At 57.2% G+C, this 55,886-nt stretch carries 58 protein-coding genes and 1 tRNA gene (2 of these 59 only partly in view); 31 read left to right on the top strand and 28 right to left on the bottom strand.

Annotation, left to right across the window (positions count from 1 at the left end; genetic code table 11):
- Positions 1–785: the 5' portion of an NAD(P)/FAD-dependent oxidoreductase gene (locus ABLO27_RS25975; RefSeq protein ID WP_353036996.1), read on the bottom strand. 400 nt of this gene lie to the left of the window's left edge; 785 of the gene's 1,185 nt are visible here — the first part of the coding sequence; the start codon lies at positions 783–785; its stop codon lies off the left edge, out of view.
- Between the two features lie 128 nt (positions 786–913).
- Complete coding sequence (locus tag ABLO27_RS25970) at positions 914–2,845, bottom strand: methyl-accepting chemotaxis protein (RefSeq protein WP_353037039.1); 1,932 nt, start codon at positions 2,843–2,845, stop codon at positions 914–916.
- 213 nt (positions 2,846–3,058) lie between these two features.
- Here ABLO27_RS25970 and ABLO27_RS25965 point away from each other — a divergent pair, with 213 nt between their 5' ends.
- Positions 3,059–3,955 (top strand): DMT family transporter, encoded by an 897-nt coding sequence (locus ABLO27_RS25965; protein ID WP_353036995.1) that lies wholly within the window; start codon positions 3,059–3,061, stop codon positions 3,953–3,955.
- Here the strand turns inward: ABLO27_RS25965 and ABLO27_RS25960 are convergent.
- The gene (locus ABLO27_RS25960) at positions 3,946–4,836 is read right to left on the bottom strand and encodes a YihY/virulence factor BrkB family protein (protein WP_417714849.1); all 891 of its coding nucleotides are present in this window, start codon (positions 4,834–4,836) and stop codon (positions 3,946–3,948) included. The genes ABLO27_RS25965 and ABLO27_RS25960 overlap by 10 nt on opposite strands.
- 163 nt (positions 4,837–4,999) lie before the next feature.
- Between ABLO27_RS25960 and ABLO27_RS25955 the strand changes: the two genes are divergently transcribed.
- On the top strand, positions 5,000–6,688 hold the full coding sequence (locus tag ABLO27_RS25955; RefSeq protein ID WP_353036994.1) for an acyl-CoA dehydrogenase family protein: 1,689 nt from the start codon (positions 5,000–5,002) through the stop codon (positions 6,686–6,688).
- A 67-nt stretch (positions 6,689–6,755) separates the two neighbouring features.
- On the opposite strand, the gene ABLO27_RS25950 is transcribed toward ABLO27_RS25955, so the two are convergent.
- Entirely contained in the window at positions 6,756–7,184 is a 429-nt protein-coding gene (locus ABLO27_RS25950) for a DUF4399 domain-containing protein (protein ID WP_353036993.1), read from the bottom strand.
- 177 nt (positions 7,185–7,361) lie between these two features.
- Here ABLO27_RS25950 and ABLO27_RS25945 point away from each other — a divergent pair, with 177 nt between their 5' ends.
- Entirely contained in the window at positions 7,362–7,739 is a 378-nt protein-coding gene (locus tag ABLO27_RS25945) for a YkvA family protein (RefSeq protein ID WP_353036992.1), read from the top strand.
- A gap of 15 nt (positions 7,740–7,754) precedes the next feature.
- Here ABLO27_RS25945 and ABLO27_RS25940 read toward each other — a convergent pair whose 3' ends face one another.
- On the bottom strand, positions 7,755–8,204 hold the full coding sequence (locus ABLO27_RS25940) for a translation initiation factor IF-3 (RefSeq protein WP_353036991.1): 450 nt from the start codon (positions 8,202–8,204) through the stop codon (positions 7,755–7,757).
- A gap of 316 nt (positions 8,205–8,520) precedes the next feature.
- On the opposite strand from ABLO27_RS25940, the gene infC reads away from it, so the two are divergent.
- Entirely contained in the window at positions 8,521–9,060 is a 540-nt protein-coding gene (gene infC, locus ABLO27_RS25935) for a translation initiation factor IF-3 (RefSeq protein WP_353037037.1), read from the top strand.
- Positions 9,061–9,183: 123 nt separating this feature from the next.
- Here the strand turns inward: infC and ABLO27_RS25930 are convergent, their stop codons facing one another.
- On the bottom strand, positions 9,184–10,137 hold the full coding sequence (locus ABLO27_RS25930; protein WP_353036990.1) for a dihydrodipicolinate synthase family protein: 954 nt from the start codon (positions 10,135–10,137) through the stop codon (positions 9,184–9,186).
- Between the two features lie 166 nt (positions 10,138–10,303).
- Between ABLO27_RS25930 and ABLO27_RS25925 the strand changes: the two genes are divergently transcribed.
- Both ABLO27_RS25925 and ABLO27_RS25920 read left to right on the top strand, forming a co-directional pair.
- Entirely contained in the window at positions 10,304–11,098 is a 795-nt protein-coding gene (locus ABLO27_RS25925) for an aspartate dehydrogenase (protein ID WP_353036989.1), read from the top strand.
- A 7-nt stretch (positions 11,099–11,105) separates the two neighbouring features.
- Positions 11,106–12,053: a LysR substrate-binding domain-containing protein gene (locus ABLO27_RS25920; protein WP_353036988.1), complete on the top strand. Its 948-nt coding sequence runs from the start codon at positions 11,106–11,108 to the stop codon at positions 12,051–12,053.
- 4 nt (positions 12,054–12,057) lie between these two features.
- Here the strand turns inward: ABLO27_RS25920 and ABLO27_RS25915 are convergent, their stop codons facing one another.
- The 6 genes from ABLO27_RS25915 to ABLO27_RS25890 form a co-directional block, all read right to left on the bottom strand.
- Positions 12,058–13,494, bottom strand: a complete 1,437-nt coding sequence (locus tag ABLO27_RS25915; RefSeq protein WP_353036987.1) for an NAD-dependent succinate-semialdehyde dehydrogenase — start codon at positions 13,492–13,494, stop codon at positions 12,058–12,060.
- Between the two features lie 216 nt (positions 13,495–13,710).
- Positions 13,711–14,970, bottom strand: a complete 1,260-nt coding sequence (locus ABLO27_RS25910) for a TRAP transporter large permease (protein WP_353036986.1) — start codon at positions 14,968–14,970, stop codon at positions 13,711–13,713.
- Positions 14,967–15,524, bottom strand: coding sequence for a TRAP transporter small permease (locus tag ABLO27_RS25905; protein WP_353036985.1), 558 nt, complete (start codon positions 15,522–15,524; stop codon positions 14,967–14,969). Before ABLO27_RS25905 ends, ABLO27_RS25910 begins: the two co-directional genes overlap by 4 nt.
- Positions 15,525–15,583: 59 nt before the next feature.
- Positions 15,584–16,570: a TRAP transporter substrate-binding protein gene (locus tag ABLO27_RS25900; protein WP_353036984.1), complete on the bottom strand. Its 987-nt coding sequence runs from the start codon at positions 16,568–16,570 to the stop codon at positions 15,584–15,586.
- A gap of 68 nt (positions 16,571–16,638) precedes the next feature.
- On the bottom strand, positions 16,639–17,181 hold the full coding sequence (locus ABLO27_RS25895) for a 3-hydroxyanthranilate 3,4-dioxygenase (protein ID WP_353036983.1): 543 nt from the start codon (positions 17,179–17,181) through the stop codon (positions 16,639–16,641).
- 200 nt (positions 17,182–17,381) lie between these two features.
- Positions 17,382–17,975: a TetR/AcrR family transcriptional regulator gene (locus ABLO27_RS25890; protein WP_353036982.1), complete on the bottom strand. Its 594-nt coding sequence runs from the start codon at positions 17,973–17,975 to the stop codon at positions 17,382–17,384.
- Between the two features lie 110 nt (positions 17,976–18,085).
- On the opposite strand from ABLO27_RS25890, the gene ABLO27_RS25885 reads away from it, so the two are divergent.
- Positions 18,086–18,973, top strand: coding sequence for a DMT family transporter (locus ABLO27_RS25885; RefSeq protein WP_353036981.1), 888 nt, complete (start codon positions 18,086–18,088; stop codon positions 18,971–18,973).
- A gap of 11 nt (positions 18,974–18,984) precedes the next feature.
- On the top strand, positions 18,985–19,404 hold the full coding sequence (locus tag ABLO27_RS25880) for an SAM-dependent methyltransferase (RefSeq protein WP_353036980.1): 420 nt from the start codon (positions 18,985–18,987) through the stop codon (positions 19,402–19,404).
- A 54-nt stretch (positions 19,405–19,458) separates the two neighbouring features.
- Here the strand turns inward: ABLO27_RS25880 and ABLO27_RS25875 are convergent, their stop codons facing one another.
- From ABLO27_RS25875 to ABLO27_RS25855, 5 genes are all read right to left on the bottom strand, one after another.
- Entirely contained in the window at positions 19,459–20,397 is a 939-nt protein-coding gene (locus tag ABLO27_RS25875; protein ID WP_353036979.1) for an aminotransferase class IV, read from the bottom strand.
- Positions 20,398–20,445: 48 nt separating this feature from the next.
- On the bottom strand, positions 20,446–21,192 hold the full coding sequence (locus ABLO27_RS25870) for an amino acid ABC transporter ATP-binding protein (protein WP_353036978.1): 747 nt from the start codon (positions 21,190–21,192) through the stop codon (positions 20,446–20,448).
- Between the two features lie 13 nt (positions 21,193–21,205).
- Positions 21,206–22,276: an amino acid ABC transporter permease gene (locus ABLO27_RS25865; RefSeq protein ID WP_352946992.1), complete on the bottom strand. Its 1,071-nt coding sequence runs from the start codon at positions 22,274–22,276 to the stop codon at positions 21,206–21,208.
- Between the two features lie 10 nt (positions 22,277–22,286).
- A complete protein-coding gene (locus ABLO27_RS25860) occupies positions 22,287–23,456 on the bottom strand; it encodes an ABC transporter permease subunit (RefSeq protein ID WP_353036977.1) in 1,170 nt (389 codons plus the stop codon).
- Between the two features lie 91 nt (positions 23,457–23,547).
- The gene (locus ABLO27_RS25855) at positions 23,548–24,564 is read right to left on the bottom strand and encodes an amino acid ABC transporter substrate-binding protein (RefSeq protein ID WP_353036976.1); all 1,017 of its coding nucleotides are present in this window, start codon (positions 24,562–24,564) and stop codon (positions 23,548–23,550) included.
- Positions 24,565–24,721: 157 nt separating this feature from the next.
- On the opposite strand from ABLO27_RS25855, the gene ABLO27_RS25850 reads away from it, so the two are divergent.
- Positions 24,722–25,462 carry a GntR family transcriptional regulator gene (locus ABLO27_RS25850; protein ID WP_353037036.1) on the top strand — a complete coding sequence of 247 codons (741 nt, stop codon included), beginning with the start codon at positions 24,722–24,724 and terminating at the stop codon, positions 25,460–25,462.
- Positions 25,463–25,515: 53 nt separating this feature from the next.
- Here ABLO27_RS25850 and ABLO27_RS25845 read toward each other — a convergent pair whose 3' ends face one another.
- Positions 25,516–26,643 carry a phosphonoacetaldehyde reductase gene (locus ABLO27_RS25845; RefSeq protein WP_353036975.1) on the bottom strand — a complete coding sequence of 376 codons (1,128 nt, stop codon included), beginning with the start codon at positions 26,641–26,643 and terminating at the stop codon, positions 25,516–25,518.
- A gap of 108 nt (positions 26,644–26,751) precedes the next feature.
- On the opposite strand from ABLO27_RS25845, the gene ABLO27_RS25840 reads away from it, so the two are divergent.
- Positions 26,752–27,618, top strand: a complete 867-nt coding sequence (locus ABLO27_RS25840) for a LysR substrate-binding domain-containing protein (RefSeq protein ID WP_353036974.1) — start codon at positions 26,752–26,754, stop codon at positions 27,616–27,618.
- Between the two features lie 39 nt (positions 27,619–27,657).
- A complete protein-coding gene (locus tag ABLO27_RS25835; RefSeq protein WP_353036973.1) occupies positions 27,658–28,119 on the top strand; it encodes a GFA family protein in 462 nt (153 codons plus the stop codon).
- Positions 28,120–28,191: 72 nt separating this feature from the next.
- On the opposite strand, the gene ABLO27_RS25830 is transcribed toward ABLO27_RS25835, so the two are convergent.
- Positions 28,192–29,199, bottom strand: a complete 1,008-nt coding sequence (locus ABLO27_RS25830) for a Gfo/Idh/MocA family protein (protein WP_353036972.1) — start codon at positions 29,197–29,199, stop codon at positions 28,192–28,194.
- Between the two features lie 103 nt (positions 29,200–29,302).
- Positions 29,303–30,211, bottom strand: a complete 909-nt coding sequence (ppk2, locus tag ABLO27_RS25825; protein ID WP_352947012.1) for a polyphosphate kinase 2 — start codon at positions 30,209–30,211, stop codon at positions 29,303–29,305.
- A gap of 179 nt (positions 30,212–30,390) precedes the next feature.
- On the opposite strand from ppk2, the gene ABLO27_RS25820 reads away from it, so the two are divergent.
- The 8 genes from ABLO27_RS25820 (at position 30,391) to ABLO27_RS25785 (ending at position 38,931) form a co-directional block, all read left to right on the top strand.
- Positions 30,391–31,020 carry a TetR/AcrR family transcriptional regulator gene (locus ABLO27_RS25820; protein WP_353036971.1) on the top strand — a complete coding sequence of 210 codons (630 nt, stop codon included), beginning with the start codon at positions 30,391–30,393 and terminating at the stop codon, positions 31,018–31,020.
- Between the two features lies 1 nt (position 31,021).
- Positions 31,022–32,629 (top strand): carboxyl transferase domain-containing protein, encoded by a 1,608-nt coding sequence (locus ABLO27_RS25815; protein ID WP_353036970.1) that lies wholly within the window; start codon positions 31,022–31,024, stop codon positions 32,627–32,629.
- 4 nt (positions 32,630–32,633) lie between these two features.
- On the top strand, positions 32,634–33,062 hold the full coding sequence (locus ABLO27_RS25810) for an ASCH domain-containing protein (RefSeq protein WP_353036969.1): 429 nt from the start codon (positions 32,634–32,636) through the stop codon (positions 33,060–33,062).
- Between the two features lie 3 nt (positions 33,063–33,065).
- On the top strand, positions 33,066–33,581 hold the full coding sequence (locus ABLO27_RS25805; protein WP_353036968.1) for an O-acetyl-ADP-ribose deacetylase: 516 nt from the start codon (positions 33,066–33,068) through the stop codon (positions 33,579–33,581).
- A complete protein-coding gene (locus ABLO27_RS25800; protein ID WP_353036967.1) occupies positions 33,581–35,572 on the top strand; it encodes an acetyl/propionyl/methylcrotonyl-CoA carboxylase subunit alpha in 1,992 nt (663 codons plus the stop codon). The genes ABLO27_RS25805 and ABLO27_RS25800 overlap by 1 nt, the downstream gene beginning before the upstream one ends.
- Entirely contained in the window at positions 35,562–37,190 is a 1,629-nt protein-coding gene (locus ABLO27_RS25795) for an acyl-CoA synthetase (RefSeq protein ID WP_353036966.1), read from the top strand. Before ABLO27_RS25800 ends, ABLO27_RS25795 begins: the two co-directional genes overlap by 11 nt.
- A gap of 95 nt (positions 37,191–37,285) precedes the next feature.
- Entirely contained in the window at positions 37,286–38,146 is an 861-nt protein-coding gene (locus ABLO27_RS25790; protein WP_353036965.1) for a hydroxymethylglutaryl-CoA lyase, read from the top strand.
- Positions 38,143–38,931, top strand: a complete 789-nt coding sequence (locus tag ABLO27_RS25785; protein ID WP_353036964.1) for a crotonase/enoyl-CoA hydratase family protein — start codon at positions 38,143–38,145, stop codon at positions 38,929–38,931. The genes ABLO27_RS25790 and ABLO27_RS25785 overlap by 4 nt, the downstream gene beginning before the upstream one ends.
- 23 nt (positions 38,932–38,954) lie before the next feature.
- On the opposite strand, the gene ABLO27_RS25780 is transcribed toward ABLO27_RS25785, so the two are convergent.
- The 6 genes from ABLO27_RS25780 to ABLO27_RS25755 form a co-directional block, all read right to left on the bottom strand.
- Positions 38,955–39,776 (bottom strand): hypothetical protein, encoded by an 822-nt coding sequence (locus tag ABLO27_RS25780; protein ID WP_353036963.1) that lies wholly within the window; start codon positions 39,774–39,776, stop codon positions 38,955–38,957.
- Between the two features lie 247 nt (positions 39,777–40,023).
- On the bottom strand, positions 40,024–40,338 hold the full coding sequence (locus ABLO27_RS25775) for a DUF1971 domain-containing protein (protein ID WP_353036962.1): 315 nt from the start codon (positions 40,336–40,338) through the stop codon (positions 40,024–40,026).
- Positions 40,335–41,309 (bottom strand): Rossmann-like domain-containing protein, encoded by a 975-nt coding sequence (locus tag ABLO27_RS25770; protein ID WP_353036961.1) that lies wholly within the window; start codon positions 41,307–41,309, stop codon positions 40,335–40,337. Before ABLO27_RS25770 ends, ABLO27_RS25775 begins: the two co-directional genes overlap by 4 nt.
- 333 nt (positions 41,310–41,642) lie before the next feature.
- A tRNA-Thr gene (locus ABLO27_RS25765) sits at positions 41,643–41,718 on the bottom strand.
- Positions 41,719–41,914: 196 nt separating this feature from the next.
- Complete coding sequence (locus tag ABLO27_RS25760; RefSeq protein WP_353036960.1) at positions 41,915–43,840, bottom strand: heme biosynthesis HemY N-terminal domain-containing protein; 1,926 nt, start codon at positions 43,838–43,840, stop codon at positions 41,915–41,917.
- 77 nt (positions 43,841–43,917) lie between these two features.
- On the bottom strand, positions 43,918–45,273 hold the full coding sequence (locus tag ABLO27_RS25755) for a COG4223 family protein (RefSeq protein ID WP_353036959.1): 1,356 nt from the start codon (positions 45,271–45,273) through the stop codon (positions 43,918–43,920).
- A 49-nt stretch (positions 45,274–45,322) separates the two neighbouring features.
- Here ABLO27_RS25755 and ABLO27_RS25750 point away from each other — a divergent pair, with 49 nt between their 5' ends.
- On the top strand, positions 45,323–45,844 hold the full coding sequence (locus ABLO27_RS25750; RefSeq protein ID WP_353036958.1) for a hypothetical protein: 522 nt from the start codon (positions 45,323–45,325) through the stop codon (positions 45,842–45,844).
- A gap of 117 nt (positions 45,845–45,961) precedes the next feature.
- Here the strand turns inward: ABLO27_RS25750 and ABLO27_RS25745 are convergent, their stop codons facing one another.
- On the bottom strand, positions 45,962–46,678 hold the full coding sequence (locus tag ABLO27_RS25745; RefSeq protein WP_353036957.1) for a uroporphyrinogen-III synthase: 717 nt from the start codon (positions 46,676–46,678) through the stop codon (positions 45,962–45,964).
- Positions 46,679–46,681: 3 nt separating this feature from the next.
- Positions 46,682–47,608, bottom strand: a complete 927-nt coding sequence (gene hemC / locus ABLO27_RS25740; RefSeq protein ID WP_353036956.1) for a hydroxymethylbilane synthase — start codon at positions 47,606–47,608, stop codon at positions 46,682–46,684.
- A gap of 134 nt (positions 47,609–47,742) precedes the next feature.
- Between hemC and tsaD the strand changes: the two genes are divergently transcribed.
- The 11 genes from tsaD to leuB form a co-directional block, all read left to right on the top strand.
- Positions 47,743–48,813 carry a tRNA (adenosine(37)-N6)-threonylcarbamoyltransferase complex transferase subunit TsaD gene (tsaD, locus tag ABLO27_RS25735; RefSeq protein ID WP_353037035.1) on the top strand — a complete coding sequence of 357 codons (1,071 nt, stop codon included), beginning with the start codon at positions 47,743–47,745 and terminating at the stop codon, positions 48,811–48,813.
- A gap of 133 nt (positions 48,814–48,946) precedes the next feature.
- Positions 48,947–49,450, top strand: coding sequence for an NUDIX hydrolase (locus ABLO27_RS25730; protein WP_353036955.1), 504 nt, complete (start codon positions 48,947–48,949; stop codon positions 49,448–49,450).
- A gap of 24 nt (positions 49,451–49,474) precedes the next feature.
- Complete coding sequence (locus tag ABLO27_RS25725; RefSeq protein WP_353036954.1) at positions 49,475–49,951, top strand: NUDIX hydrolase; 477 nt, start codon at positions 49,475–49,477, stop codon at positions 49,949–49,951.
- Positions 49,938–50,945, top strand: coding sequence for an NAD(P)H-dependent glycerol-3-phosphate dehydrogenase (locus ABLO27_RS25720; protein ID WP_353036953.1), 1,008 nt, complete (start codon positions 49,938–49,940; stop codon positions 50,943–50,945). The genes ABLO27_RS25725 and ABLO27_RS25720 overlap by 14 nt, the downstream gene beginning before the upstream one ends.
- 78 nt (positions 50,946–51,023) lie before the next feature.
- Entirely contained in the window at positions 51,024–51,314 is a 291-nt protein-coding gene (locus tag ABLO27_RS25715) for a YciI-like protein (protein ID WP_353036952.1), read from the top strand.
- A complete protein-coding gene (locus tag ABLO27_RS25710; protein ID WP_353036951.1) occupies positions 51,315–51,740 on the top strand; it encodes an EVE domain-containing protein in 426 nt (141 codons plus the stop codon).
- A 39-nt stretch (positions 51,741–51,779) separates the two neighbouring features.
- Positions 51,780–52,439 carry a class I SAM-dependent methyltransferase gene (locus ABLO27_RS25705; RefSeq protein WP_353036950.1) on the top strand — a complete coding sequence of 220 codons (660 nt, stop codon included), beginning with the start codon at positions 51,780–51,782 and terminating at the stop codon, positions 52,437–52,439.
- A 159-nt stretch (positions 52,440–52,598) separates the two neighbouring features.
- Positions 52,599–53,771: a M20 aminoacylase family protein gene (locus ABLO27_RS25700; protein ID WP_353036949.1), complete on the top strand. Its 1,173-nt coding sequence runs from the start codon at positions 52,599–52,601 to the stop codon at positions 53,769–53,771.
- A gap of 58 nt (positions 53,772–53,829) precedes the next feature.
- Positions 53,830–54,624, top strand: coding sequence for an AlbA family DNA-binding domain-containing protein (locus tag ABLO27_RS25695; RefSeq protein WP_353036948.1), 795 nt, complete (start codon positions 53,830–53,832; stop codon positions 54,622–54,624).
- 4 nt (positions 54,625–54,628) lie between these two features.
- A complete protein-coding gene (locus tag ABLO27_RS25690; RefSeq protein WP_353036947.1) occupies positions 54,629–55,399 on the top strand; it encodes a sulfite exporter TauE/SafE family protein in 771 nt (256 codons plus the stop codon).
- A gap of 135 nt (positions 55,400–55,534) precedes the next feature.
- A protein-coding gene (leuB, locus tag ABLO27_RS25685; protein ID WP_352947086.1) for a 3-isopropylmalate dehydrogenase crosses the window boundary here: on the top strand, positions 55,535–55,886 show its 5' end (the start). The gene runs 761 nt beyond the window's last position; the window shows 352 of its 1,113 coding nt (coding positions 1–352); its start codon is at positions 55,535–55,537; the stop codon falls past the right edge of the window.

Below are 55,886 nucleotides of genomic sequence, written 5' to 3'. Positions count from 1 at the left end.
CCGTCAACCAGAATTCCGTTGTCGACTTCAAGGCCTGCCTCATCTGCAAGATGATCGTTCGGTTCTGCCCCGACAGCAACCAGAACCAGCTCCGCCGGAACGGTCTCTCCGTTGCTCAGCTTGACACCGCTCACCGCGCCATCGCCGACGATGGCTTCGATGCCGGTATCGAGCCTCAGATCGATGCCCTGACCACGGTGCAATTTGGTGAAGTAGTCGGACACCGCCTCGCTCACAACCCGCTTCATCGGGCGGTCCTGCGCCTCGATCACACTCACTGCCTTGCCAAGCGCCTTGGCGACTGCGGCAACTTCCAGACCAATATAGCCTGCACCGATGATGGCAACGCGCTGACAGGAATTCATCCGCTCGCGAATATCGTCTACGTCGGCAATGGAGCGAAGGGTTACAACGCCCTTCTTGTCCGCTCCTTCCAGGTTCAGGCGGCGGGCATTGGTTCCGGTCGCCAGTACCAGCTTGCCGTAAGAGAGCGTATCACCGTTTTCCAGCTTCAGCCGTTTGTTGCCGCGATCAATCGCAACAACCCTGGTGGCGGGGATATGGTCGATATTGTTCGTCTCGAAAAACGCCGGAGGCCGTAACCAGAGCCCTTCTGCGCCGATCTCTCCGGCAAGGAATTTCTTGGAAAGCGGTGGTCGCTGATAGGGTGGATGCGGTTCGTCACCAATCAAACGCAGCGGGCCTTCAAATCCTCCCTGCCGCAAAGATTGCGCGACCTGTGCACCGGCCTGCCCGGCACCGACGATGACGACTTCTTCCTGCATTCCGTTTCGCCTTCTTCACGCTCGGTTCTGATACTTTGTGCAATGGCCTAGCACGAAGATTGACCGCCCGCCAGACAGACGAAACGCCGCGAAGTTAACTTCGCGGCGTTTGAAACAGAAAACGGGAATCAGGCGCTGCGAACACCCTGAAGGAAGTCGGCAACTTCCTGGCGGATCAAAGCTCCCTGTTCGCCGAGCGATTCCGCAAGTTGCTCCACTTCAGCACCATTTGACCGGGCCAGTTCCGCAGCTGATCCGACAGCGGACATGCTGGAAACACCCTCTTCCGAACGCTGAGACGCGTTGGATACATTTTCGGAAATGGCCTGAACGGCCTCGTCCTGTTGCTGGACCGCAGCAGCGACGGCCGACGCCAGCCCTTCCATATCGGAAATGATCTTGTTGACATCCTCGATCGCCTGCACGGCTTGGCCCGAAGATCCCTGGATCGCTTCGATCTGAACTGCAATGTCTTCTGTTGCCTTGGACGTCTGATCGGCCAGTTGCTTGACCTCGGCCGCAACAACGGCAAATCCCTTGCCAGCCTCACCGGCTCGGGCAGCTTCGATGGTCGCGTTCAATGCCAGCAGATTGGTCTGATTGGCAATGTCCCGGATCAATCCCATGACCTCGCCGATACGGTCGGCCGCGCTGGAAAGCTCCTGCATGGTTGCGACGGTCGACGACGCGCTTTGAACAGCTTGCTGAGCCACTTCGGTCGACTTGTTGGCCTGGCTTGCAATCTCGGAAATGGAGGCGGCGAGTTCTTCCGCCGAATGAGCCGCAGATGTCACGTTTTCCGCTGCGTTGCGGACCGCGCCGGCAGCTTCATCGGACTGACCGGCAACGTCGTCCGCTGCCTTTTCCATGGATTGCGACGTCTGTTTCAGCTCACCATTCGCACGATCCAGATTGTTGAGAGCCGATGAAACGGTGCCTTCGAAACGGCCGATCAGATTATCAAGCCGCGAGACACGCTCTTCCCTCTGGCGGTTTTCGTCGTTTTGTGCGGCGGCGAGTTCCGCGCGCTCGACGGCGTTGTCGCGGAAAACCTGCACTGTCCGGCTCATCGACGCGAGCTCGGTATTGCCGGCGACTTCAGGAAGGTCGAGATCTATTTGCCCGCTGGCAAGTGTTTCCATCGCGGTTTGCAGATGGCCGAGCGGACGCGCGATGGACTGGCCGATCAGCCAGGCAATTGCCGGCAACAAGACAAGTAGACCAACAATGGTTCCACCGATCGCAAAGGCTGCAATGGACCTGGCTGTCCCCAACTGAGCGGCGGCTTCTTTCTGGATATCTGCTGCAGCTGCGCTCAGCGATGCAATATGCGGAGGCACGAGCTCGAACAGGGTTTCAAGCAACACGACATTGTCGACCTTCTCCGCAGAAGCAACGACATACTCGTCGAACGTCGTCTTGTAGACCGCCATGTTGTCGGCCAGCTCTTTTTTGATCGAGTCGGAGATGTAGACTTTCTTCAGCAGTTTTTCGAACGCCATGAATTGCGTTTCGAATGCTTCAACCGCCTCGGATGAGTTGCTCATCGTGAATTCTTTTTCCGCCAGCTGAACGGCGAGGATGGCACGGGCAAGTTTCTCAAAGTCCGGACCGCCACCGAACTTCATTTCCTCCTGCAGCCGATGCTTTACGGCTCCTGTCTTTTCATTGAGAACCGCAAGATATCCCTGAGATCCGTCGTAGCCGATCTTTTGCTGGACACTGTCCAGCATCTCGAATGCGCCCTGCGTCCCTTCCAGCGTATCTTTCACGTCGGCGATTTCTGCCGGATATGCAGCCGCGGAGGGGTTGGCCGCAACAGTTGCGAGGACTTCGTTCGCTTCCACGAGCTTTTCGCCAAACGTATTAAAGCTTTCAGAAGAAGGCGCGCTCAAATAGCGCTTCTCGACGGCACGCAATGTCGCTGCTGTCTCCGACAGGCTTGCGACTTTCTCCGCAAGCATCGAACTGTCTCCCATCCGGGCGAAAGCGGAGTTCAACTCGCTCTGGCTCCAGAAGAAAACCCCGCCGATTGCCAGCAGGCCGACAATCGTGAACATGCTCAACGCGAGAACTCTTACCTTGACCGACAATTTCGACAAGATCTGAAAAGGTGATTGCGATCCGAAGGCCACCGGCGTATGTCCCCTATAGCTCCAACACCGGATTTAGAGTTGGCCAAAAATGCCAATTTACGGTTAACGAGCGTATAAAATGCCAAACCACAGCTGTCTGCAGTCCTGCAGAAGCATGCTTTCCCATTGAGGCCGCAGTTGAATTTTCTCACCAAAGCCGCGCCGATTATCTTCGTCTTGTTGTGGTCAACCGGCTTTATCGGTTCCAAACTGGGTGCGCCATACATCGAGCCCTGGGCATTTTTGACAATACGATTTATCGTGGTTTTGCCGATCCTGTTTGTGCTGGCATTGCTGCTGACCAGAAAATGGCCAACATCACCGAGCGCAATCCTGCACTGCATCGTGATCGGCATGCTGGTGCATGGTGTTTATCTCGGCGGTGTCTTCTGGGCGATCAAGCAGGGCATGCCTGCAGGCGCATCGTCGATTATCGTCGGCCTGCAACCGGTCCTGACGGCGTTCATGGCCGTTCTGCTGCTGAAGGAATCGGTCTCCGGAAAGCACTGGATCAGTATGGCCATCGGGGCGACCGGTCTCGTTCTGGTACTTGGACCGAAATTTGACCTGAGCGGAACAGGCATAACTCCTGCGACGATTGCAGCAGCTTTCGTTGCCGTGGTCGGCATCAGTTTCGGCACCGTCTACCAGAAGCGATTTGCACAGAACGTTGATCTCCTTGCGGCAACCACCTGGCAATATGTCGGAGCGCTGCTGGTAACGGTTCCCTTCAGCCTGTTCGAAACCTGGCAGATCACGTGGTCAGGCGAACTGATCTTTGCAATGGTCTGGCTTGTCCTGGGGCTGTCGGTCGGAGCAATCCTGCTCCTGATGCTTCTGATCCGCGAAGGTGCGGTTTCACAGGTCGCAAGCCTGTTTTACCTGGTGCCGGTGGCAACGGCTGTCGAGAGCTATTTCCTCTTTGAAGAAACCCTCTCATACGTCCAGATTGGCGGAATGGTTCTGGTCATCAGCGCTGTGCTGACAATCCGTGGCTCTGCCGGCAAACCGCGAAACCGACGCCTTCAGGCCTGAATGGCAGGCGACGGATCCTGCCTGTTCTTCTGACGCTCCCAATAGCGGCGCTGGCGGGATATCGCGGCATTCAGCTCGCCTCCGAGAATGAACACCAGAGCGCAGATATAGAGGAAGATCAGGGCGGTCATGATCCCTGCCAGGCCGCCATAGGTCGACACATAGTTGGCGAAGCTTGCCAGGTAGGCACCAAATGCACTGCCCGCGATGATCCACATGATCAGCGTCGCGAGCACACCCGGCCACAGGTCCTGAAACGACCGCCGGCCGGCCGGCAGCAGCCAATGGGTAATGAACAGTCCGATTACCAGCAGAGAACCGGCGAGCGTGTACCGCGCAACGTTGATGGAGAGCAGAAAGGGTTCGACCTTCGGCACGTAGGATTTCAGGGTCTCTATTGCCAACGGCGCGAGAACCACCAGAAACGTATATGTCAGCAGGATGGCCGCCCCAAGAAGCACCAGTCCCAGAGATTGCAGGCGGAGGAAGATAATCGATCGGGGTTCCTGTTGCCGATATGCCCGGTTGAGAGCCGTGCGAAGGGCCTCGACCCCATTTGACGAAAACCAGAGCGCGGCAACCGCACCGAATGTCAGAAGGTCTCCACGGCGGACCGTCAGCACGTTGTGAATCTCACGCACAACGGGAGCGGCAACGCTTTCCGGCCAGGCATCGAACAGAAGATCGGAGGCCGTGTCCGCCGCGTCGTTAAACCCGAAAAAACCTGCCAGCGACGCAATGAAGATCAAAAGCGGGAAGATTGCCAGCAACCCGGACAGCGCCACATGGCTGGCCATTGCAAAGCCGTCATCCCGGGTGAAGTGTCCGATGGCATCTTTCAGGACGGCATATGTGACCACAAATGTCTGGCGCAAGCTCATGAACTGATGTGGCCTTTGCAGCTTGTTCCCGTCAAGTGGTGACTTCTGAAAACTGCCTCCTCCAAAAGGTGAAGAAATTCCCGCTCGACAAATGACGGTGTGCGACGCAACATAGCTTCAACAACAAGCGCGTTTGCGCAACAAATGAATACGGAGATCGCCTATGTCCACTGCAGCTATGACGGCAGCAAACACGCCGGATAGCCTTACCGATCGAACGGAAGGAGCCGTTGCAACACTTGACCGCCTGCTTGATCTTGCAGCGCAGCGAGTGCGCGCGCTCGTGACGGACGACGGTCGGATCTCCTCCCGCCGCATGGACGAAGAACAACGGGCAACGCACGGCCTTGCTTGGCTGGCAACCTATGTCGAATCACTTCGGCAGCTCGATGCCTATGCCCGCCGGCTTACCGGTGAAGGACGCTACGGGCCCCTGGAAGACAAGATTGTCCAGCTTGGATTTGCCGAGTACCTCGCCCAGATTTTCGGCGGTATTCCCATGAACCAGGGCGAAATCGTCCGTCTGTCCGATCTCGGCATTTCCGGTGAAGAAGCCGGTTCGTTTCGCACCGCTGAAATCGATGCCCTGATCGACAACGGCAACTCCGCCGGTATTCGCAGTGAAATAACCCGTCTCATCCGTGATCAGGCCGGGCATTCGACCTTTGGCGACCCGGGTCTCGATGAGACGATGGAGCAGATCCGCAATGAGATGCGCCGTTTCGCAGAAGACACCGTCGTGCCAAATGCCCACGAATGGCATCTCAAGAATGAATACATCCCGCTCGACGTCGTCAACCAGATGTCCGAGCTCGGCGTTTTTGGCCTGACGATCCCGGAAAACTATGGCGGGCTTGGGCTTGGCAAAGAAGCCATGTGTGTGGTGTCGGAGGAACTGTCCCGCGCCTATATCGGCGTCGGCTCCCTGGGCACACGTTCGGAAATCGCCGCCGAACTGATCCTGTGTGGTGGCACGGACGAACAGAAAGAACATTGGCTCCCGAAAATTGCTTCCGGCGAAATCCTTCCGACCGCAGTCTTCACAGAACCCAACACCGGGTCCGACCTGGCGTCGCTGAGAACACGTGCGGTCAGGGACGGCGACACCTGGAAAATCTCGGGCAACAAAACCTGGATCACCCATCCCGTTCGCGCCGATATCATGACCCTGCTCGCCCGTACCAACCCTGAGGAGCCCGGTTACAAGGGTCTTTCCATGTTCATCGCCGAAAAGCCGCGCGGCACGGACGAGGAACCGTTTCCCGCTGAAGGCATGAGCGGCGGCGAGATTGAAGTGATCGGTTATCGCGGCATGAAGGAATATGAAATCGCCTTCGATGGGTTCGAGGTTAAAGCCGACAATCTGCTGGGTCAGGTTGAAGGCGAAGGCTTCAAGCAACTGATGCAAACTTTTGAAGGCGCTCGCATCCAGACTGCCGCCCGCGCGCTTGGCGTCGCCCAGTCGGCCCTGGACCTCGGTTTGCGCTATGCTGAAGAACGCATCCAGTTCGGCAAGGCTCTTGTCAGTTTCCCGCGCGTTTCGGACAAACTTGCCATGATGACCGCCGAGCTCATGATTGCGCGGCAGCTCACCTACTTCTCGTCCTGGCAGAAGGATTCCGGCAAACGCTGTGACCTGGAAGCCGGGATGGCGAAGCTTCTGGGCGCTCGCGTTGCGTGGGCGGCCGCCGACAATGCACTGCAGATCCATGGCGGCAATGGTTTTGCCCAGGAATACGCCATCTCCCGCGTTCTGTGTGACGCCCGCATCCTCAACATTTTTGAAGGGGCGGCCGAGATCCAGGCACAGGTTATTGCCCGCCGTCTGCTGGAAACGCGCGGAAACGCCTGAAGTTGAGAGGGCGGCATCAGCCGCCCTGCTTCAGTCGGATAGCAGAAACTGATCAGCCTCTTTCGGTCTATTCGACCGTAATCGTGATCCTGTCGGACATGACAGGCGGATTATGCGGAATGTGGGTCCAGTCACCCAGAACAAGCTGAAGTTCATGCGTGCCGGGCGGCAACTCGATTGTGGTCTCCGTCTGACCACCGCCAAAGTGAACGTGCTGCTCGTCTGCCGGGATAGGTTCGTTCAACTCCTCTCCTTCGATCGCCTCATTGATAATGAGATGGTGATGACCTGTGTTCTCAGTCTCAGTCCCTGACGGAGCGACGCCCATTCCCTTAAGGCCGAACTGAATGGTGACCGGACTGCTGACCGTGTCCCCGTCCTTGATGTTGATAAAATAGAGTTCCGCTCCCTCGGGAGCCGGGGTTTCACCTGCAATGGCCGCCGTGGCCAAACCGGCCAGTGCGAGCGCGCCTGTCGTAAACTTGCCAAATCTCATGATTCTCTCCCTGACAATGACGTGTTGCTCTATTTCCCAGTTCGTAACTTCAATGAAACTAGGGCCGCGAGCGGGAAGACAAGCCTTGAGAGCACTGATGGCGTGAAAATCCGCCAAAGTTGAAGACTAGTGAGGCAAAGCCTATCTTTAAGGGGTACAGCAGGTGGGAAGGTTTTCATGAACACGACTTTCGAAGATCTCGGATTTGATCCTGAAATCCTCGGCCCGGAGGAAGAACAGAAACAGACGATCCGGCAGAAACTTCTTGGGACAGCTCGCAAGGCCGCCCGGCAAATCCCGTTCATGGAAGATGTTGTCGCCGGATACTTCTGTGCACTTGACCCGGCAACGCCGACCAAAGTGCGCGCGACCCTGCTTGCAGCGCTCGCCTACTTCGTCCTGCCGCTCGACACGATTCCTGATTTTCTGATCGGCGTCGGCTTTGGCGATGATGCCACTGTTCTCATGGCGGCAATTGCCATGATCCGTAGTCACATTCGGGACGATCATTATCAGGCCGCGCGGGATGCGCTCAAGGAAGGTGAACTCGACTGACGTCGGCCTTGCGGGTCAGTCCGCTCCGGAAAGGTCCGGCTTCGAGTTCCCCAGCCACGCCCCCGACGTGCGGCCGGCGACCAGCCAATAGACAAAGCCCGCAAGAAATCCCGCTGCGAGTGCAACGGAACTGCCGGGTCTGACGCCTTCCACCTGGGCCGGCCCACCAAGTGTCCAAAGCAGAAATGCCACACCACCTCCGGCCGCTACATGAAAGATCACACCTCGCAGGCGCACCAGTTCGGCGACGGTGATGAGAACTGCAGCCGGGACAAGGGCCGCCGCTCCGACAACACTCGCGCCGACAAGACCCGTTCCGACCATGGTTGCGAAAGCGACCGGATCTTCACTGGGATGAGCGGCCTGAAAAAAGCCCCAGGCAAGAAAAAGACTTGAAGCTATGAGCGCGAAAATGAATCCGCAAACGATCTTCAGGAGCTGAACCAGAAACTTTCCACCGTCCAATTTCCATCCTTCCCTGAAAATGACACACCCGCTCCCTACTTGACTCTTTGCCCGTCAAAATACAACAGGCACATTTGCAAGCTGTGCGCAGGATGGCAGGTTCAAGCTGCCACAGGCGACACAGAGGAGCAAAAACACAACCGGATCGCGCCAAAAGCGCTGTTTTCGGTTGACTTTTGGCCGAATTCGCAGGAGCTTAAGGCATGGCGTTAGGACACGCACAAGCAAACACCTCGGTACAGATGTTCCGAGGGTTTTCGTGCATGGACCGAGCCAAACCTAGCGCCTAGTAGAAACGATAGAGGAGATTGCGACCATTCGCCGTCCGTTCCGCGCCCCGCCTCCTACGAAGGAAGGCCCGCGCACCAACCAAGAAATTCGCGTTCGCGAAGTCCAGTTGATTGATCACGAAGGCGCCAACCGTGGCGTCGTGCCGACCGAAGAAGCGATGGGTATCGCATTGGATGCAGGTCTGGATCTGGTAGAAATCCAGCCGAATGCCAATCCGCCAGTCTGCAAGATCCTGGACTATGGCCGGTATAAGTACCAGGCTCAGAAGAAAGCTGCAGAAGCTCGCAAGAAACAAAAGACCGTTGAGATCAAAGAGATCAAGATGCGTCCGAACATCGACACCCATGACTATGAGGTGAAGATGCGAAACATGCTGCGTTTCTTCAATGACGGTGACAAGGTGAAGGTCACGCTCCGCTTCCGCGGCCGTGAAATGGCACACCAGGATCTCGGTATGAAACTCCTGAACAAAGTTCGGGAAGAAACCGCCGAAATCGCCAAGGTGGAATCCTCTCCGAAGCTGGAAGGCCGCCAGATGGTGATGGTCCTGGCGCCGATAAAATAGGCGTTTCCACCACAGGACTTAGGAAATTCGAAACCCCGCTTCGGCGGGGTTTCTTTTTTGATTGGTGCCGACATCAAGTTTAGACAACGGCGGCCACCCCTCCGGTGCTTCGCCTAAGCTCGCTCAGACTTTCAGTCCGCAGGTTTCAAATGCGTTGCGAACGGCCAGCTTTTCAGCATCGGTCAGTTCAAGCATCGGTGCACGGACCCGGCCACCAACCTGACCCAGCAGTTCCAGCCAGTATTTTCCAAAGGCTTGCGGCTTGTCGGTCGGACGCGCGGCTTTCATCGCCTCACGGACGGGATTCAGGCTGTCACGGATTTCACGCGCTTCGTCAAAACGCCCGGCGAAAGCAAGCTTTGTATACTCATCCATCCGTTTGTCGTTGCGCGTCTGCAGCTGGTAGGGAGGTGAGGAACACAAATAGAGCTTCCAGCCCAGTTCCTCGACATTGTCCAACCACTCTTCTTCCGACGCTGTCGAGACATGGATCTTGTCCCCGACCATGTGGGTAAGACGGGCATACATCTCGCGCGGCACCGAGTACTTTATCGCGACAATGTTCGGCAGATCGGCAATCCGGGCACATTCCTCCGGCTTCATGAGATAACCGGAATCTGGGTGGCTCCACATCGCGATACCGATATCAACCTTGTCGCAGATCGCCTTGTAATACTGGTAAAGCACCTCGCCGCGATCCTGCACGAAACTCAGAACCGGCGCGTGAACGACCACATAGTCCGCGCCGCAGTCCTGCGCATGCTGTGCCAGTTCCAGAACGGTGTTCAGGTTCTGGTCGGAAACGGACATGATCGTTCCGGCCCTGCCGTCGCACTCGTCAACGGCAATTTCGAAGTTGCGCTTGCGCTCCTCCAGGGACATGGAAAAGAACTCGCCCTGCTTGCCTGCGATGAACAGTCCCTGGATATCCAGGTCGTCTATCCAGTGGCGAATATTCGACCGCAGACCGGCTTCGTCCAACGACAGGTCCTCGTTGAACGGATTAAGAGCCGCAGCCCATATTCCGCGCATGTATTCTCTGGCGTAGTCTTTCGCATCTAGTCTTGAATATTTCATCGGCCGAAGTCCCAAATCCGCAACACCCAACCACGGGCAAATTGTTGCCGGATAGGACCAAAAAGACGTTTCAAAACCAAATTCAAAGAACGCAAGCCGGTATAACAAGAATGGATATCAAGTGGACGTTTTTTGCAGTTAGATTTTGCCCAAAATCGAGGTCCTGATGAAATTCGCCCTGATCGGCAACGGCGCCATCGCCCAATATGTCAAATCCAATCTACTTGACCGGGGACACGCGGTAGAAGCCCTGCTCCTGCGTGCAGACAGCGCAGCCTCAGAACTTCGGCCAGCTGCCGAGGAACCGAGTGTCCTTTATCGCGTTGCCGATCTGCCGGAGGATGTAGAGCACGTGATCGACTGTGCCGGACATGCGGGGCTTCGCGACTACGGTCCGGACATACTCGTTACCGGCCGGAACCTGACAACAGTCTCCATCGGCGCTCTTGCAGACGACGACCTCCATTCCGCTCTGAAAAACGCAGCGGCGAAAGGCGACAGCAAACTCCACCTGGCCAGCGGCGCCATCGGAGCGCTGGATTGCCTGCAGGCGGCGCGCGTCGGCCACCTCACCTCGGTTCGCTATACCGGCCGCAAGCCGCCGGCGGGATGGCTTGGTTCGCCGGCCGCAACGAAGCTCGACCTTCAAGCCTTGAAGGATGCACCACAAACTCACTTCCAGGGATCAGCCCGTCAGGCTGCAATCGAATACCCGAAAAACGCCAATGTCGCGGCGGCCGTCGCACTGGCCGGGATCGGCTTCGACAACACTGCGGTGGAGTTGATTGCAGATCCTCGCATCACGTCGAACATTCACGAAATTCAGGCCGAAGGAGAATTCGGAACCTTTGAATTCAGGATTTCGGGCAAGGCGCTGGCCGACAACCCGAGAAGCTCGGCTCTTGCCGCAATGAGCGTAATCAGCTCTATAGAACAACAGACAGGCACAATCGTTTTTTAGGAACCTCATGGCGGCGCGGCACACCCGGATCGTTGAACGCGTACTCACACGGCTCAAGCTGAAGCAGCTGCGGCTCCTGGTTGCCGTTGGCAAGCACAACAATATCCAGAACGCGGCACGGGAGCTGAATGTCTCTCAACCTGCAGCCACCAAAATGATCAAGGACCTTGAACTCGATTTCGAGGTGCAGTTGTTTGACCGCACCAATCGAGGCGTCGTTCCGACCGCTTTCGGCGAAGCGCTCATCCGCCACGGCAAACTGATCTTCGCGCAGGTTTCCAATGCGGCGCAGGAACTCGACGATCTCAATGAAGGCAGTAGCGGGCGGGTCGTAATCGGTACGCTTCTGGCGGCCTCGCCGCAATTGCTTCCAATGGCGATTGAAACCGTGATGCGTGAACGTCCGAACGTTGCCATCAAGGTGGTGGAGGGTACCAATGAAATTCTGATGCCCGCCCTGCGCTCCGGAGAGATTGACCTGGTCGTCGGCCGATTGCCGACCCACAGGCATCGCAGCGAGATCATTCAGGAAAAACTCTACGACGAAAAGATTGTCGCCGTCACCGGCCCGAACCACCCTCTGGCGGACAGGAACGACATTTCCTTCGAGGAGCTAAAACCGTTCGGCTGGATCATGCCGCTGATCGAGACAAGCCTGCGCCGGCAGCTCGACCAGTTCTTCATCGAGCAGGGGCTTTACGTTCCGCCGATGATATTCGAATCCGTTTCTTATCTGACCAATCGCACCTTGATGCAGTCTCAGGACCTGATCGGCCTGATGCCGGCGCACGTTCCGGCCCAGGACATTGCCCTGGGTTGCCTCAAGACAATCGACTGGAAGGTCCCTTTCGGCTCGGGCCCGGTCGGCGTGTCCTACCGACAACACGGCCACCCCTCGCCTGTCTGTCAGGCTTTCCTGGAAGCCCTTCATGTCGCGGCAGCGACAATGCACTGACCCCTCAGTCAATCGCGATCTTGTGCGAGACGTTCTTGACGACCGTGTAATGGTGAAGCCCTTCTTCGCCACCTTCACGGCCGTAGCCGCTTGACTTGACGCCGCCGAATGGCGTTTCAGGCAGTGAGGCTTCAAGCGTGTTGATCGACAGGTTGCCCGTCTCCACGCCATCCACCAGTTTTTCGACATTGGCCGCAGAATGCGTGAAACCGTAAGCCGCGAGGCCGAACGGCAGCTTGTTTGCCTGGCGGATGCCATCTTCGACGGTGTCTACCGGATTGATGATTGCAATCGGCCCGAACGGCTCTTCCGACATGATCCGCGCCGTGTCAGGCACATTGGCCAGAACGGTCGGTTCAAAGAAATATCCCTTGCTCCCGATCCTTCGGCCACCGGCGCGAAGTTCCGCCCCGCAGGAAACGGCGTCTTCCACCAGTTCCGACATGGCCTCAAGCCGCCGGTCATTGGCAACCGGCCCCATCTCAGTTCCGTTTTCCAATCCATCGCCGACGACAATACCTTCAGCACTCCTGACGAAACTATTCGTGAAGGCATCGAATTGCGTCCGACCGACATAGAACCGGGTTGGCGAGGTGCAGACCTGGCCCGCATTACGATATTTGCGGCTGGCACAGATCGGCCCGACCTGCATCGGGTCAACATCGTCGCAAACGACAACAGGGGCATGTCCCCCGAGCTCCATCAGGACGGACGTCATGTGGTCGGACGCCAGTCCCGTCAGGTGACGGCCGACAACAGTGGACCCGGTAAAGGCGACAAGACGGATCTGGTCCTTCGGGATCAGGTAGGACGAAATCTCAGACGGAACACCGAACACCAGATTGAGGACACCTGCGGGCAGGCCCGCATCGTGAAATGCCTGCGCAATATGCAAAGCTCCGGCAGGTGTCTCTTCTGCCGCCTTCAGGATGACCGAACACCCGGAAGCCAAGGCTCCGGCGACCTTGCGAGCAGGCTGGCTCATCGGAAAATTCCAGGGAGCAAAAGCGGCAACGGTTCCTATCGGCTGGCGCAGCACCGTATGGCGAATGCCCGGAGCACCCGGGATCGCGCGCCCGTAAAGCCTTTGGCATTCGCCCGCGTCCCATTCGAAGAACTCGCTGCCGCGAATGACCTCCAGCTGTCCCTGCCGGTAAGGCTTGCCATGCTCCAGGGTAACGGAAAAGGCGATATCATCGATCCGTTCCCTCATCAGGCGAGCGGCCTTCATGATGATATCGCTGCGCTCGCGAGGGGCTGTTCTGCTCCAGATCCGGAAGCCACGCTCAGCTGCCTGCAGAGCATCATCCAGATCGGTTTGACGCGCTATGGGAAGCGCGCCAATCACCTCTTCATTCGCCGGATTCAGGACCGGCAACGTCTCCGCGGTCTTCCGGAACCGACCGTCGATATATAGGTGGAGATCGGGATAGCTATGCATGGTCTGCCTTGTTCGTTTCGGCCACTTTCCAAAACCACTAACAAGCCAGACTGGGCTCCATCAATTAATATGAAATGATCCTGTTATCGCATAAATGAATATCAGAAACTGAGACACCCGAAACTCATAAGCGATTGATATTAATTGACAAAAAAACAGGCACCGCCCCACTTCATCCTAAGCAGGGTGATGACTGGAACAAATCGGAAGCCGGTGTCAGATCAGAACCGTAGTCAAGGCCGGCAGCCAGCTGAGCAGAACCAGGATCAGCGCAACGGCCGCAAGGAACGGATAAAGCTGGCGAACGATCGCCATTGGCTTGGAACCGGTCATGGCGGAGGTGATATAGAGCCCGGCACCAACCGGCGGTGTCAGCAAGCCAAGCACCAGGTTGAGGCAGATTATGACCCCGAACTGAAACGGATCGATGTTGTAGTTCGTTTGCGCGATAGGCAACAGGATCGGAGCAATCAGGATCAGGGCGGCAATGCCATCCAGAACCATGCCGATGAAGAACAGGGCGCAATTGACAATCAGCAGAAAAACAAATGGATCCGAGGTGATGGTCGTGATCTGAGCTGCAAGTTTCTGCGGGATCGCTTCATAAATGATCACCCAGCCGAATACGTTCGCGGTCGCGATCAGAAAGATCACCAGGCTCGAATTCTTTGCCGTCCGCACGAAGAGCTGTCCGAGCCGCGACAGTTTCAGATCCTTGTAGACCATCGTTCCGATCACAAAGGCAACGAGCGAGGCAACAGCTGCCGACTCGGTCGGCGTCGCAACCCCAAACAGGATACCGCCGACGATTGCCAACGGAATAAGCGCTGCAGGGAGACAGTCCCTCAGAGCTGCCAGCGCGTCCTGCCTGCTCATCCAGGCACTTTTTGGAAAATCCTGAGTCAGACCGACCAGCATCACGATCAGGAAAAACACGGCCGACAGAAGCAAGCCCGGAATGATGCCTGCCAGGAACATGTCGCCGATGGGGATCTGCGCCAGAACGCCGTAGATGACGAACAGCATCGACGGTGGAATGATCGGGGAAAGCAAACCGCCTGCCGCCGTGGTCGCCGCCGCGAAATCACGGCTGTAGCCTTCCTTTTCCATGGCAGGCACCATCGCCCGTGACATCACGGCAATCTGCGAGGCAGCCGACCCGATGATAGCCGCCATGAACATGTTGGCCAGCAGATTGATATAGGCCAGGCCACCTCTGAACCCGCCGACAAAGACCCTGGCGGCCTGCACCAGCCTTCCGGTCATACCGCCTTCGTTCATCAGTTCGCCGGTCAGCATGAACAAGGGGATCGCGAGCAATCCGTAGTTCTCGATCCCGGAAAACATCTGCTGGGCGAAGGATTCATAAAGAACGGTATTGCCGCTTTCATGGATGTACCAGACAGCTGAAAGAGCGAGCACCAGACTGATCGGGACCGCGCCAAACAACAGCACGAGAAAGACAACACCGGTCATGACAGTCCGTTTCCTGCATCGCGAGAGAAGAACAGGCCGCTAGAGGAGTGCGCAACGTTGCTGATCGCATGAAGACAGAAGCCAAGTGCGAAAATCGGCATGATCATCCAGACCCAGGCCTTGCCGACCCCAAGCGTGTTGGTTGGTTCTGCATAGATGAAATTGAAGGTTTCTCCCTGAAAGACCTCGATGTCGAAGCCGCTCGCCCACAGGCCGGCAGGATTGAACCAGATCCAGCAGAACCAGATGTTCATCACCGCAAAAGTCAGTACGACGAGATCGACGAGAAAGCGCGCGATTGAAAGGCCGTTGCGGGGCAACAGGTCGACCAGAATGCTGACACTGACGCTGGACTTGTGATGAACGGCGGCAGACGCTGCCAGGAAAGTCATCCAGATCATGGTGTAGATCGCGGCTTCATCGATCCAGAAGATCGCGCTGTTTGCCGCCCGCGTAACCACATTCACGAGAATAAGCAGGGTGACGAGCATTGCGCAGAATGCGGCAAGAGCCACCTCACACCGCGCCCACCATGCGGAGAACCGATAAAGCATTCAGTAGTCCTTAAAAAACCGGCCCCGCGATGAGGGCCAGTTTTCGATAGCATGCCGGGTTATTTCGTGTCTTCGGCAACTTTTCTGAGATCGGTCAGAGCCGGAGCTTTCTCGGACCAGGTATTCTCCCAGTCGCCAATCGCACTTTCAAAGAATGTTGCATCCACTTCCCGGACGGTCTTCCCGGTTCCTTCGACATCCTTCAGCCAACCGGCTTCCTTTTCCACATAGGTGTCGATCACACCGTCGAGATGCTTGGCCATGATGGTCGAGATCATTTCGCGGTCTTCCTTAGACAGGCCCTTCCAGACCTTTGCCGACACAAGCCCCACCATGGGGAACATCATGTGGTTGGAAACAAGGATCGTGTCCGCGTGATCATAGTATTTCAGCTTCCAGATCAGTTCCGCGTCCATGTCGATGGCGTCGACCTGACCATTTGCAAGCGCGTCATAGACCGCAGGCAACGGCATCGGTGTCGGAGCTGCGCCCACGGAATTGTAGAAGTCCTTGATCGGCTCAAAGGGCGTGATGCGGAGCTTTTTGCCTGACAGGTCGCCAGCGGTTTCGATCGGATCCCGGCTGACGATCTGGCGAAGACCGGCCATGCCATACCCCAGTCCGACAACCCCTGCCTTTTGCGGCAGGCTGTTCAGGAGATCCTTTGCCGTATCGGATCTCAGGATGCGTCCCGCGTGACCAATATCGTTTGCCATGTAAGGCGCATAAAGCGCGCCGAAATCGGGAACCCTGTTCGAGACTTCAGCGATGGTCAGAAACGCCATGTCCAGAGCTCCAGTCTGGAGCTGTTGCATCATCTGCGCTTCGTTGCCAAGCTGCCGGGACGGGAAGACTGTCACCGTGTGCTCACCGCCGGAAGCGGAACTCAGCTCTTCGCCGAAGTCACCGGCGGCCTTGGTCCAGATATGCGGTGGCGGCGTGATCAGGCCAAGCCGGAATTCCTTGGCGAAAGCCGATCCGGCCGTCAGCACCAGAGCAGATAGCGCGACGGGCGCCACGCGGCTGAATAGTTTCGCAAATCCCATATGTAATCCTCCCGCTCCACGCCGCATGCCTTCGTGCAGACGGCTGGCTTTTTTTTCCAAGTGATTTTCTAAAGTGTGACCCAGCCTTCCGGCGGTTCCTTGCCGGGATGCACCGAGCCGCAGTTCGGGCAGGTACGGTCCTCTTCGGAGGCGTAGAAGGCTTGATAGACTGGCGGAAGATCCTCGACGATCGACTCGAGATCGAGCTCGGCGCGATGAACCAGATGCTGGCACTCGAAACAGTACCATTCGATCGCATCCAGCGCACCTTCCGGCCGGGCCGGTTCGATCACCAGACCGATGGACCCTTCCTGCGGGCGCTGAGGTGAATGGCGCACATGAGGTGGTAACAGGAAGATCTCTCCCTCCCGGATCGGAACATCGTAAAATTCCTTGCCGTCGTAGATCTTCAGGACCATGTCGCCCTTAAGCTGATAGAAAAATTCCTCCACCGGATCGTCGTGATAGTCGGTCCGCTTATTGGGTCCGCCAACAACCGTGACCATCAGGTCAGCATCCTTCCAGACCTGCTGGTTCCCGACCGGCGGCTTGAGCAGATGTTTGTGTTCGTCAATCCATTTCTGGAAATTAAACGCAGCTAGTCTGGACACTTTGTTCCTCCACTGGCGGCCGGTTCCTGCCGCAGAAATTCCAGGAAACCCGTTTTAGATCAGGTTTCTCCATGAATTCAGAAGAGGAGATTTTGATATTACAATCAAATACTAATATTGAAATTGGATATAAAGAATCAAAATACCTAAGCGCGATCCAGGACGGCGTTCCGGAAACACGCAAGCCTTACTGATTGCGATCAACCTTCAAACGAAATGCCCGCCAGCAGGAAGTCTGTTGCAATGCGGGCATGCTCTTCAATTTCCCGGTCCGTTGGCTGTGCCCGCCCGAGCAGAACGCCATCGCGCAATGCAAGCAACATGGCCGTCCATAGTCTGACCGGTTGGTCCGGCGCTGAAAGTTTCAGCCTTTCGGCAAAGAAACGGGACAGTCTGGCACCCGTATCCTCAGGTCCAACCGAAAAGAAGGCTTTTGTGATCTCCGGCGCCTTGCCGCTCTCCGCAACAAGCAACCGGAAGGTTTCCAGATGCTCTTCAGACAGATGAAACTGAACAAATCCCCGCGCAAACCGGTGAAGCGCCTCCGCTGTGTCCGGATTTTCGAGATGATCCATGAAGTGTTCTTCTGACGATTCTCCCATGAACTTCAGGGTCGCCTCGAACAGCTCTATCTTGGATGGAAAATACCGATAGACAGTCTGTTTCGTGACCTGCGCTTCAGCGGCGATCCGGTCCATGTTTGCCAGAACAAACCCCTCGGAACGAAACAAATCACGCGCAGCGTTCATGATCGCGCGGCGTTTTCTCTCCTTGTTCTCTTCGATTTTTCCCATTCATTTCAATCCACTATCAAAAAAATCAAACTCAATAGTATGATTTTCTTGACATTCACGCAAGTCTTCACAAATCATACTCATCAGTATGATAAAACCAGGCAAGCACCATGTCAGACACAACAGAAGTCTCCTCGCCCCCCAAGACAGTCCGGACCACCGGCATTCTCATTGCGTTGCTCGGCGCAGTGCTGATGAGTTTCGACCCGATATTCATCAGGTTTTCCGGCGTCAGCGGTTTCGACACCGCCTTCCTGTTCGGGCTCTTCACGGCAATCTCGATGCCCATCTTCATTCAACTGCGCGACAAGCGTGGGCTGGTCGGAGCGCTGACGGCATGCGGATGGCCGGTTCTGGTTTCCGGGCTCCTCATGCTTGGCAGCGCATCGGCACTGGTGCTCAGCATCAAGAACACGTCGGTCGCAAACACCTTTGTCATCCTGAGCACAGCGCCGGCTCTGGCTGCTGTCTTCAGTCGGATCTTCCTGGGAGAAGTCACAAGACGCGCCACATGGCTGGCCATCGGCTCGGTCATGGTCGGCATTGCGATCGTGGTGTCGGGGTCTATTGGCTCCGTCAATCTGGCGGGTGACGCACTGGCGTTTTTCGCGGTCACCTGCCTATCTCTCAACCAGACCCTTTTGCGGAAGTTTCAGGATGTCAGCCGCATGGCGAGCGTCGGCATGGGTGGATTGTTCCTGGCGATCGTCATGTCCTTTTTCGCAACGCCTTCCTCATACAGCGCAAACACCTGGATCATCATGGGATTGATGGGTCTGTTCACCGCGCCCTTCGGCAGGGTGTTGTCCCAGGTTGCCACCCGCTACATCACCGCGCCCGAAGTCGGCATCATCCTGATGGTTGAAGCCGTTTTTGCCCCACTCTTTGCATTCGGTTTTTTCGGAGAAATTCCGCCAGTTCAGAGCTTTGCCGGTGGTGCAATCATCCTGGTGACGGTCCTCGCCTACGCAATCAACTCAACAAGACAATCCCGATAAGGAAGAAGCACATGACCGCAACGTTCAATTTTATCGGCGAGATCAGAACACCGTATGAAAGGCTGGAGGACTGTCCCAACAACATTCAGCCCAATGGCCCGGAGTGCCGGGTCGTTCTGAGACCGGAATATCGTGACGGTTTGACAGGACTGGAGCCCGGACATTCCGTCCTTCTGCTTTACTGGTTTGAAGGCGTCGAGAGATCATTGATGCTGCAAAGAAGCCCGAGATGTGCAGGCAGCGAACCGACGGGAACCTTCTCGCTTCGTTCCCCTCACCGCCCGAACCCGATCGCAGCAGCTGTACTCACGGTTGGCGACGTGAGGGAAGATGGTTTGATTGTTCAGGGTCTGGATTGCCTGGATGGAACCGGGCTGCTGGATATCAAGCCGGCAACAAGACAGGAGATTGCAAGCCACATAAGCGTCTAGAACCCGGAACCCCGATCCCACGGGGTTCTTTCTCGTCCTCCTTGGGGCACAACCTCAGATCTGACCACCTTGCTCACGGATGTTTTCCTGAATGAGTCCCTTGTAGAGCGCACGGATCCGGCGAGTGACCGGGTTTTCTCCCGAACCGATCGCCTTGCCGTCAATCGAAGCAACCGGCGTCTGGGCACCGAAGGTACCGGTAAGGAACGCTTCATCGGCGCCGTAAGCCTCGTAGAGCGTGTAGTTTTTCTCAAAGACCGGAATGTCGTTGTTACGGCAAAGATCGATGACCTTCTGCCGGGTTACTCCGTTCATGCAATAGTCACCGGACGACGTCCACACCTCCCCACGCCGTACGATGAAGAAGTTGCAGGCATTGGTCGTGTTGACGAACCCATGCGGATCGAGCATCAGCGCCTCATCGGCCCCGGCCTGCTCCGCCTGAAGACAGGCGATGACGCAATTGAGCTTTGAATGGCTGTTGTATTTGGCGTCTTGACTCATCGGCAATCCGCGAACCTGTGGAACCGTTGCCAGGCGAATGCCCTTGGATTGAAGCGTTTCGACCGGTTTCGAATGCTCCATTATGATGACCAGGGTCGGTCCGGACCGGCTGAGACCTGGATGCTGGAAAGGCTTGGCCTTGACGCCGCGTGTCAACATCAGACGGCAATGAACGTCATGCGTCATGCCATTGGCCTCTGCTGTCGCGGCAAGTGCTTCCCGGATGCCTTCCTTATCCAGCCCCACATCAAGCGAGACCGCTTTGCAGGAATTGAAAAACCGGTCCATGTGTTCTTCAAAGAACGCCCACTTGCCATGATAGAGGCGCATCCCCTCCCACATGCCGTCACCGAGCATGAAGCCGCTGTCATAGACTGAGACCTTGGCTTCGTCGCGATGCACCAGATCGCCGTTCAGATAGATCTTGATGTCGCGATTGCGCATATCTTCCTGGGCATCATGGGTGGAGTGGCTTGTAAGTACATTCATGACAGTGAACTTCTTTGAAAATCGGTCTTTGGTTTTTCAGGTAACGGGTCAGTGCCCGAGGATCTGATTCAGGAATGCGCGCGTGCGGTCATGCCGGGGACTGTCGAAAAACTCCGACGGCGGAGCCTCCTCGACCACCTGACCATCCGCCATGAAAACCACACGATCGGCGACCTGACGGGCAAACCCCATTTCATGGGTGACGCACACCATCGTCATGCCTTCGTTGGCGAGCGCGATCATGACCTCGAGCACCTCTGAGATCATCTCCGGGTCGAGTGCGGATGTCGGTTCGTCGAAGAGCATGATTTCCGGCTTCATGCACAGCGCACGGGCAATCGCGACGCGCTGCTGCTGACCGCCGGACAACTGACCGGGAAACTTTTCCGCCTGATCGGGTATCTTCACCTTGGTGAGATAGGCCATTGCAATCTCTTCGGCTTCCGCATGGGATTGCTTGCGCACTAGGCGCGGTGCAAGGGTGCAGTTTTCCAGAATGGTCATGTGCGGAAAGAGGTTGAAGTGCTGGAAAACCATTCCGGTCTCCCGCCGTATCTCGTCAATGTTGTCCAGATTGTCATCCAGTTCCGTTCCCAGAACATTGATTGAGCCGGCCTGATGGTTTTCCAGCTTGTTGATGCAGCGGATGAGCGTGGACTTTCCGGACCCGGACGGACCGCAGATGACCACACGTTCGCCTTTTCCGATTTCCAGGTTGATGTCCTTGAGCGCATGAAACGCGCCATAGAACTTTTCCATTCTGCTTATGCGAACCGCGTGGGACAGGTCAGACATGTATGTGCCTCCCTTATCGCGATGCCACAGCCAGGCGCCGTTCCAGGTAGGCGCCATAGCGGGACAGGGCGAAGACAAAGACGAAGAAGATCATGCCGACGAAGGCATAGACCTCGACATGGGCAAAGTTCCATTCCGAGGTGCCGTAGGCGGCGTTTCCGGATGCAAGAATTTCAAAGAAACCGATGATCGCGACCAGCGTCGTTTCCTTGAAGGTGATGACAAACTGATTGATGGTCGGCGGCAGCGCATTTCGAAACGCCTGAGGCAGGACGATGTAACCGATGCGGTACCAATACCCCATGCCAAGCGCCTTGGCCGCCTCTTCCTGCCCGGCGGGCAGAGATTGCATGCCGCCGCGAATGATCTCTGCCTGGTAGCAGGCAAAGAATATCGCGTAGCCGACAATCACCCTGTAGAGCTTGTCACCGATCAGGAAGTCCGGAAGTACGAACGGCACCACGATCGCGAAGGTGAACAGGATCGTCAGCAGCGGCAGGGACCGGATCGTGTCGATCACCAGTCCCATGGTCCTGGAAATCCACGGAAGTTCCGACCGGCGCAACAGGGCAAAGGCGATCGCCAGCGGCATTCCGAGCAAGGAAACGGACGCAAAGATGAAGATTGTCAGGGAGAGACCGCCCCAACGCTGCTCGAACACAGGCGTCAAACCGAATACACCGCCCCGCATCAAAACGTAGAAGATCGCAAATCCGCTGAGCCAAAGGCCGGCAAGCCGGCGCGCGGACCAGAAGAACGGTGCGCAGGAAAGACCGGCAACCAGAACCATGACCGCGCAGGCGATTGCAGAGCGCCACTGTTCCTCGAAGGGATACAGACCGAACAGGATCAATCGCCATCTCGCGTCAATCACGGCCCAGCAGGCACCGCCACTGCCATGAGCACACAGATCCCGGTTCTCGGCAGAAAACACGGCGTTCAGGACACCCCAGTCGAACAGGTTCCAGACGATCCAGATCACCAGTGCCGCGAAGGCCAGAGTGAAAACGCTGTCCCAAAGGTTCGAGAAATACCTGGTCTTGAGAGACTGGACGAATGTGGGTTCCCGGTAGACAGTTTCCATCGTCGCCACCTCACATCCTCAGCTGATTGCCCTTGAGCTTGATCGCGTCGTTCACGCGGTTCAAAACCCAGGCGAGGGAATAATTGACGAGCAAAAAGCCGCCCATGAGGATTGCGATCAATTCAAGCGTCTGACCGCTCTGGTTGATCGACGTCGAGACGATCATGAAGAAATCGGCAAATCCGACGGCAATGCCAATCGTGGTGGATTTGAAAAGCCAGACATATTGATTGGTGAGGGTCGGCAGAACCGCCCTGATTGCCAGCGGCAACCGGATGCGGGTGAAGATCTGCCAAGTCGTCAGACCGAGTGCGAGCCCTGCTTCCGTCTGTCCCTTGCCAATGGCGTTGAACCCGGCCCGGATGATCTCGCCGATATAGGCAGCCCCGTAGACGGAGATACCGACAATACAGGCAAGCAGCTCCGGGGGAACGCGGATACCGTCCCGATAGTTCAACCCCTTCAGATAAGGCAGGTTCAAAAGCGGCGTATCAGGGATCCGGCCGATCCAGAAAAGAACAATGGCAAGAAGCAACCAGCCTGCCAGCAGACCGCGGGTTAAACGTTTCTTGTCCCTGGCGGATCTACGGGCAAATCTGCGCGAGGACTTGAGCCACAGCACGCCGGCCAATGCCGCTATCAGGGCTACGACCGCGAGAAAGACCACCTCACCGGTAACGTTCAAGCCCGGCAGATAGGTTCCGCGCCCGCTCAGGAAAACAACTCCGAGAACATCAATCCCGGATCGCGGTGGCGGCAGCGCGGTCAACAGCGCGTACCAGAAAAACACCTGAAGCAGCAGGGGGACATTGCGGAAGATTTCGACGAAGCTCGCGCCGACGAGTTCTGCCATGGCATTGCCAGAGACCCGCATTATGCCGACGATCAACCCCAGCACAGTCGCAAGACAGAGCGAAACCGCCCCCAGAAACGCAGTGTTCAGAAAGCCAACCCAGAGCGCTTTCCAATAAGGATCGCTGGTGCTGTATTCAATCAGGGAAAAGCTGATGGACCATCCGGTGGACCGTTCGAGAAACCCAAAGCCGGAAGTGATTCCCTGAGCTTCCAGGTTCTCTCGTCCGACCATTGTGAAGGTCAATACCGTGAGCGCAATCGCACCGACAAACAGGACCTGATTGGTCGCGTCCCGATAGGCTTTTTGCTTCAGTATGGAAACCATCTTGCCAGATACCCGGTCGTCACTTCCGAAAAGAATGTGATTTCAAAAGTGCGATGAGCCGGAGGCGGCTCATCGCCAAGTTTGGGGAAGATCAGTCGATGATCATCGGATAGAACACGCCGCCATTCGTATAGAGGTGGTTCATGGCACGCGGCAGCTTGTATGGCTCACCGATATTGCGGTCGAAGATTTCACCGTAATTGCCTACTTCCTTGATCATGTTGAATGCCCAGTCATCGGGCAGTCCCAGGCTCTCGCCGAAACCGGGCGTAACGCCCAGAAACTTGCCGATTTCCGCTGAGGCGGGATCCGCGCGAACCTCGTCTACATTGGCCTGCGTGATGCCGTTAAGCTCCGCATACCATAGTGCGCTCAGCATCCAGTTCTGCACGTCCAGCCAGGCGGCGTCGCCTTCACGGACAATGATGCCTTCCGGCTCAAGCGCCAGCACATCCGGCAAAATGACATGGTCATCCGGATTGTCCGCCTGCGCCCGTGCTGCTGCCAGCGGTGGGCCGAACAGGATCATGCCGTCGCAACGCTTGTTGAAATAGGCTGCACGCACCTCATCACCCTTTTCAAAGACGATGACTTCGGCCTCTATGCCGTTTTTCTCAAGATAGGCTGCCAGAATCCGCTCGGTCGAAGTGCCGGCGGGAACACAGATGGAGCCCCCGTCCAGATCGGCCACCTTTTCCGCCCCAAGTTCGGCATGGGACATGATGTGGAACCCGCCCACAAAGTAAGGCCGGGAATAGGCAAGATTCAGCTCTGTGTCCCGACTGAAGGTCCAGCCGGACAGTTTGATGACGACATCGATGTCACCGGATTGCAGCGCAGGCCAACGCTGAGCCCAGCTGATCGGGACGATTTCCAAATGGCCCTCGGCCTTTCCGAACAGGCTGGCGGCCAGCGCCCGGCAAAGGTCGATGTCCAGCCCCTTCCATTCACCCTTGTCGTCAACTTCCGCAAATCCGAGATAACTGCCGTTGTGACCGCTGCACAGCAGCGACCCTCTTTCCTTCACTGTATCGAGGCGGCTATCCGCCTGAACGCTTCCCGAAGCCAGCATGCCAAGTGCCGCCAGCCAAATCGCTGCTCGTTTCATTCCTTGCCTCCAACTGAAAGGACCATGCCTGTTATCTTGTCGACATGTTGTCGCCAAATATCTTGTCGACATTTTGTCGTCACGTCAATAGAATGATGTGAAAGATGATCTTTCGGCTTGTTCCAGAGCCTCGGAAACGAGAATGAAGACAGAAAAAATGGACGCGGAAACAACAGGTAAGCCAACACGCGGTGGCGGCGCCAAACTGGTTTACGAAACTTTGCGCAAGGAGATTCTGGAGCTTCATCTGCCCCCGGGCATGCCCCTCGATGAGACGAACCTGTCCGAACGTTTTGGCATGTCGCGCTCTCCCATTCGCGAAGCTCTGGTGCGTCTTTCCGCCGACGGCCTTGTTCAAATGCTCTCAAATCGATCGACGCTGGTGACGCCGATCGATCTGACAGAATTGCCCCGCTACGTCGAAGCTCTCGACTTCATTCAGCGTACCACCACCCGGCTGGCGGCCAGGAACCGGACCGAGGAAGACCTGGAGGAATTGACCAGATTGGCTGAAGCCTATGACGCCACCTGTCTGGAAGGGCGGCCAAGGCTGATGTCACGGGCAAACAAGGATTTTCACATGGCCATCGCCGAGGCGGGCCGGAACCGGTATCTGTCGGAGAGTTACGAGAAGTTGCTCGATGAAGGCAGGCGCATCCTGCACATGCATTACGCCCAGCAAACCACCAAGCAGGACAAGTATCCGTTGGGGCGGGAACATTTCGACATAATCGATGCCATCCGCAGACAGGACGAACGCGCGGCCGACCAACTCGCTCACGCACATACCCGGCTGTTTCACGACCGGTTGGTTGAATTCATGCGCGTCAACTACATCGAAAACTTCGACGCGGAAGGCGACGGTCCGGTGCCAATGAAGACCTCGGACCTTGTCTAAACAACTTAAATGACTGATCTCTGGCGACCTGCTGACTGGTCCGGCGCTGCAACTCAGGTCGTTGTGTCGCCCAATACGCCCATATCCTCCGCCGCAACGAGGAAACTTTCCTTGGTGCCGAAGAAATTCCTGCCACGCTCACCCGCAAAGGCCAGATCGATGATCTCCCGGCACTTGTCGTCCGGAACACCATGATCGGCAAAGCGTGTTCCGACACCAAGCTCAGTCAGGAACCGCACCAACTGTTCAGCCCCCGCCTTCAGGTCTTCACCGAAGATTTCCTTCAACGCCTCTTCCCGAAATCCACCGACACCAGTCAGGGAACGAAGCACAACAGGCAATGTGAAGGAACAGGCAATTCCGTGCTGAACGCCCCAGCCAAGGGTGACCGGATAGGAAAGATTGTGTGCAATGGCTGTTTTCGTATTTGAAAAGGCAAGTCCGGCAAGCAGAGCCGCCTCGGCCATCCGGCTGCGCAAGTCGAGATTGCTCAAGTCGTTCAGCAGCGCAGGAAGCACATTCAGGACGGTTTTCGATGCTGCTACCGCATGCCGGGCAGAGACCGGATTTGCGTTGATGTTCCAGATGCTCTCCAGTGAATGTGACAACGCATCGAGCCCCGTTGCCAGCGTCAGTCCACGAGACTTGCCCAACATCAATTCAGGATCGACCAGCGCGGTTTCCGGATAAAGGCGCGGATGCGCAAGCGAGTATTTCCTGCCTGTCCTTTCGTTCCAGACCGTTGCCCAGCACGTGACCTCACTTCCGGTTCCAGCCGTGGTCGGGACGGCAATGACAGGCAAAAAGGAAAATGCCTCCTCTCCTGCCCGGGTCTCGAGAAATCTGGAAACCTTGCTGAAATCTCCGTCGGCGGCAGCAAACACCTTTGCCGAGTCAATGACCGACCCGCCGCCAAGAGCCACGATCACTTCAACCTCCCGGTTCGCTCCTGAAAAGCGGGAAGACTGATTTTCAAGCAGCTCGTAGTCCGGATTGGGCGCAACATCGCTGACAACAAGTGCCGGTGGCCCTGCCCGTGTCGCTAGCGCATCTGTCAGGTCGGCAAAAGGTGGATCGGGATACGTAATCAGAGCGTATCTGCGCCCGCCGATCTGGTTTGCCAGGTCGGCAAACTGGCCAGCTCCGAAAATCACCTTTACGGGATTGCAGTAGGTCCACATTTGTCTCTCTCGATGAAGTGCCCTGTTGCAAGGTCGATCCAGGCAGAATGAAAAGAGACACGCTATTAATCAAATTGATTGTTTGGATACGATCCATATACTGAAGCTATGCTGAAATCTGAACTTCGATCTTTTCACGCAGTCGCAAAACATCAGGGTTTTTCGCGTGCTGCGAAGGCGCTGAACATAAGCCAGCCGACCTTGTCGACGCAGGTAAAACTGCTCGAGCAGCGTTACTGCGTGGAATTGTTCAATCGCTTGGGCCGCGAGATCCGTTTGACCGGACAGGGTGAAGAGCTCTTCAAGGTCACCTGCCGCCTGCATCAGGCGGAACAGGACGCGGAGAGCCTGCTGGAATCCTTCAGGGGATGCGATGCGGGCACCCTCACGATCGCAGCTGTCGGCCCGTTTCATGCCACCGACATGATCATTGCATTCAAGCAGAAGTTTCCGCTGATCAATGTGGATGTTGCCTTCGGCAATTCCACCAAATGTTTCGAACAGATTCTGTCCTTTGATGCGGATGTCGGGATCATTGCCGAAGTACCTTCGGATCCGAGGGTCAGAACCTTGCCCTACAGCACGCACGATGTGGTGGTCTTCGTAAATGCCGATCACCCGTTTTTCACGCGTGAAGAGATCCGGATGAGCGATCTGCAAGGACAGGATGTCATCAGGCGCGAGGCCGGATCGACGACGCGCGTTGCCGTTGAAAAGGCGTTCGCCGAACACGAAATTTCGGTTCAGACGGTGCTGGAGCTCGGCAGTCGCGAAGCCATCTGGAAAGCGGTGGAACAGGGACTGGGCATTGGGTTCGTGGCAGATTTCGAATTTGTGCCTCACCCCAACCTGCGCGCCGTCCCCATTTCCGATGCAAACATCCAGACCAATTATTATCTCGCGTTTCTGACCGAACGTGCGCAATCTCGCCTGATCGCATCATTCTGTGATGCAGCCATTGCCCAGGCAGAGTGAATTTACCCATTTGTTGTGATCATTTCACAGAGGACGAAAATGACTGACCACGCAGAAGAATATCAGGGAAGTTGTTATTGCGGCTCCGTCAAGGTCACCGTGACGGGCTCCCCGAGATCGTCCGCAATTTGCCATTGCCATTCCTGCCGGAAGTGGCACGCGGCACCGATCAATGCCTGGAGCATCTGGAAAACCGACGACGTCAGCATCACTGGCGGACCAGTCATCACATCCAGTCAGAACGAAGCAAGCGGGCGTGTAACATGCGAAAAATGTGGCGGTTGCGTCGCCAACCACAAACCGAAGGTCAACATGACAGTCGTCTACCCGATGACCCTCGCGGGGTCCGGCCTCAAATATGAACCTGCCTGTCACATCTTCTATAGCGAAAGGGTCATGGATTTCGCTGACGGCCTGCCCAAGTTCGCAGACATGCCGGAGAAAATGGGCGGCACCGGCAAACGGATTGAAGAACCTGAAACAACCGGCTGGTGCGAATGAACAAGGCCCCGGAATTTCGCTCCCGAGGCCTTTGGACATTTTCCGGACTTTCTTGAAGACCTCAAAGCAGGCTTACTTGATCTCGACCCATCCACCCTTGTCCGCAGACGCAAACACGGCATCCAGGATTTTCATGTTCTGGATCGCATCTGCAACCCCATAGGGCAGCGGCGCTTCACCCGAAATGGCTCGACCGAACACATCGACAAGTTCCGCATACTGGTCGCACGGCGGGATTGTCAGTGTCTCGGCGGATCCGTCTCCAAGGATTGAACCATCGTCCAGCCGCAGCGGAACAGCTTCGCCCTGCGGAGCATTCACCGGAATGACGATTTCCAGGCGCTTTTGCGTACCCATCAATTGAAAACGCTGGAAGGGTGTCAGCTGAGTCGAGACAGTGAAATCCAGGTGCCGGCCACCACCGAAATCCATCATCGCGCTGGTCATCCGGTCGACCCCGAATTCAGGATCCCGGTCAATCAGCGAAACAACGCGCTGCGGTTCGGCCTCGAAGAAATACCGCCCGGCCAGCATGGTGTAACACCCGATATCCAGGAGAGCGCCCCCGCCTAGCCCCGGCAGGTTGCGAATGTTTTCAGGATCGGTGTTGAAGAAACTGAAGAACGCCTGGATCGCCTTCAGTTCTCCCAACTCTCCTGAGCGCACGATCTCGCGTGCCTTGATCCATTGCGGATGCGCGCGAACCATGAAGCCTTCCGCTACCAATCTGTCCTTTGGCAACGCAAGCAACTGCTCCGCTTCTTTCGCATCCAAGGCAATCGGCTTTTCGCAAAGGACATGCTTGCCGGCCTCGACGGCTTGAATGGTCACGGGCACATGCAGATGGTTCGGCAAAGGGTTGTAGATGGCGTCGATATCCGGATCGGCCAACAACTCTTCATAGGAACCATAGGCTTTTTCGATGCCGAGCTCGCTGGCCGCATCCCTTGCGACCACAGGACTGCGGGAGGCAACGGCTGCAGCAATTCCGGTTTCGGAGCGCTGAATGCCGGGAATGACCTTTTCGCGGCCGATTTTTGCGGTCGAGACGATGCCCCACCGGATCTTTCCGTTTTCCATTCTCACCTACTCCCTGTGCCGAGGTACGCGCCTCAAATGACATGAAAGAAACCCGGCCTGCAAGGCCGGGTTCCGTGTTCACGCAAGTGTGTGAGAGATTATCTCAATATTTTTCCGGCACATAGAGATGCTCAGGCAGCACCTTGCGCTCGTAATCGGGGTTGAAACGTCGTTCCGGCAAGGTGATCGGGTCATGCGGAATATCCTCATACGGCATAAGCGACAGAAGATGGTCGATACAGTTGAGGCGTGCCTGTTTCTTGTCGTTGCCCTCCACAATGAACCATGGTGCTTCGGGAATGTTGGTGCGCTCGAACGTGTCTTCCTTGGCCTTGGTGTAATCCTCCCAGCGAATGCGGGATTCCAAGTCCATCGGTGATAACTTCCACTGTTTGAGCGGATCGTGAATACGCATCAGAAAGCGCAGCTGCTGCTCTTCGTCCGTGATCGAGAACCAGTATTTGACGAGGCGGACACCGGAACGGACGACCATGCGCTCGAACTCCGGAACATCGTTGAAGAATTGCTCAACCTCATCTTCCGAGGCAAATCCCATCACGCGCTCGACACCAGAGCGGTTGTACCAGGACCGATCGAAGAGAACGATTTCGCCGGCTGCCGGCAAATGCGGAACATAGCGCTGGAAATACCATTGGCTCTTTTCCCGCTCGGTCGGAGCCGGCAGGGCGACAACCCGGCAGACACGGGGATTAAGCCGCTGGGTGATCCGCTTGATAACGCCGCCCTTTCCGGCAGCATCACGGCCTTCGAAGATGACGACGATCTTTTCGCCGGTATTCTGCACCCAGTCCTGAAGCTTGACCAGTTCGGCCTGCAAGCGCAGAAGTTCGTGAAAATAGGTTTTCCGGCAGAGCGGGGACTTGTGTCTTTTGTCGGAGATGAACTGAAGGTCCTTGGCAACCAGCAGGTCATCAATCTCCATTTCCAGCTCTTCGTCCAGGCTGTCTGCCCATTCGGCTTCGACCCAGGTCTTTGCGCTGTCGTCCCTCATCAATCGATCCTCTTGAAAATTGCCGCGTAGTACTCCGAAACTCTGGACAGCTTAACCATGTAAGTTTTTTGACAGTTCCCCCAGTTCACAACTCAAAATTATCTTCGACATTGATTTCGCGCAAAACAAGGCTTGTAAATGAATGAACGTTCATTTATAGATTTTTCGAGGAGGACATCATGGCCACCAATGCCACCAAACCTCAGAGCCGCGCGAAGGGCCTGGAGACTGCTGGCCGCGTTCGCAAAGCAGCTCTCAAGCGTTTTGCCGGTGCGGGCTACGCGGCTGTGTCGATGCGCGAGATCGCAACAGATGTCGGCGTTCGTCCCGGCGCCCTCTACAATCACTTTCCGACCAAGCAGGACATCCTCAAGGACCTGATGCTGTCTCATATGACAGACCTTCTGAGGGCGTGGGATGCTGCCGTATTTGCGCAAGACACCGATCCGCTGGAGTGTTTTGTCCGCTTCCATATCCGTTACCACCTGGAACGGGCCGACGAGGTCTTCATTTCCTATATGGAGCTGCGCAATCTCGAACCGGAAAATTTCGCCGTGATCGAGGCGGAGCGCCGTCGCTACGAAGCCATCCTCACCGATATTCTGGAAAAAGGGGCCGCAAGCGGGCGTTATGCAGTTGAAGACGCGCGCGTCGCCACGCGCGCCATCATTGCCATGCTGACCGGCATTCCGACCTGGTACCGCGAAGGCGGACATCTTTCAGAACAACAGATCGAAGACCTTTACCTGAACATGGTGCGCAAGGCAGTCGCACCGATTGCCATCAATTCCCAAAGGGAGACCGGGTGACATGAGCATCCTGAAATCGAACCTCTCGCCGAAGAGCGAACAGTTCGCGACCAACAAGGCTGCCCATGAAGCTGCCATGGACGCCGTCAAGCAGGCTGCACAGACTGCCCTTGATGGTGGGGGTGAAAACGCGCGCCAGCGGCACCTCTCCCGCGGCAAGATCCTGCCGCGCGAACGGGTTTCCCGCCTGCTTGATCCCGGCTCGCCCTTTCTGGAAGTCGGCATGCTCGCTGCCCACGAGATGTATGACGGCGCGGCTCCTGCCGCGGGCATCATTGCCGGCATCGGACGTGTGGAAGGTCAGGAAGTGATGATCCTCGCCAACGACGCGACCGTCAAAGGTGGCACCTACTACCCGATGTCGGTCAAGAAGCACCTGCGCGCCCAGGAGATCGCCGAGCAGAACAATCTGCCTTGCGTCTATCTGGTCGACAGCGGTGGTGCCAACCTTCCCAACCAGGACGAGGTCTTTCCGGACCGGGATCACTTCGGCCGGATCTTCTTCAATCAGGCGAACATGTCCTCAAAGGGCATTGCTCAGATCGCGGTTGTCATGGGCTCCTGCACAGCAGGCGGCGCATATGTCCCGGCGATGTCCGACGAGACAATCATCGTCAAGAACCAGGGTACGATCTTCCTGGCGGGCCCACCCCTGGTAAAGGCGGCGACGGGCGAGGAAGTCACGGCGGAAGACCTTGGCGGCGGAGACGTCCACACCCGCCTTTCCGGTGTCGCCGATCACCTTGCCCGCGATGATGCGCATGCCCTTGCGCTCGCCAGACGCTCGATCGCCAGCCTGAACCGGACAAAGTCGGTCAGCCTTGCGCTTCAGACACCTGAAGCCCCTCTCTACGATCCGGATGAAATTCTCGGAGTGGTCCCGGCCGACCTGAAGACCCCTTATGACATTCGCGAAGTGATTGCCCGCGTTGTCGACGGCTCCCGGTTCGATGAGTTCAAGGCACGTTACGGCACCACTTTGGTCTGCGGCTTTGCCCATATCCATGGCATGCCGGTCGGCATCATCGCCAACAATGGCGTCCTTTTCTCCGAAAGCGCGGTCAAGGGCGCGCATTTCGTCGAACTCTGCTCGCAGCGCAAGGTTCCTCTGGTTTTCCTGCAGAACATCACCGGTTTCATGGTTGGCCAGAAGTATGAAAGCGGCGGCATTGCCAAGGACGGCGCCAAGCTGGTGACGGCGGTGGCGACAACGTCGGTGCCAAAGATCACCATGCTGGTCGGCGGTTCATTCGGTGCAGGCAATTACGGCATGTGTGGCAGAGCCTATTCACCGCGCTTCCTGTGGACCTGGCCCAACTCCCGCATCTCGGTCATGGGCGGCGAACAGGCTGCCGGTGTGCTCGCCACCGTCCGCCGCGATGGCATCGAGCGCAAGGGCGGCAGCTGGTCAACCGAAGAAGAACAGAACTTCAAGCAACCGATCATCGACCAGTTCGAGGCCCAGGGACATCCTTTATATGCCACCTCCCGCCTTTGGGACGATGGTATCATCGATCCGCGCAAGACCCGCGACATTCTGGGCTTGTCCCTGTCAGCAGCCTTGAATGCTCCGATCGAAGACACACGCTTCGGTATTTTCAGGATGTGATCCGATGACGCTGGAAGAACTGAAACAAAAGTATCCCGGTGCCGAGACGTTCAAGTTCGGCGACAGTGAGGAGCTGAGCAACGATCTGATCGCGCTCGTTCGCAGCGGAAAGAAAACGGCAACCTGTGGCGCATTTCGGGATTTCGAAGATGGCGGAGAAGTCATGCCGGTACCAGGACGCAGGGACATCGCCCTGAACTGGGACGGGTCGCCAGCGCTCGTCCTTGAAACAGTGGACGTGTTCATCACGCGCTATTGCGATGTTGATGAGGATTTTGCGCTCGCGGAAGGTGAAAACGAAGACCTAGCGGGTTGGCAACAGGGTCACAGCCGGTATTTCGAACGCAATGGTGGCTTCGATCCCCAGATGAAACTGGTCTGCGAGCGTTTCAAGCTCATCGAAGATCTCCAGAGCGAGCAAAGTGGAAGGTAGGCCATGGACCGGATCAAGACCCTTGTCGGCGACATCACCAGAGTGGAAGTCGACGCCATCGTGAATGCAGCCAACTCCTCCCTGTTGGGCGGAGGCGGCGTTGATGGCGCCATCCATCGTGCTGCAGGCCCGGAGCTCGTCCACGAGTGCCGTCTGCTGGCTGGTTGCAAGACTGGTCAGGCGAAAATTACCAAGGGTTACAAATTGCCTGCCAAGCACATTGTTCACACCGTTGGTCCGGTCTGGCGCGGAGGATCGGAAGGCGAGCCCGATCTCCTTGCGCAGTGCTATGAAAACAGCCTTCGCGTCGGGTTTGACAATGGGTGCCGAACCTTTGCCTTTCCGGCGATTTCCACCGGCATCTACGGCTACCCCGCCGACCAGGCTGCCGAAATCGCCGTCGGCTCGATTACCCGCGTGCTCAAGGAACTGCCGGAAATCGAAAGCGTCACGCTGGTCGCCTTTGACAACAAAAGCCATGCCCACTTGATGACTGCGCTCGGGAGGGCGGAAGACTGATGTTCAAGAAAATTCTCATTGCCAACCGAGGCGAGATTGCGTGCCGGGTCATGGAGACGGCGAGAAAGCTCGGCATCAAGACGGTCGCCGTTTATTCCGATGCCGACGCCAAGGCAAAACACGTCGCCATGGCGGATGAGGCTTATCGCATCGGCCCTGCTCCGGTGGCAGAAAGCTATCTGAATACGGACAAGATCATTGAAGTCTGTCGCTTGAGCGGCGCTGAGGCGGTACATCCGGGCTACGGCTTCCTGTCGGAGAACCCGGATTTCGTCGACGCGCTGGACAAGGCAGGGATAACTTTCATCGGACCGAGCGCGAAATCGATTCGCGCGATGGGTCTGAAGGATGCCGCAAAGGCGCTGATGGAAGAAGCCGGTGTACCGGTGGTTCCCGGATATCATGGTGACGATCAGGATGCCGCCTTCCTGAAGGAACGGGCTGACGAGATCGGATATCCGGTCCTCATCAAGGCGCGCGCAGGCGGTGGCGGCAAAGGCATGCGCCGTGTCGATGATCCGAACGACTTTGCAGATGCCCTTCAGGGCGCACAACGCGAAGGTGAAGCAAGTTTCGGCGACGGCCGCGTTCTGATCGAGAAGTACCTGACCAAGCCGCGTCATATAGAAATTCAGGTGTTCGGCGACAATCACGGCAACGCGGTCCATCTCTTCGAGCGCGACTGTTCCCTGCAGCGCCGCCATCAGAAGGTGATCGAGGAGGCCCCCGCCCCCGGCATGCCTGAAGAGATGCGCCAGGCAATGGGCGAAGCCGCGGTCAAGGCGGCCAGAGCCATCGACTATTCCGGTGCTGGTACCATCGAGTTCATCGCCGATGTCTCCGACGGCCTGAGTGCGGACGAGTTCTATTTCATGGAAATGAACACCCGCCTGCAGGTAGAGCACCCCGTAACCGAGCTGATCACGGGACAAGACCTTGTCGAGTGGCAATTGCGCGTCGCCTCCGGTGAACCGCTGCCGATGGGCCAGGACCGACTTTCCTTTGATGGCTGGGCATTCGAAGCACGGCTCTACGCCGAAGATGCCCCGAAGGGTTTTCTGCCGGCAATCGGCACGCTCGAGCATCTTGCTTTGCCGGTGGAAAGCGCAAGGGTTGACAGTGGCGTTCGCTCAGGAGACGAAACCACCCCTTACTATGACCCGATGATCGCCAAGGTCATCGTACACGGCTCGACGCGCGAAGCAGCGCTTGGTAAATTGCTCTCCAGCCTTGAAGCAACGGAAGTGGCCGGCTGCGTCACCAATGCCGGCTTCCTGGCGGCCCTGTGCCGGCATGAGGGATTTGCATCCGGCGATGTCGATACCGGTTTGATTGATCGCGATCTTGAAAAACTGATCGAAGAACCGGCCATGCCTGAAGACGCCATCGCCCTGGCTGCATTGGCTGCGCTCGGTCTGACCAGACCCGCAAATGGAAGCGATCCCTTCGAAACTCTGGCCGGGTGGCGTATCTGGAGCGCATCCAGGCAATTCGCGCTTCTGGAAATCTCAGGCGAACGACGCGACGTGGAGGTTCAGGCTCTCGGATCGCAGCGTTTCGCGGTTCACCTGGAAGGTGGCGTCAAGGAATACGCCTTGATCAAGGTGGAGAACGGCTCTTTCACCTACGAATGCGACGGCCATCGCGCTCACGCTGTTGTCGTAAAAGGCAGCAAGGGCCTCACCGTATTCATGAATGGCCACGCATTCCCGGTGAGCCTGCCGGACACTCTGAGCGCGGACGAAGACGCAACCGGTGCAGGTGATCACCTCGTCGCCCCCATGCCCGGTCTCGTCAAGGTTCTGTCCGCAAAGGCGGGAGACGCCGTTTCAAAGGATCAACCACTGGTCATCCTGGAAGCCATGAAGATGGAGCACACCCTCAAGGCACCACGCGACGGTATCATTGGAGAAGTGCTTGTATCCGAAGGTGAGCAGGTGACGGACGGTACGGTCCTGCTGGCCCTTGCGGAGGAAGCCGATGCTGCCTGAAGCTTCGAACTACGATGAGCTCACAAGCAAATTTGCCTGGGACATTCCGGACCGTTTCAACATTGGCGTCGCTGTTTGTGACCGGTGGGCGGAAAGAGAACCGGACCGCGAAGCGCTTGTATATGTTGAAGAAGGCGGTGACACAGAGCGGTATTCCTATGCCGACCTGAAACGCCTGTCGAACCAGCTTGCCAATCTGCTTGTCAGCCGTGGAGTGCAGCCGGGAGATCGCATTGGTGTGCTTCTGCCGCAGCGGCTTGAGACCGCCGTCGCACACATCGCAGCGCTCAAACTCGGTGCGATTACCATTCCTCTGTTCGCGCTGTTCGGTGAGGAGGCTCTGGAATACCGTCTGCAGAATTCAGGCGCAAAGGTTGTCGTGACCGACATTGGAGGCGTTGCAAAGCTTGACCAGCTCCGGGACCGTCTTTCAGACCTGACAACCGTATTTTGCGTCGACGGCGAGACCGGAAGTGCGCTGGATCTTGCGAGCAGCATGGCTGGCCATCAGGACGAGTTCACCGCCTTTGACACAAGCGCGGACGATCCCGCCATCATCATTTACACCTCGGGCACGACCGGCCAGCCAAAGGGTGCTCTGCACGGACACCGGGTTCTCCTCGGACATTTGCCGGGCGTGGAGATGAGCCACGATTTCCTGGGGCAACCTGGCGACCGGATCTGGACACCTGCAGACTGGGCCTGGATCGGCGGTCTTCTGGACGTGCTCATGCCAGCCCTTTATCTAGGGGTCCCGGTGGTCGCCTGCCGTTTCGGGAAATTCACGGCAGAAGCTGCCTTTCAACTGCTTCAGGATCAGAAGATCCGCAACACCTTCCTGCCGCCAACCGCACTAAAGATGATGCGTCAGGTTCCTGACCCGGAAGATCGCTGGCGGCTGAACCTGCGTTCTGTCGCATCGGGCGGCGAAACGCTGGGCGCCGAACTGATCGACTGGGGGCGCAAGACCTTCGGCCTGACCATCAACGAGTTCTATGGCCAGACCGAATGCAACATGATCGTTTCCAGCTGCTCGCGCATCATGGAGGCGCATCCCGGCATCATGGGTCGCGCCGTTCCCGGTCATCACGTCTCCATCGTCACGGATGCCGGCGAGGAGTTGCCAATCGACACACTCGGCAACATTGCCGTCAAGCGGCCAGACCCGGTGATGTTTCTGGGTTACTGGAACAATCCGGAAGCGACCCTAAAGAAGTTTGCCGGAGACTGGCTCCTGACCGGTGACACCGGTTTGCGTGACAAGGACCGCTGGCTCCGTTTTGTCGGCCGGGATGACGACGTCATCACCTCGTCCGGATATCGGATCGGCCCTGGTGAAATCGAGGACTGCCTGATCAAGCACCCGGCTGTTGCCATGGCGGGCGTTGTCGGCAAGCCGGATGAACACCGCACCGAGATCGTCAAGGCGTATGTTGTTCTGAAGGAAGGTGTGGACGCTACGGAAGAACTGGCCAGGGAGATCGCGACCTTCGTCAAGACACGGCTGGCGGCGCATGAGTATCCACGCGAGGTTACCTTCGTTGACGCCCTGCCACTGACCACAACCGGCAAGGTCATCCGCAGGGAGCTTCGTGCCAGGGCCGAGCAGGAGAATTGAACAGCGTGTCTCACCTTGTCCTCTGCCCATCCCCACCAGACTACAAGTCCTTTCAAATCACCCGTTTCCCGCTTTGAACGCTAGCGAGTAATCCCATGTCCGACTTCGTCACCATCTTTGAAATGGGCCCGCGTGACGGGCTGCAGAATGAAAAGCAGTTTGTTCCGACTGGCCAGAAGATCGAGCTGGTGGACCGGCTGTCGGACTGCGGGTTCCGAAAGATCGAGGTGACCAGTTTCGTCAGCCCCAAATGGGTGCCCCAAATGTCTGATGCGCTGGAAGTCATGGAAGGCATCTACCGCCACCCGGCTGTGGTCTATTCCGTTCTGACCCCCAACGTGAAAGGCTACACCGCCGCGCGCAAGGCATCCGCAGACGAAGTGGCAATCTTCGGATCGGCGTCGGAAGGTTTTTCGAGAAAGAACATCAACTGCTCGGTCGCCGAAAGCATCGAGCGCTTCAAACCGCTTCTGGAAAAAGCCCACCATGACGCAATGCCCGTTCGGGGATACGTTTCCTGTGTCACGGACTGCCCATATGACGGCCCGACTCCTCCGGAAAAAGTCGCCGAAGTAGCGCGGCAATTGTTTGAGCTCGGCTGCTATGAAATCTCGCTGGGCGATACAATCGGTGCCGGCACGCCGGAAACAATCGGTACCATGCTGGATGCCGTTCTGAGCACCGTTCCCGCAGACAAGGTTGCAGGTCACTACCACGACACCAAAGGGCGCGCCCTTGAAAACATCGAAGTCAGCCTCGAAAAGGGTCTTCGTACATTCGACAGTGCAATCGGTGGTCTTGGCGGATGTCCCTACGCTCCCGGCGCGAAGGGAAATGTTGCGACGGAAGCCGTCGTTTCACTGGTGGCGGACAAGGGTTACGAGACCGGCATCAAAACCGAAAAGCTTGCTGAAGTCGTTGAGTTTGCCCGCGGCCTGAGGAGTGTTGACGCATGAGTTTTCAGACGATTTCCCTTTCCACGGATGCACGCGGCGTCACCACACTGACCCTCGCCAGGGAAGAAAAGCACAATTCCCTGTCCGCTCAGATGATCGAGGATCTGACCGTCGCCGCCGCGCAACTGGGAGCGGACGGCACGGTGCGTGCAGTGGTGCTCACCGGCGCGGGCACGAGCTTTTGTGCCGGCGGAGACCTTGGCTGGATGCGGGAACAGTTCCACGCGGATCGCAACACCCGGATGGCGGAAGCCCGCAAGCTGGCCATGATGCTGAAGAGTCTCAACGAACTGCCGAAACCTTTGATTGGTCGCGTCCAGGGACAGGCCTTTGGTGGTGGCATCGGCATGATGAGCGTGTGTGACACGGTGATCGCCGTCGACACTGCTAAATTCGGCCTCACCGAAGTGCGCCTCGGGCTCATTCCGGCAACCATCAGCCCTTACGTCCTGGCTCGCATGGGTGAAGGCAAGGCGCGCCGGGTCTTCATGTCCGCCAGATTGTTCGACGCCGAAGAAGCCAAAGAGCTGAACCTTGCGGCAAGGGTCGTCGCGGAAGCCGATCTGGACGAAGCAATAGAAAGGGAAATCAAACCCTATCTCGCCGCGGCCCCTGCCGCGGTGGCAGCGTCAAAGGCGCTGGCAAGATCTCTCGGACCGGCAATAACCGACGAGATCATTGAAGACACGATCCGGCGCCTGGCCGACACCTGGGAAACACCGGAAGCACAGGAAGGGATTTCAGCCTTTTTCGACAAAAGAAAACCTGACTGGACCGTGCGCTAGAGTTTTCGCGTTCACTGAAGGTTTCAGCTGGTTTGCCGCCTTGCATGCTCGATCAAAGCTGCGATGCGCGCGACTTGCACTTGTTCTGATTCCGGCTCCGGCTGCGGTGGACCACCATACATGCGCTCGCGGCGCTTGCGGATCTTGTTGCGCTGCCACTCGCTGATGCCTTCGGGAAGCTCCGCACCAGCCCGGTCCATGCCGATCAGAATACGCTGAAGATCGGGCAGGAGCTCGGAAGAGATGGTGAAGGTGGCACCATCCTTGCGTTTGAACACCAGTGTTTTCGTGCTTTGCTCGCCATTGAGCAGCACCGCTGAACGGCGTCCGAGAGAACCGATCGTTGCCTGAAACCAGGCCACCCAGCCAGACGCTTCCCAAAGTCTGACTTCAACCTTCTTGAGTTCTTCATAAAGAACCCGAACGCGCAAACCAAACTGGGTGAATTCAAAACCATTGCCGAAAAAACGCACCCAGGACGTTTCCTGTCGTACGGACACTGCAAAGAACACCAGTGATGCAAAAGCCGGAAGCAATGCCAGAAGTGCCAGAAGCGCAATTGCGCCGGTGGCAACGCTCATTCCGATGAAAGCAATGGAGAAACAGCTGATACCAAGGCCAAAACCCAGAAAGTCAAAGGCAAGCACAGGCGTTTTGGATACAGGCTTGACGCCCCCTGACGGCACGCTCGGCCGTGGCAACGCCGCATAGATCCCCGCTGCTGCGACCAGACACAAAAGGCTGCTCAGCAACGACATGAAAAAGTAGCCGCCAACAATCCCGAGCACACTCAGGCTCAGGGGCACGAGACGACGAATAAATTCAAGCTTGGCTGTCTTGCCCAACCCGCTCTCCATGAATTCAAACAGTGCAACCGTTACAATCTGCGGAGACTTACTGATTCTTTCATTGAATCAATTGGGCCCGACGAAATCAACGCTCAGATAAAACTATCCAAAATCAATGTAACCGACAGACAAACTTGAACAGGGTCAATTTTATTCAAGTGGTTCCGAAACGGCACCCGCCACGCTCACTTTGAGGGACGGTCATGGGAAGCGACCAAGTGAGGACCAGACTGTTCCAATGGGCTTACGCGCGTTGACCTGAGCCCGTGGATGGCTCGCGATAAAAGGTCACCTTGAACTCAGTGTTATCCTCAAGAGTAACAAAATGAACCTCCTGTGGTGCAACGACCGCGTAGTCCCCGGCGTGGATGATTTCGGTCGCCTCGCCATCATCCGTCCCATGGCAACGTGTCAGGTGCAGCCTACCCGATATCGCTTCAATTCTGCCCCAGACACCTTGCTTGGTGTTGTGTTGTTCGGTCAGCTTTGCAGGTACGGTGCTGGCGTTGAAAACCTTTGTCGAATGATAGGCTTCGGCTTTGCCGGGCAGTGTCGTCATTTCGTCAGCTCCAGCTGCTTGGTCATGTGATCGAGCGCAATCATGGTCCCGGTTTCCTTGATGAACTGAGCCACGGCCTCAACATCCGTTATTGCAAGTCCCGAGACTCGAGTTAGTCCGGCTTCCAGAACCTGTGGTGCCACCGGCGCACTCGGACCAACCAACAGGCGTTGGTCGGCCTTGCCGATTTTTGCAAGTAATGGCTCAAGACTGCCATTCATCAGCGTCTGGGCTGTAATTGCAACCGCTCCGGCACTTGCCAGAGCTTCGTCAGCCTGATCTGCGGGAATGTCGTTTCCTTTCGGCTCCCGCTCGATGATACGAGCGGCGGGCAGGCGTTTCTGCGCTCCACGGAAACCGCCGATGATTATCAGATCATCGCCCGGAGGATTGAACCCGGCGAAACCCCAGCCACCTTGTGCCTGAGGGCCGTCGCTTTTGTTCCAGAAAGCATTCACGGCCGCCAGGCCAATGGAACGCCGGAGCGGGTCGAGAGAGCAAAGCCATTGAGCCAGTGCGGACAGAGGCCGACCGGCGATCGGCTCACCCTTGCGAACAGTCCGCGCTCCTCCCGTGCCGCGATCGGGGCTTCGCGCAATACCCGCAAATGCACCGGCTCGAACCAGGGTCCAGTTCAATCCAACCAAGACCTCGTCCACCAGAACGTCACATTCAACGCTGTTGGCCAAAGCAGCGTCCAGGTTTCCGGCACTGGCAGCTCGGATAAGGCCATGCCCATCAACATCTTCGTCGTCAGCCGGGACACGATCTAGTATCCGCCCGACCAACGACCCGTTTTCCATCGCCAGTTCAACAGATCCACCTGGTGTGAATTTCAGGCCCCAACCGGCAGCGAGCAAATGCTCCCTGGCTGAAGCCCAGGTCATCGGATCACGTCGATTGGCAGTCCGGTCGAACAAGTCTGTTCGAGACGGTTCTTTAGGTGTGGAATTTGAGCTTGAACGCGGCATCGTCGCACTCCGGAAAGTAAAGCTGATGGCAACTTGAGAATGGCTGGAGGCAGTAAAAAATCGCTCCGGTCGCGCTGGGGTCAGTGGGAGTTCAGGCACATTTGCCGCACCCCCATCACCTGACGGACTTTCAGAGAATGTCGCCTCTTTCGCTGCGGGACTCTATCATTCGAAGGAGTTAACCGTCATTTGCCAGAAAGCCGCAGCACACGCACAAGCCTGACGAGCGGACGCAGTCGTCAAACCTCAACAGTCGCAAGCCTCACTTAGCAGATCTCTCGAGACGCAGGTCAGGACTTTGCGTTGGACGTCTCTTGCACTTTTCTGAAGAACTGGTGCCGCTGAAGGGACTCGAACCCCCGACCCCATCATTACGAATGACGTGCTCTACCATCTGAGCTACAGCGGCTTGTGCCTGGAAACCCAAGCGGCGCATATCAGCGCCCGTCCCGAGCGCATGCCCGAGTGGGCCGCTAATTACCGGAGCTTGGCGCTGGATGCAAGTCCCAAGAATACCCTTCTTGAAGGAAGATCACATCTTCCTTCAAGAAGCGAAGCGATTGCGACGCGTGACCGGAATACCTACCTGCCCATTCCCAATCGGATCAATTGAAGAATCGCGGTCTGGGGGTTTTGGACGACTTGTCTTCTTCCTCTTCGTCCGGGCCCGGATCATCAGGCATGCGCGAAAGCGGAAACTCGATCGGACGGTTCATATCGTCCTTGTCATCAGCCTTTTGCTCAGCTTCCGTCTGACCACCCTTTTCGGCGTCTTTCTCTGACGCAGCCTCTTTTTCAACGGAACTGTCGGCACCGTTTCCAGCAGCGGCGGCCGGTTTGTCATCTGACTTCGGCTTTTCGTCGGCATCCGGGGACGCGGATGCGGTCGATGTCTCCTCCTGCTCAGGTTTCTCGGCCTGTGCCTTTGCTGTCGAGGGCACCGAGTCGTCCGGCAGATCCTTCAGCGCGGGCGCGAACTTGACGTCATCTGTCGTTCCCTCATAGCCCTGCTTGATATTGACTGAAGGTGAAACAGTCTCTTTGGGCTGCACCACCTCGGCTTCCGGTTTCTTTGCTTCGGCAGTCACCGTTTCAGCTTTTTTCGATACCGGCTCAGCAGTCAGGTCAACGGTATTCGCGTCTTCTTGGGGCTCGCTCTTCTCCATTACTGTGTTTTGAACCGGTGTGGCAGCAGGCAGAACCGGTGCATCGAAAAGGCTGTCTTCCAGAAGTTCACCTTCATCTTCAGACATGCCAATTGGCGCGGCCCAGTGGAATGCATCCAGTCTGCCGGTGACGGGCGAAACGGCCTGCCATTCCGCCGACACGATACCATCAGCAATCCAGGCTTTATCCTGCGGTGCCTTGATCGCACGGGCCAGCCAGTCGCGCATACGCCCCTTGTCACCATGCTCGGCTTCTTCTAGCTCTGCCATCAACAGATAGGCATTGCGGGTCGGCTCGGACTGCAGCAGCTTCTTCAGCTGTGACCTTGCTTCATCGAATTCACGTGCCTCCATCGCGGCACGGGCAACGGCGAGAGCGCCTTCAGGCGTGTTGGCCCGCTGAGCCGCAAGCGACTTGACGCGCTTCAGCCGGTCGACGGCGGAATCTCCGGTACGGACGTGAGCATAGGTCTCAGCAAGTTCCGGATGCGGGGACAGACGCCAGGTGGCTTCCAGCACTTTGGAGGCCTTGCGAATATCGCCCTTTCGTGTCGCCAGCCGAGACGTCACAACGGCAGCAGGAACAAGATCCAATGCCAGTCCGTGCGCTTCCTTCGCAAGGGAGTAAGCGCGCTCGGGCTCTCCGTCCTCAAGTTTCAGAGCCAGTGCAGTCAGAATAACGGCCCGCTGACGGCGATAGGTCTTCTTGTCCAGCAATTTGGCGGCGTAGTTGCGTTCAAGCGTCTTGAGAGACTCGTCCCAATGATGAGCGACGGCCTGATAGCCAAGAACCGCCTTACCGGCCCATTCCAGGCCTGGGGCGGTCTTTGCCGCTTCTTCCGCATAATGGCGGGCAGCTACCGGCTCCTTGTGGCGCTCGGCTTCAACGAAGAGGCCGTGCAGACCAAGGGCCTTTGTTTCCGGGTCCTGCAACATCGCTTCGAAGCGCTGCCGGGCTTCATCATCCTTGCCGGCCAGCTGCGCAGTTTGTGCAAGCAGCAATTTCGCTGCGGGTTCGTCGGCAAGCAGTCGATCCGCATCCAGACCGTAGCGCCGCGCAAGCTTTGCATTGCCCGTGCCAAGTGCGATCAAACCGTGCGAAAGAGCCGTGTAACCCTTGTCCTTGCGGCGGCGCCGGAAAAACCGGGTGGCGATTTGCGGTGATTTCAGGATCACCCGGATCAGCCAGACCGCTGCCAGGAACGCGACCAGTGCGACACCCGCCACAAGTGCGACGACGACCGGTGGCTGCTCCCAGACGTAGCCGTTCCAGGTGATCGAAATTGTGCCGGGCAAGTCTGACATCCAGGCGAAGCCCGCTGCCAGAGCAAACAGCAAAAGGAAATAGATGAGGACGCGGATCATTAAGCTCGCTCCCGAGGCCTGCCGGAATTCACCGGTCGAAAACACTATGTACGGTCAGCCGGTTCATCGGTTGCCAATTAACTGTCTTTTGCCGCCAGTGCATTCAGCACTTCCTGCGACGCCTTGTCCGTCAGCGCATCGACCGCAACGCGGGCCTTGGCGCGCGCCGCCCAGTCAGCGCCCGCGGTCTGTGCCGCTTCAGGCAACTTGCCGTAAGCAACCAGCGCTTCACTCAAGTGGCCATTTGAGACAGCATTTTCCATTTGTCGCAATGCTGCTTCCGGACCAGACCCATCGGCATCCCCGGGACCGCGAACCGAAACGATCGACTTTGCACTCGCCAGAAGACTGTCGAGCACATCACCGGAATGATCAGGTTCAGAGAATGTCTGGAACATGCTGCGGGCAACAGACGGGAATTGTGCAATCAGAACGGAGACCGGTTCAACACCGGCTTTCGCATTGGCTTCCAACGCCTTCAGATCGATATCCGACGGCAAGCCTGCCTTTACGGCAGCCAGTTCTGTCTCATAGGGACGCCCGGAATCGACGGCCGACTTCAGAGCCGACACGGACAGGGCCCGCGCAGCCGTTTCACGCGCTGTTGCATCGCCCATCGTGGATTCGACCTGGGACAGCCGCTTGGAAATTGCCGTCAACTCAGCCCGGATATCTTCTAGGGCAGCGGAATTCGCATCACCGACGGCCTTGATATCAGCCGACAGGCTGGAAAGCGTTTCTGTTGCCCTCGCCTGGCTGTCAGCCAGCGTCTTCAGGGAAACGTCCGACGTCGACACTGCCGTTTGTGCGGCCTTTGCCGTTGCTTCAGTGTTCTGCAGACGGTTTTGAACTTCCGCGAGAGAAGTCTTCAGGTCACCCAATTGGGTCTCAAGACCTGTCACCGAGCCTGAAAGCTTGCCGGCTTCCGAGGTGTTGGCCGTTGCTTCTGTTTCAAGTTTTTCAAGCCGGGTTTCCAGAGGCTTGAGATCGACCTGCGCCCCGGCTGCCTGACCTTTTGCAACATCTTCAAGTGCTGTCAGTCGGCTTTCCAGAGGCTTCAGGTTGATCGGTGTCCCGTCACCGGTTCCGCCTACACTGTTTTCAATCTCGCTGCGCAGGTTCTCAAAATCGCTCTTCAAGGCATCAAATGCCGGTGCAAGATCGCTCGCGGCAGAAGATGCCGCTGCGTCAATCTTGGTCTCCAGAGAAGACACCTTTGTTTCAAGCGCCGACAAACCATCGCCGACATTCTGACCGCTAACGGAAGAACTGACTTCGCCGAGTTTGCTTTCAAGATCGGCTATCTTGCGTTCTGCAGTGCTCAACGCACTTGTCAGCTGCTGGTTCGCTTCGGCAGGCAGCTTCACGACACCCGCCTGATAAAGACCATAGCCACCGCCAAGCACGACGGCACCGCCGATAACCGCTGCCATCAGGACGCCAAATGCACCGACGCCATGCTTTTCTTCAGCTGCGGGTGGATTGGAAAACGTTGTCGAGCCGGCTGGTTTTGTTCCACCCGCCGTCGTCGAAGAGGATGCAGAAGCTTTCGTAGAGCCGGCAGAACCTGATCCGGACCCTGTCGAGGCCGACGGTTTGCCGGAAGCTGACGATCCGGCGGGCTTGGAAGCAGTTGACGAAGACGCACCGGAAGTTGCGCCGCTGGCAGAAGGCTTGGTGCCGGACGTAGACGAAGCCGTGGAGGAGGAAGGAGAAGAAGACTTGCTCGTGCCAGTGGATGCCTGCGACTTCGTTTCACCCGGCTTCCCGTCGGTCGAAGCAGTGCTGCCGGACTTTGGCACACTGGTTCTGGAAGACGAGGCAGTCGTTCCGCTTCCGCTCTTTGCGTCGATCTTCTCAGCTTTCAGGTCGATGGTGACCGGTCTCTTGGGCGTTCCTGTGGAGGAAGGTGTGCTCTTGCTGTCCGGCTTGTCCGATGACCCGGGCCCTTTGCCTCCCGAAGAGGAAGCCCCGCCAGAAGATTTCTTGTCCGTCGCCATCTGATCTCCTCCTGAACCCTAACCGGTTCCAACACCTTCACTATACACACCTGATTGCGGAGCGGTACCACTGCAACAGGGACAATTGCGCGCTGCAAAACAACGACTCCTCCGGTTCTGGTTAACACTCTGCTAACGTCAGATCCAAGAGCGACTTTTCGCACGGCGCATCTGCAACATGCACCTTCATATAATCAGATAGGGGCTCCGCCGCTTGTCGCGAGATGCAGTAAATCGTCAAACTGGAAAAAATGTGATCAAGCCGGTGAGACTTTAACAGCTGGAAAAATGTCGCAGCCGTTCGTTTGGAAAAAACAAGCGCGCCGTCGTACGAGTTCGAACGCAGGACATTGATCACGCCGGAGGGCAGTTCCTCCGCCTGATCCATACGGTAAACAACCGGCGCATTGCAGGAAACGCCGTTTTGACCGAGATCCGATTCAAGGCTTCCCGTCCGTTCCTGCGCAACGGGATAAAGAACGGTTCCGCCGTCCAGCTTGTCACGACGCTCCAGAATCAGCTGTGTCAGCGCAGAAACATCTCCCGCAGCTGACAGGACCTCGGAAAATCCGGCCTGCCTGCAAGCCGCTGCCGTCTTGTCACCAACAGTAAAAACAGGAAGCTTCCGAAGATCCTGAACCTGGCTGTGTGCCGTAAGAACATCCACCGCCCGGCGGCTCGTCAGCGCCAGTGCCGAGACCTGCGACAAGTCGAATTTATCGGGTGGGTCTGGCCGGAACACCAGTACCGGAGCCTCGTCGGCGACATGGCCTGCAGCCCGCAATTTGTCCGCAGTACTTCTGCAGTCGGGCTGCGGCCGTGTCACCAGAAACCGCATCGGTTACTGTCCGGTCAGGAAGCCGGGACCCATTTTGCTCTTGAGCATTTCGCCCACAGACTTCCCGATCTGCACGGCATCGGCTGCGGGACCGCTTTGTTCAGCCTCGTGAGCTTCCGACCCATCTGGCTTCAGGACAATTCCCTTGAAATGAAGTGTCTCGCCTTCGAGCGTCGCCAGGCCACCGATCGGCGTCCGGCAGGAGCCATCAAGAACGGCAAGGAACGCACGCTCGGCATCAAGACGGATTTGTGTTTCCTGGTCGTGGATGGCAGCGAGCATTTTCAGCGTCGCGTCGTCATTCTCCCGGCTTTCAATGCAAATCGCACCTTGTCCGACGGCCGGCAGAAACTCCTCGATGCTCAGCAGACTGGTAATTTCCTTCTCGAGGCCGAGCCGGTTCAGTCCGGCGGCAGCCAGAAGCGTCGCATCCACCTCGCCTTCCGCAAGCTTGCGCAAACGGGTTTGCAGATTGCCACGATACATCACCACTTCGATGTCGGGGCGCAACTTCTTGATCATTGCCTGCCGGCGCAGGGAACTAGACCCGACAACTGCCCCTTGAGGCAGATCGGTCAGCGTTCCGGCCTTGGGCGACAGAAAGGCATCGCGCACGTCTTCGCGCGGCAGGAAGGCTGTCAGGGCCAGTCCATCGGGCAGAACTGTCGGCATATCCTTGGAAGAATGTACCGCGAGGTCGATTCGGCCATCCAGGAGAGCTTCTTCGATCTCCTTGGTGAAAAGTCCCTTGCCGCCAACCTCGGACAAGGGCCGATCCTGGATCCTGTCACCGGATGTCTTGATCACTTCGATTTCGAAGTCGCTCTCGGAAAGGCCATGAGCGGCCATCAAACGATCGCGGGTTTCATAGGCCTGGGCCAGCGCAAGTGCGCTTCCCCGGGTTCCGATACGCAAAGGATTTGATTGCAAGGCTTACCGTCCAGATGTTACGCCCGGCTAACAAAGCATCGGGCACGCTGATTGTCTCTTGTTATTATGTCCTATCACAGGCCACAGCCGTAAGATCAATGACCTCAGTCAATTCAAAAGACAATGCGACCAATCTGACGGTGCTGGGAATTGAGACCAGCTGTGACGAAACGGCTGCTGCCGTCGTTCAGGGCCCAAACCAGAAAAAGATCCTCTCCAACACCATTCGCTCGCAGATCGATGAGCATACGGAGTTCGGGGGCGTCGTGCCGGAAATCGCGGCCCGCGCCCATATCGACATTCTGGACAGGATTGTTGCCGAAGCCATGCACGAGGCCGAGTGTGGCTGGGATGACATCGATGCAGTCGCCGCGACGGCCGGTCCTGGTCTGATCGGCGGTGTCATCGTCGGCTTCATGACCGCCAAGGCGATCGCAATGGCGGCGGGGAAACCCCTGATCGGGGTCAATCACCTGGAAGGTCATGCGCTGACAGCGCGGCTGACCGACGATCTCGAATTCCCGTTTCTGCTGCTTCTTGTCTCCGGCGGCCACAGCCAGTTTCTGCTCGTTCGGGGCGTCGGCGACTATGAACGCCTCGGCACGACCATTGACGATGCCATCGGAGAAGCTTTCGACAAGACCGCCAAGCTCCTCGGCCTGCCCTATCCTGGCGGTCCGCATGTTGAAAAAATGGCAACAAAAGGAGACGTGACGCGGTTCCGGCTCCCTCGCCCTCTGCTTGACCGACCCGGTCTCGATATGTCCTTCGCCGGACTGAAAACGGCGCTGCGCACACAGGCCAAAAAACTGGAACCGGTAGATGACCAGACGATCTCGGATCTGTGTGCCGCCTTCCAGAGGTCCGTGTCCGATGTTCTGGCAGCACGCACGAAGTCGGCTCTGGACCTGTTCCGGGATCGTCACCCGGACGCCGCGCCGGTGATTGTCGTTGCCGGCGGTGTAGCGGCCAATCAGGAAATCAGAAACGCCCTGACTTCAGCAGCAAACGAAGCCAAAGCGAGATTTGTTGCCCCGCCGATGGCCCTTTGCACGGACAATGCAGCCATGATCGCCTGGGCAGGTATTGAACGTCTGCAACTTGGCCCGGTAGATGACATGGCCCTGTCCCCTCGTCCACGTTGGCCGCTCGATTCGGCCAATGCAGGCGTATTGGGTGCGGGCAAAAAGGGAGCGAAGGTCTGACAATCGGGTTAGCGCAAACCCTGAGCTTTCTTGAAAGCAGGAAGAATTTCGCCCCCCTTTCCCAATCTTGCCCTTTTGCGCGGGCAGGGAGCCTGTTAGGAAGCCTGTGCCTTTCCAAACCGGGAATCTATCGATGCGCGTCTATCACAAGGCCTATGTCTACCTGACCTGCGGAACGGACCTGCTTGTGTTTGACGAGCCCGACACGCCCTATCTGGGAATGCAGGTCCCTGGCGGCACAATCGACCCGGGCGAAAGTTTTCTCCACGGAGCCATGCGCGAGTTTCGGGAAGAAACAGGGCTCGACCTCGACGCGGCCTTTGACCAGTTTTCCGATCAGGACATTCCGTTTGAAACGATACCGCCTGTCGGGCAGTTCAGACCCGCGCCGGACCGCCCGCTCCTCGGGCGCCACATCCGGCGAAACTACCATGTCCGCCTTGCCCGGCGCCCCAGGGAAGAATGGGAACACTACGAGATGTTTCCGAGCAGCGGCAACGGGCCTATTCGCTATCGCTTTTTCTGGATCGACCTTTTGGGACCGAAGGCTCAGGACAGTGAAAATTTCTTCGCCGCATTTGGTGCACCACTGGACGCATTACGCCTGCGCCTGCCTCGATTGAGAGACGCAGCCTGACCCTCTGCCGCCGGGAATCTGCCGATGAAAATCTACCACAAGGCCTATGTCTATCTGACTTGCGGAACGGAACTCCTGGTGTTTTCCGAGCCGGACCATCCTGAAGTGGGCCTGCAGGTACCGGGTGGAACACTGGACCCCGGAGAAAGCTACCTTCAGGGCGCAATTCGTGAATTTGCAGAAGAAACCGGACTGAACCTGGACATTGCGCTCGATTTTCTTGCGGATCAGGACCATTTCTTTGAAAATGTCCCCGATTGTCTCGATGGTTTGCACCGCAGGCGGCATTTTCACGGCCGGATTGGCGAAAAGCCTCTGCAGGAATGGGAACATTTCGAGATGTCGCCCAGCGGAGGTGGACCACCCATCCGGTTCCACCTGCACTGGATTGATCTGTTCGCGGCGAGCGCGTCCTCCGATACCCTGTTTTTTGAAGGTTTTGGAACGCAACTTCAAACATTACGGTCTCGCATGGAAGGGCTAAGCAATGAGCGCCATTAAGACAGTCGGCGTGGTCGGTGGTGGCGCCTGGGGTACGGCCCTGGCATTGACGGCGGCACGCGCCGGCCGCAATGTCCGGCTTTGGGCCCGGGACCCCGGCACGGTTTCGGACATCCGGGCCAAGCGCCAGAACCCGCGCTACCTTCCGGGAATAACCTTCGACGAGGATCTGAACGCCACCGGCAAGCTGGCCGAAGTCGCGGACGCGGATGCCATATTGCTGGTCACTCCGGCGCAATCCACGCGCACCATGCTCGCCGCCCTCAAGGAAACCGGCAAGGTGCGTGGTCCCGTTGTCCTGTGCGCCAAGGGAATCGAGCAGTCGTCAGGCAAGCTTCTCTCGCTGGTCATGGACGAAGAACTTCCAGGTATTGAGCCTGGTGTGTTGTCAGGCCCGAGTTTTGCCGATGACGTCGCCCGAGGTCTGCCCACGGCCGTGACAGTTGCCGCGAACTCGGCAAGCACAGCGCACAGCTTGTGCGAAGCACTGCAATCTCCCTGTTTCCGCCCGTATGCCTCAACGGATGTGCCTGGAACACAAATCGGTGGTGCGTTGAAGAACGTTCTTGCGATTGCCTGCGGCGCGGTTGTTGGGCGAAAGCTTGGCGCCAGTGCCCAGGCGGCTTTGACCGCCCGCGGATTTGCCGAGTTGACGCGGCTTGGAACCGCCATGGGAGCGCAGGCCGAAACCCTTACCGGTCTTTCCGGACTGGGAGACCTTGTCCTGACCTGCTCGTCCACCCAGTCCCGGAACTTTTCATTCGGCGTTCGTCTTGGAGAGGGGTTTCTGGCCTCGGAGCTGATAGCAGCCGGAGGAAAACTTGCTGAAGGAGCTTACTCGGCAAGAGTTGCGGTCAAGCTGGCGGAAGAAAACCGCATTGAGGTGCCGATCTGCGAAACAGTCGCCAGAATGATCGACGAGAATCTTTCCATCGACGATGCTCTCAACACTTTGATGGCACGACCATTGAAATCGGAAACGGAAAGCGCCTGATCTTCAATTTCCGGCATTGAGTTTGCGATCTTGCGGACCTAGGTTCGAGGAAGTTTCGACAACCAAAGGTCATCACTCATGCTTTACGCCTTGATCTGCACCGACAAACCTCATGCGCTTCAGGTTCGTCTCGACAATCGCGACGCACACCTTGAATTTCTGAAGGGCCTTGGCAAAGGTCTGAAGGCTGCCGGACCGTTTTTGGACGATGACGGCAACATGACCGGATCGCTGGTGGTGATCGAAGCATCCAATCGGGACGAGGCTCTTGCGATTTCCGAAGAAGACCCCTACGCCCGTGCCGGACTGTTCGAAAGTGTCGAAATCCGCCCATGGAACTGGGTGGTCAAGAACCCGGAGACAACGTAAGTGCAATATTGGCTGATCAAATCCGAACCGGACAAGTGGTCCTGGGAACAACAAAAGGCCAAGGGCGACGCCGGTGAAGAATGGGACGGCATCCGGAACTATCAGGCGCGCAACAACATGCGCGCCATGGAAATCGGCGACAAGGCGTTCTTCTACCACTCCAATATCGGCAAGGAAGTGGTAGGCGTCGTTGAAGTCTGCAGTGAAATCCATCCGGACAGCACAACGGACGACCCTCGCTGGGAGTGTGTAGACTTCAAGGCGGTTCGCGATATACCCAATCCGGTAACACTGGCCCAGGTGAAGGCTGAACCACGGCTCGCCGCCATGTCTCTGGTCACATCCATGCGTCTCTCCGTCCAGCCGGTGACGGAAGAAGAATGGAAGGTTGTTTGCGAGATGGGCGGCTTGAGCGTCCCGGCCTGATCTGCCGCAACAATCTGAATGCAAATGCCCGGAGGGCACATGCCCCGCATAACGGATCCGGCGGAATTCATCCGCCGGGAAACCCTGGTCAAATCGGTTCCGCACGCGGAAGAAATTCGCCTGCACGTTGCCGACGAAGCCATGGATCTGTGGCTGAAGACGGAAGAGGAACTGGGAGAACTCGGGCTTGCACCGCCTTTCTGGGCGTTCGCCTGGGCTGGCGGACAAGGACTTGCGCGTTACATCCTGGACACCCCCGAGCTGGTCGCAGGCAAACGCGTGCTGGACTTTGCATGCGGCTCGGGCCTCGTCGGCATCGCGGCCATGAAGGCAGGCGCGCTGTCCTGTCACGGTGTTGATATCGACCCCTTTGCGATTGCAGCGTCCGAACTCAATGCGGACCTCAATGACGTCTCGCTGACCCTCGAAACCACGGACCTGACCGACGCGGATTGTCCGGACGCTGACATCGTTTTTTGCGGAGACGTTTTTTACGACAAAGCCATGGCCGCGAAAGTGCTGCCGTTTCTCAATCGGCTGCTCGACAAGGGCATGGACGTTCTGGTGGGAGATCCGGGACGGTCGTATCTACCGACATCCGGTCTGTCCGAACTGGCCGACTACTCGGTTCCGGTCGTCGGTGCGTTGGAGGACAACGAAATCAAACACACGCGGGTCTTCCGCGTGAAGAAAATTTAATCCTTCGCAGAACCATTTTCTGCATCAGTCTTGCGATTTGGGGCTAATGGCAAAAGTTTTCCCCTTTTGGCACTTTCCCTTTTTGCAGCTTGCGATAGGTTAGCCGCACAAGCGTCAATCGCACATTCTTCCTTTCAGTGGTGTTCCCAGGAGTTCTTCATGCCCATCGTAAACCGCCTTGCTGATCTGGCTGACGAGATCACGGTCTGGCGCCGAGATATCCATGAAAATCCGGAAATTCTGTATGAGACGGTCCGCACGGCAGGCAAGGTCGCCGAACTGCTGGAAAGTTTCGGTGTGGATGAAATCGCCACCGGCATCGGCAAGACCGGCGTCGTGGGTGTCATCAAGGGCAGAAACGGCGGCAAAGGCAAAACCATTGGCCTGCGCGCCGACATGGACGCCTTGCCGATCGAAGAAGCGACTCACAAACCCTATGCTTCCAAGGTCCCGGGCAAAATGCATGCCTGCGGACATGATGGCCACACGGCAATGTTGCTGGGTGCAGCCAAATATCTGGCTGAAACCCGTAATTTCGACGGAACCGTCGTCGTGATTTTCCAGCCGGCTGAAGAAGGTGGCGCTGGCGCCAAGGCAATGATTGATGACGGGCTGATGACCCGTTGGCCGATCGACGAAGTTTACGGCATGCACAACTATCCGGGCATGCCTGTTGGCGAGTTTGCGATTCGCAAAGGCCCGATCATGGCGGCAACGGACGAGTTCCGCATCACCATCACCGGCAAGGGTGGTCACGCGGCCAAGCCTCACCAGACCATCGACCCGGTCGTTATCGGCTCGAAGATGGTGTCCGTTCTGCAGACCATCGCCAGCCGCAATGCCAATCCGCTCGATTCGGTTGTCGTTTCCGTCACCGTGTTTGAAGCCGGCAACGCATTCAACGTCATTCCACAGGAAGCGACCTTGCGTGGCACCGTTCGGACCCTGAGCCCGGAAATGCGGGATCTTGCCGAGCAGCGCATGACCAACATTGTCAAATCCATCGCCGAAGCATTCGATGCAACCGCCGAGCTACACTTCCGGCGCGGGTATCCGGTTACGGCAAACCACGACGACCAGACCGACTTTGCAGCGGACATCGCTGAAGGCATTGCGGGTCTGGGCAAGGTCAATCGTAATATTGACCCGATGATGGGCGGTGAGGATTTCTCCTACATGCTGGAAGAGCGTCCGGGAGCGTTTATCTTCGCCGGAAATGGCGACACGGCCGGTCTCCACCACCCGGAATATGACTTCAACGATGAACTGATCCCTGTCGGATGCTCCTATTGGGTAAAACTCGTAGAGACAGCGTTGCCGGCAGCTGCCTGACAATTTCTATGATATGAAAACGCCGGTTTCGACCGGCGTTTTTGTTCAGGTTTCCATTATGGCTCTTTCTCCTTTCAAGCTTTCCTTCATTGCGACCTATCTGCTTGTTGGCGCCGTTGTCGGCGTCCTGATCATCCATCCGTTGAATCTGGTCGTCATCTGGTGGGAGCTGTCGCGTTTCTCGGAAACCGCGCCGAACCTGCTGGAATTCCTGTCTGCCCGGCTGTGGCTCATACTCCTGCCGCGACATCTCGATGTCGCGGTTGCCTATACGTTTGTCGGCGCCTTTGTCGGTCTGACATTCGGCATTTTCAGCCGGAATTACATGCGCACGTCTGAAGCCTATCGTTCCTTGCGCGAAGAACACACGGTCATGATCCCGGATTTGATCCGGGGCGGCGAGACGGATCGCGTCGAATTCAAATCCTCCTTGCGCTGGGACATGAAGGAAAACCGCGTCAATCGGGGATTGGAGAAGGTGATCGCGAAGACAATTGCCGGATTCTTTAATGCCGAAGGCGGCATTCTTCTGGTGGGCGTTGACGACGATGGCGGCGCGCTCGGTCTGGAAAAAGATCTCTCGACCCTGAAAAACCCGGATCTGGACTCGTTTGAACGTACGATAAACGACATCGTCTCCAAGAACCTCGGCGGCGATCTCTGCCCCTACATTCACACGGTGTTTGCCAAGGTCGATATGAAAGACGTGGCGATGATCATCATCCGCCCGGCGCCCAGAGCGGTCTATCTGGAGGAAGGCAAGTCTTCCATCTTCTACGTTCGCAGCGGCAACTCCACGCGTCAGCTGGATGTTCGCGAAGCCCTGAGCTACGCGAAGACGCGCTGGGCGTGACTTCATGAGCCTGCTGTCTGCAATCCTGCCTGACCAGATCAGCACCCTTGCATCCCTGGTCCTGATCATCATCAGTTTCTTCACGTCGGCTCTCACCGCCGCGGTCGGTCTTGGTGGAGGCGTTTCACTGATTACCGCGATGGCTTTTCTGATGCCGGCAAGTGCACTCGTGCCCGTCCACGGTGTCGTTCAGATCGGCTCCAATACAGGGCGCGCACTTGTTCAGCTGAAACACGTTGACTGGCTGATCGTTGTCTGGTTCGCCCTGGGTGCGGTGTTCGGGGCGGCTCTCGGCGGTTCCATCGCGGTAGAACTGCCTCCGGAAGTGTTGCGGGCCGGGATTGGCCTCTTTGTCCTCTGGGTGGTCTGGGGCAAGGCACCGAAATTCGGCAAGGCCCCCAAGAGAGCCATGGCTGTTGCCGGATTTGCCTCCACTTTCCTGTCCATGTTCTTCGGCGCGGCCGGACCGATCGGCGGTGCTGTCCTGTCGACACTCGGGCTCACCCGCCACGGCTTTGTCGCCAATCAGGCGGTCACCGCCACGGTCATGCACGTCTTCAAGATCATTACCTTCGGCGTGCTCGGTTTTGCGTTTGCCCCCTGGGCTGGCCTGATAGTTCTGATGATCGCCAGCGGTTTTCTGGGAACTCTTGCCGGTAGCCGGTTGCTCGGCAAGATGAACGAGAAGAGCTTCAAGACAGGTTTCAAGTGGGTCATGACAGTTCTGGCGCTCAACCTCCTTTGGGAAGCCGGCGCGGATTTCTTCGGCTTCTGACGAGTCTCGCCGCTTTCTTGACCGTTCCGGAAGCGACTCTTGAGTTCTTTGCAACTGGCTTCATCTTGAAAGACACGTTGCGACACGGTAACTGAGCGCAATCAGTTTTTTAAAATAATGCGGGATGGAGCGTCCATGGCCTCTCAAAATCTTCTGCTTCTGCCGGGTGACGGCATCGGCCCGGAAATCATGAAGGAAGTCAAAAAGGTTATTGCCTGGTTCAACGACAAGGGCGGCATGTCCTTCGAAACCAGCGAAGGCCTGGTTGGCGGATCCGCCTACGACGCGCACGGCCAGTCGATTTCCGAAGAAGACATGGCCAAGGCCATGGCAGCCGACGCTGTTATTTTCGGTGCAGTCGGCGGCCCCAAGTGGGACGACGTGCCTTACGAAGTTCGTCCGGAAGCAGGTCTTCTGCGTCTGCGCAAGGACATGCAGCTGTTCGCCAACCTGCGCCCGGCGATCTGCTACCCGGCGCTTGCCGATG

The sequence above is a fragment of the Roseibium sp. SCP15 genome (assembly GCF_040329435.1).
Classification (GTDB): domain Bacteria; phylum Pseudomonadota; class Alphaproteobacteria; order Rhizobiales; family Stappiaceae; genus Roseibium.
Note: the sequence above shows the minus strand (reverse complement) of the source record. Positions and strands in the feature narration are given on the sequence as shown.

Excerpts from the sequence above, each read along its gene's own strand:
- ABLO27_RS25810 (WP_353036969.1), top strand. The coding sequence starts at position 32,634 with ATGACGCTGGAAGAACTGAAACAAAAGTATCCCGGTGCCGAGACGTTC.
- ABLO27_RS25855 (WP_353036976.1), bottom strand. The coding sequence starts at position 24,564 with ATGAAACGAGCAGCGATTTGGCTGGCGGCACTTGGCATGCTGGCTTCG.
- ABLO27_RS25960 (WP_417714849.1), bottom strand. The coding sequence starts at position 4,836 with ATGAGCTTGCGCCAGACATTTGTGGTCACATATGCCGTCCTGAAAGAT.
- ABLO27_RS25725 (WP_353036954.1), top strand. The coding sequence starts at position 49,475 with ATGAAAATCTACCACAAGGCCTATGTCTATCTGACTTGCGGAACGGAA.
- ABLO27_RS25885 (WP_353036981.1), top strand. The coding sequence starts at position 18,086 with ATGTCAGACACAACAGAAGTCTCCTCGCCCCCCAAGACAGTCCGGACC.
- ABLO27_RS25890 (WP_353036982.1), bottom strand. The coding sequence starts at position 17,975 with ATGGGAAAAATCGAAGAGAACAAGGAGAGAAAACGCCGCGCGATCATG.
- ABLO27_RS25695 (WP_353036948.1), top strand. The coding sequence starts at position 53,830 with ATGGCTCTTTCTCCTTTCAAGCTTTCCTTCATTGCGACCTATCTGCTT.
- ppk2 (WP_352947012.1), bottom strand. The coding sequence starts at position 30,211 with ATGAGGGACGACAGCGCAAAGACCTGGGTCGAAGCCGAATGGGCAGAC.
- ABLO27_RS25955 (WP_353036994.1), top strand. The coding sequence starts at position 5,000 with ATGTCCACTGCAGCTATGACGGCAGCAAACACGCCGGATAGCCTTACC.
- ABLO27_RS25775 (WP_353036962.1), bottom strand. The coding sequence starts at position 40,338 with ATGACGACACTGCCCGGCAAAGCCGAAGCCTATCATTCGACAAAGGTT.
- ABLO27_RS25790 (WP_353036965.1), top strand. The coding sequence starts at position 37,286 with ATGTCCGACTTCGTCACCATCTTTGAAATGGGCCCGCGTGACGGGCTG.
- ABLO27_RS25720 (WP_353036953.1), top strand. The coding sequence starts at position 49,938 with ATGAGCGCCATTAAGACAGTCGGCGTGGTCGGTGGTGGCGCCTGGGGT.
- ABLO27_RS25850 (WP_353037036.1), top strand. The coding sequence starts at position 24,722 with ATGGACGCGGAAACAACAGGTAAGCCAACACGCGGTGGCGGCGCCAAA.
- ABLO27_RS25715 (WP_353036952.1), top strand. The coding sequence starts at position 51,024 with ATGCTTTACGCCTTGATCTGCACCGACAAACCTCATGCGCTTCAGGTT.
- ABLO27_RS25880 (WP_353036980.1), top strand. The coding sequence starts at position 18,985 with ATGACCGCAACGTTCAATTTTATCGGCGAGATCAGAACACCGTATGAA.
- ABLO27_RS25815 (WP_353036970.1), top strand. The coding sequence starts at position 31,022 with ATGAGCATCCTGAAATCGAACCTCTCGCCGAAGAGCGAACAGTTCGCG.
- ABLO27_RS25760 (WP_353036960.1), bottom strand. The coding sequence starts at position 43,840 with ATGATCCGCGTCCTCATCTATTTCCTTTTGCTGTTTGCTCTGGCAGCG.
- ABLO27_RS25770 (WP_353036961.1), bottom strand. The coding sequence starts at position 41,309 with ATGCCGCGTTCAAGCTCAAATTCCACACCTAAAGAACCGTCTCGAACA.
- ABLO27_RS25920 (WP_353036988.1), top strand. The coding sequence starts at position 11,106 with ATGGCGGCGCGGCACACCCGGATCGTTGAACGCGTACTCACACGGCTC.
- ABLO27_RS25905 (WP_353036985.1), bottom strand. The coding sequence starts at position 15,524 with ATGCTTTATCGGTTCTCCGCATGGTGGGCGCGGTGTGAGGTGGCTCTT.
- ABLO27_RS25835 (WP_353036973.1), top strand. The coding sequence starts at position 27,658 with ATGACTGACCACGCAGAAGAATATCAGGGAAGTTGTTATTGCGGCTCC.
- ABLO27_RS25800 (WP_353036967.1), top strand. The coding sequence starts at position 33,581 with ATGTTCAAGAAAATTCTCATTGCCAACCGAGGCGAGATTGCGTGCCGG.
- ABLO27_RS25860 (WP_353036977.1), bottom strand. The coding sequence starts at position 23,456 with ATGGTTTCCATACTGAAGCAAAAAGCCTATCGGGACGCGACCAATCAG.
- ABLO27_RS25945 (WP_353036992.1), top strand. The coding sequence starts at position 7,362 with ATGAACACGACTTTCGAAGATCTCGGATTTGATCCTGAAATCCTCGGC.
- ABLO27_RS25745 (WP_353036957.1), bottom strand. The coding sequence starts at position 46,678 with ATGCGGTTTCTGGTGACACGGCCGCAGCCCGACTGCAGAAGTACTGCG.
- ABLO27_RS25845 (WP_353036975.1), bottom strand. The coding sequence starts at position 26,643 with ATGTGGACCTACTGCAATCCCGTAAAGGTGATTTTCGGAGCTGGCCAG.
- ABLO27_RS25950 (WP_353036993.1), bottom strand. The coding sequence starts at position 7,184 with ATGAGATTTGGCAAGTTTACGACAGGCGCGCTCGCACTGGCCGGTTTG.
- ABLO27_RS25870 (WP_353036978.1), bottom strand. The coding sequence starts at position 21,192 with ATGTCTGACCTGTCCCACGCGGTTCGCATAAGCAGAATGGAAAAGTTC.
- ABLO27_RS25755 (WP_353036959.1), bottom strand. The coding sequence starts at position 45,273 with ATGGCAGCGGTTATCGGCGGTGCCGTCGTGCTTGGCGGTGGCTATGGT.
- ABLO27_RS25925 (WP_353036989.1), top strand. The coding sequence starts at position 10,304 with ATGAAATTCGCCCTGATCGGCAACGGCGCCATCGCCCAATATGTCAAA.
- ABLO27_RS25930 (WP_353036990.1), bottom strand. The coding sequence starts at position 10,137 with ATGAAATATTCAAGACTAGATGCGAAAGACTACGCCAGAGAATACATG.
- ABLO27_RS25875 (WP_353036979.1), bottom strand. The coding sequence starts at position 20,397 with ATGAATGTACTTACAAGCCACTCCACCCATGATGCCCAGGAAGATATG.
- ABLO27_RS25830 (WP_353036972.1), bottom strand. The coding sequence starts at position 29,199 with ATGGAAAACGGAAAGATCCGGTGGGGCATCGTCTCGACCGCAAAAATC.
- ABLO27_RS25865 (WP_352946992.1), bottom strand. The coding sequence starts at position 22,276 with ATGGAAACTGTCTACCGGGAACCCACATTCGTCCAGTCTCTCAAGACC.
- ABLO27_RS25970 (WP_353037039.1), bottom strand. The coding sequence starts at position 2,845 with ATGTTCACGATTGTCGGCCTGCTGGCAATCGGCGGGGTTTTCTTCTGG.
- ABLO27_RS25915 (WP_353036987.1), bottom strand. The coding sequence starts at position 13,494 with ATGCATAGCTATCCCGATCTCCACCTATATATCGACGGTCGGTTCCGG.
- ABLO27_RS25730 (WP_353036955.1), top strand. The coding sequence starts at position 48,947 with ATGCGCGTCTATCACAAGGCCTATGTCTACCTGACCTGCGGAACGGAC.
- ABLO27_RS25805 (WP_353036968.1), top strand. The coding sequence starts at position 33,066 with ATGGACCGGATCAAGACCCTTGTCGGCGACATCACCAGAGTGGAAGTC.
- ABLO27_RS25900 (WP_353036984.1), bottom strand. The coding sequence starts at position 16,570 with ATGGGATTTGCGAAACTATTCAGCCGCGTGGCGCCCGTCGCGCTATCT.
- ABLO27_RS25785 (WP_353036964.1), top strand. The coding sequence starts at position 38,143 with ATGAGTTTTCAGACGATTTCCCTTTCCACGGATGCACGCGGCGTCACC.
- ABLO27_RS25795 (WP_353036966.1), top strand. The coding sequence starts at position 35,562 with ATGCTGCCTGAAGCTTCGAACTACGATGAGCTCACAAGCAAATTTGCC.
- ABLO27_RS25705 (WP_353036950.1), top strand. The coding sequence starts at position 51,780 with ATGCCCCGCATAACGGATCCGGCGGAATTCATCCGCCGGGAAACCCTG.
- ABLO27_RS25840 (WP_353036974.1), top strand. The coding sequence starts at position 26,752 with ATGCTGAAATCTGAACTTCGATCTTTTCACGCAGTCGCAAAACATCAG.
- ABLO27_RS25690 (WP_353036947.1), top strand. The coding sequence starts at position 54,629 with ATGAGCCTGCTGTCTGCAATCCTGCCTGACCAGATCAGCACCCTTGCA.
- ABLO27_RS25910 (WP_353036986.1), bottom strand. The coding sequence starts at position 14,970 with ATGACCGGTGTTGTCTTTCTCGTGCTGTTGTTTGGCGCGGTCCCGATC.
- ABLO27_RS25820 (WP_353036971.1), top strand. The coding sequence starts at position 30,391 with ATGGCCACCAATGCCACCAAACCTCAGAGCCGCGCGAAGGGCCTGGAG.
- ABLO27_RS25700 (WP_353036949.1), top strand. The coding sequence starts at position 52,599 with ATGCCCATCGTAAACCGCCTTGCTGATCTGGCTGACGAGATCACGGTC.